Source organism: Brevundimonas sp. TWP2-3-4b1 (assembly GCF_049897665.1).
GTDB classification, from domain to species: Bacteria; Pseudomonadota; Alphaproteobacteria; order Caulobacterales; family Caulobacteraceae; genus Brevundimonas; species Brevundimonas subvibrioides_B.
The window spans coordinates 108,552-164,026 of the sequence record NZ_JAFCWQ010000001.1 but is presented as its reverse complement, the minus strand read 5'-3'; the positions used below and the strand labels follow the sequence as shown (position 1 = coordinate 164,026).

Annotated in this window: 54 protein-coding genes and 1 riboswitch (2 of these 55 cut by a window edge); of the genes, 27 read left to right on the top strand and 27 right to left on the bottom strand. The window is 67.8% G+C overall.

Annotated features, from left to right (window positions below):
- Both ACP7A5_RS00860 and ACP7A5_RS00855 read right to left on the bottom strand, forming a co-directional pair.
- Positions 1-368 carry the 5' portion of an FKBP-type peptidyl-prolyl cis-trans isomerase gene (locus ACP7A5_RS00860; protein ID WP_426040145.1) on the bottom strand. 157 nt of this gene lie to the left of the window's left edge, so only the first 368 of its 525 coding nucleotides appear in the window; the start codon lies at positions 366-368; its stop codon lies off the left edge, out of view.
- Entirely contained in the window at positions 349-1,551 is a 1,203-nt protein-coding gene (locus ACP7A5_RS00855; protein ID WP_426040144.1) for a threonine ammonia-lyase, read from the bottom strand. Before ACP7A5_RS00855 ends, ACP7A5_RS00860 begins: the two co-directional genes overlap by 20 nt.
- A gap of 171 nt (positions 1,552-1,722) precedes the next feature.
- Here ACP7A5_RS00855 and ACP7A5_RS00850 point away from each other — a divergent pair, with 171 nt between their 5' ends.
- The 3 genes from ACP7A5_RS00850 to ACP7A5_RS00840 all read left to right on the top strand — a co-directional run bounded on the left by ACP7A5_RS00850 (position 1,723) and on the right by ACP7A5_RS00840 (position 3,133).
- Entirely contained in the window at positions 1,723-2,238 is a 516-nt protein-coding gene (locus ACP7A5_RS00850) for a hypothetical protein (RefSeq protein WP_426040143.1), read from the top strand.
- Between the two features lie 57 nt (positions 2,239-2,295).
- Complete coding sequence (locus ACP7A5_RS00845) at positions 2,296-2,817, top strand: BA14K family protein (protein WP_426040142.1); 522 nt, start codon at positions 2,296-2,298, stop codon at positions 2,815-2,817.
- Positions 2,818-2,938: 121 nt separating this feature from the next.
- The gene (locus ACP7A5_RS00840; RefSeq protein ID WP_426040141.1) at positions 2,939-3,133 is read left to right on the top strand and encodes a hypothetical protein; all 195 of its coding nucleotides are present in this window, start codon (positions 2,939-2,941) and stop codon (positions 3,131-3,133) included.
- 190 nt (positions 3,134-3,323) lie between these two features.
- Here the strand turns inward: ACP7A5_RS00840 and ACP7A5_RS00835 are convergent, their stop codons facing one another.
- The 3 genes from ACP7A5_RS00835 to rplU all read right to left on the bottom strand — a co-directional run bounded on the left by ACP7A5_RS00835 (position 3,324) and on the right by rplU (position 4,923).
- Positions 3,324-3,857, bottom strand: coding sequence for a GNAT family N-acetyltransferase (locus tag ACP7A5_RS00835; protein ID WP_425988514.1), 534 nt, complete (start codon positions 3,855-3,857; stop codon positions 3,324-3,326).
- A 164-nt stretch (positions 3,858-4,021) separates the two neighbouring features.
- The gene (gene rpmA / locus ACP7A5_RS00830; protein WP_426040140.1) at positions 4,022-4,309 is read right to left on the bottom strand and encodes a 50S ribosomal protein L27; all 288 of its coding nucleotides are present in this window, start codon (positions 4,307-4,309) and stop codon (positions 4,022-4,024) included.
- 56 nt (positions 4,310-4,365) lie between these two features.
- Positions 4,366-4,923 (bottom strand): 50S ribosomal protein L21, encoded by a 558-nt coding sequence (gene rplU, locus ACP7A5_RS00825; RefSeq protein WP_303694070.1) that lies wholly within the window; start codon positions 4,921-4,923, stop codon positions 4,366-4,368.
- A gap of 303 nt (positions 4,924-5,226) precedes the next feature.
- On the opposite strand from rplU, the gene ACP7A5_RS00820 reads away from it, so the two are divergent.
- From ACP7A5_RS00820 to ACP7A5_RS00780, 9 genes are all read left to right on the top strand, one after another.
- A complete protein-coding gene (locus tag ACP7A5_RS00820) occupies positions 5,227-6,549 on the top strand; it encodes a class I SAM-dependent methyltransferase (protein ID WP_426040139.1) in 1,323 nt (440 codons plus the stop codon).
- Between the two features lie 79 nt (positions 6,550-6,628).
- Complete coding sequence (locus tag ACP7A5_RS00815; RefSeq protein ID WP_426040138.1) at positions 6,629-7,288, top strand: hypothetical protein; 660 nt, start codon at positions 6,629-6,631, stop codon at positions 7,286-7,288.
- Positions 7,289-7,297: 9 nt separating this feature from the next.
- A complete protein-coding gene (locus ACP7A5_RS00810; protein WP_426040137.1) occupies positions 7,298-8,263 on the top strand; it encodes a cation diffusion facilitator family transporter in 966 nt (321 codons plus the stop codon).
- A 63-nt stretch (positions 8,264-8,326) separates the two neighbouring features.
- A complete protein-coding gene (locus ACP7A5_RS00805; protein WP_426040136.1) occupies positions 8,327-9,418 on the top strand; it encodes a CobW family GTP-binding protein in 1,092 nt (363 codons plus the stop codon).
- Between the two features lie 170 nt (positions 9,419-9,588).
- Positions 9,589-10,554 (top strand): WD40 repeat domain-containing protein, encoded by a 966-nt coding sequence (locus ACP7A5_RS00800; protein ID WP_426040135.1) that lies wholly within the window; start codon positions 9,589-9,591, stop codon positions 10,552-10,554.
- 54 nt (positions 10,555-10,608) lie between these two features.
- Positions 10,609-10,734, top strand: coding sequence for a hypothetical protein (locus tag ACP7A5_RS00795; protein WP_426040134.1), 126 nt, complete (start codon positions 10,609-10,611; stop codon positions 10,732-10,734).
- A gap of 54 nt (positions 10,735-10,788) precedes the next feature.
- Positions 10,789-11,484 (top strand): monofunctional biosynthetic peptidoglycan transglycosylase, encoded by a 696-nt coding sequence (gene mtgA, locus ACP7A5_RS00790; protein WP_426040133.1) that lies wholly within the window; start codon positions 10,789-10,791, stop codon positions 11,482-11,484.
- Between the two features lie 209 nt (positions 11,485-11,693).
- Positions 11,694-13,373 carry a pilus assembly protein TadG-related protein gene (locus tag ACP7A5_RS00785; protein ID WP_426040132.1) on the top strand — a complete coding sequence of 560 codons (1,680 nt, stop codon included), beginning with the start codon at positions 11,694-11,696 and terminating at the stop codon, positions 13,371-13,373.
- Positions 13,370-13,579 carry a flagellar hook protein FlgE gene (locus tag ACP7A5_RS00780; RefSeq protein ID WP_426040131.1) on the top strand — a complete coding sequence of 70 codons (210 nt, stop codon included), beginning with the start codon at positions 13,370-13,372 and terminating at the stop codon, positions 13,577-13,579. Before ACP7A5_RS00785 ends, ACP7A5_RS00780 begins: the two co-directional genes overlap by 4 nt.
- 82 nt (positions 13,580-13,661) lie before the next feature.
- Here the strand turns inward: ACP7A5_RS00780 and ACP7A5_RS00775 are convergent, their stop codons facing one another.
- A complete protein-coding gene (locus ACP7A5_RS00775; protein WP_426040130.1) occupies positions 13,662-14,084 on the bottom strand; it encodes a hypothetical protein in 423 nt (140 codons plus the stop codon).
- 59 nt (positions 14,085-14,143) lie between these two features.
- Here ACP7A5_RS00775 and uvrC point away from each other — a divergent pair, with 59 nt between their 5' ends.
- The 4 genes from uvrC to pgsA are packed head-to-tail and all read left to right on the top strand — an operon-like array spanning position 14,144 to position 17,776.
- Complete coding sequence (gene uvrC / locus ACP7A5_RS00770; protein WP_426040129.1) at positions 14,144-16,048, top strand: excinuclease ABC subunit UvrC; 1,905 nt, start codon at positions 14,144-14,146, stop codon at positions 16,046-16,048.
- Positions 16,049-16,087: 39 nt separating this feature from the next.
- Positions 16,088-16,399, top strand: a complete 312-nt coding sequence (locus ACP7A5_RS00765; protein ID WP_426040128.1) for a YdeI/OmpD-associated family protein — start codon at positions 16,088-16,090, stop codon at positions 16,397-16,399.
- Between the two features lie 52 nt (positions 16,400-16,451).
- Positions 16,452-17,075 carry a carbonic anhydrase gene (locus tag ACP7A5_RS00760; RefSeq protein ID WP_426040127.1) on the top strand — a complete coding sequence of 208 codons (624 nt, stop codon included), beginning with the start codon at positions 16,452-16,454 and terminating at the stop codon, positions 17,073-17,075.
- A gap of 59 nt (positions 17,076-17,134) precedes the next feature.
- Positions 17,135-17,776 (top strand): CDP-diacylglycerol--glycerol-3-phosphate 3-phosphatidyltransferase, encoded by a 642-nt coding sequence (gene pgsA, locus ACP7A5_RS00755; RefSeq protein ID WP_426037345.1) that lies wholly within the window; start codon positions 17,135-17,137, stop codon positions 17,774-17,776.
- Between the two features lie 16 nt (positions 17,777-17,792).
- On the opposite strand, the gene ACP7A5_RS00750 is transcribed toward pgsA, so the two are convergent.
- On the bottom strand, positions 17,793-19,919 hold the full coding sequence (locus ACP7A5_RS00750) for a S46 family peptidase (RefSeq protein WP_426040126.1): 2,127 nt from the start codon (positions 19,917-19,919) through the stop codon (positions 17,793-17,795).
- Between the two features lie 178 nt (positions 19,920-20,097).
- Between ACP7A5_RS00750 and ACP7A5_RS00745 the strand changes: the two genes are divergently transcribed.
- Genes ACP7A5_RS00745 through ACP7A5_RS00735 form a run of 3 tightly spaced genes read left to right on the top strand, consistent with a single transcriptional unit; the run spans position 20,098 to position 23,081 of the window.
- Positions 20,098-21,270 carry an ABC transporter permease gene (locus ACP7A5_RS00745; RefSeq protein WP_426040125.1) on the top strand — a complete coding sequence of 391 codons (1,173 nt, stop codon included), beginning with the start codon at positions 20,098-20,100 and terminating at the stop codon, positions 21,268-21,270.
- Entirely contained in the window at positions 21,267-22,034 is a 768-nt protein-coding gene (locus ACP7A5_RS00740) for an ABC transporter ATP-binding protein (protein WP_426040124.1), read from the top strand. Before ACP7A5_RS00745 ends, ACP7A5_RS00740 begins: the two co-directional genes overlap by 4 nt.
- A gap of 24 nt (positions 22,035-22,058) precedes the next feature.
- Positions 22,059-23,081: an HlyD family secretion protein gene (locus tag ACP7A5_RS00735; RefSeq protein ID WP_426040123.1), complete on the top strand. Its 1,023-nt coding sequence runs from the start codon at positions 22,059-22,061 to the stop codon at positions 23,079-23,081.
- Between the two features lie 197 nt (positions 23,082-23,278).
- On the opposite strand, the gene ACP7A5_RS00730 is transcribed toward ACP7A5_RS00735, so the two are convergent.
- Positions 23,279-23,431, bottom strand: a complete 153-nt coding sequence (locus tag ACP7A5_RS00730) for a hypothetical protein (RefSeq protein ID WP_426040122.1) — start codon at positions 23,429-23,431, stop codon at positions 23,279-23,281.
- A gap of 151 nt (positions 23,432-23,582) precedes the next feature.
- On the opposite strand from ACP7A5_RS00730, the gene ACP7A5_RS00725 reads away from it, so the two are divergent.
- Both ACP7A5_RS00725 and ACP7A5_RS00720 read left to right on the top strand, forming a co-directional pair.
- Positions 23,583-23,798, top strand: a complete 216-nt coding sequence (locus tag ACP7A5_RS00725) for a DUF1289 domain-containing protein (protein WP_426040121.1) — start codon at positions 23,583-23,585, stop codon at positions 23,796-23,798.
- Between the two features lie 132 nt (positions 23,799-23,930).
- Positions 23,931-24,425 carry a TIGR02281 family clan AA aspartic protease gene (locus tag ACP7A5_RS00720; protein WP_426040120.1) on the top strand — a complete coding sequence of 165 codons (495 nt, stop codon included), beginning with the start codon at positions 23,931-23,933 and terminating at the stop codon, positions 24,423-24,425.
- A 321-nt stretch (positions 24,426-24,746) separates the two neighbouring features.
- Here ACP7A5_RS00720 and ACP7A5_RS00715 read toward each other — a convergent pair whose 3' ends face one another.
- From ACP7A5_RS00715 to ACP7A5_RS00680, 8 genes are all read right to left on the bottom strand, one after another.
- Positions 24,747-25,307: a sulfite exporter TauE/SafE family protein gene (locus tag ACP7A5_RS00715; protein ID WP_426040119.1), complete on the bottom strand. Its 561-nt coding sequence runs from the start codon at positions 25,305-25,307 to the stop codon at positions 24,747-24,749.
- 299 nt (positions 25,308-25,606) lie between these two features.
- A complete protein-coding gene (locus ACP7A5_RS00710; RefSeq protein ID WP_426040118.1) occupies positions 25,607-26,284 on the bottom strand; it encodes a hypothetical protein in 678 nt (225 codons plus the stop codon).
- A gap of 45 nt (positions 26,285-26,329) precedes the next feature.
- A complete protein-coding gene (gene dusA, locus ACP7A5_RS00705) occupies positions 26,330-27,352 on the bottom strand; it encodes a tRNA dihydrouridine(20/20a) synthase DusA (protein WP_426040117.1) in 1,023 nt (340 codons plus the stop codon).
- Between the two features lie 35 nt (positions 27,353-27,387).
- Positions 27,388-29,208 (bottom strand): sulfate adenylyltransferase subunit CysN, encoded by a 1,821-nt coding sequence (cysN, locus tag ACP7A5_RS00700; RefSeq protein WP_426040116.1) that lies wholly within the window; start codon positions 29,206-29,208, stop codon positions 27,388-27,390.
- Complete coding sequence (gene cysD / locus ACP7A5_RS00695) at positions 29,208-30,131, bottom strand: sulfate adenylyltransferase subunit CysD (RefSeq protein ID WP_426040115.1); 924 nt, start codon at positions 30,129-30,131, stop codon at positions 29,208-29,210. The genes cysN and cysD overlap by 1 nt, the downstream gene beginning before the upstream one ends.
- 51 nt (positions 30,132-30,182) lie before the next feature.
- On the bottom strand, positions 30,183-31,586 hold the full coding sequence (gene thrC, locus ACP7A5_RS00690; protein WP_426040114.1) for a threonine synthase: 1,404 nt from the start codon (positions 31,584-31,586) through the stop codon (positions 30,183-30,185).
- Between the two features lie 68 nt (positions 31,587-31,654).
- Positions 31,655-32,593 (bottom strand): homoserine kinase, encoded by a 939-nt coding sequence (gene thrB, locus ACP7A5_RS00685; RefSeq protein ID WP_426040113.1) that lies wholly within the window; start codon positions 32,591-32,593, stop codon positions 31,655-31,657.
- Positions 32,594-32,596: 3 nt separating this feature from the next.
- The gene (locus tag ACP7A5_RS00680; protein WP_426040112.1) at positions 32,597-34,336 is read right to left on the bottom strand and encodes a homoserine dehydrogenase; all 1,740 of its coding nucleotides are present in this window, start codon (positions 34,334-34,336) and stop codon (positions 32,597-32,599) included.
- 428 nt (positions 34,337-34,764) lie between these two features.
- Positions 34,765-34,882, top strand: a riboswitch (SAM riboswitch).
- A 78-nt stretch (positions 34,883-34,960) separates the two neighbouring features.
- On the opposite strand from ACP7A5_RS00680, the gene metX reads away from it, so the two are divergent.
- Both metX and metB read left to right on the top strand, forming a co-directional pair.
- A complete protein-coding gene (gene metX, locus ACP7A5_RS00675) occupies positions 34,961-36,007 on the top strand; it encodes a homoserine O-succinyltransferase MetX (protein WP_426040111.1) in 1,047 nt (348 codons plus the stop codon).
- Positions 36,004-37,197, top strand: coding sequence for a cystathionine gamma-synthase (gene metB / locus ACP7A5_RS00670; protein ID WP_426040110.1), 1,194 nt, complete (start codon positions 36,004-36,006; stop codon positions 37,195-37,197). Before metX ends, metB begins: the two co-directional genes overlap by 4 nt.
- A 432-nt stretch (positions 37,198-37,629) precedes the next feature.
- Here metB and ACP7A5_RS00665 read toward each other — a convergent pair whose 3' ends face one another.
- From ACP7A5_RS00665 to ACP7A5_RS00640, 6 genes are all read right to left on the bottom strand, one after another.
- A complete protein-coding gene (locus tag ACP7A5_RS00665) occupies positions 37,630-38,091 on the bottom strand; it encodes a hypothetical protein (protein ID WP_426040109.1) in 462 nt (153 codons plus the stop codon).
- A 54-nt stretch (positions 38,092-38,145) separates the two neighbouring features.
- Positions 38,146-38,364 (bottom strand): DUF5961 family protein, encoded by a 219-nt coding sequence (locus ACP7A5_RS00660; protein ID WP_426040108.1) that lies wholly within the window; start codon positions 38,362-38,364, stop codon positions 38,146-38,148.
- 202 nt (positions 38,365-38,566) lie between these two features.
- Positions 38,567-39,568 carry a protein-L-isoaspartate O-methyltransferase family protein gene (locus ACP7A5_RS00655; protein ID WP_426040107.1) on the bottom strand — a complete coding sequence of 334 codons (1,002 nt, stop codon included), beginning with the start codon at positions 39,566-39,568 and terminating at the stop codon, positions 38,567-38,569.
- A complete protein-coding gene (locus tag ACP7A5_RS00650; RefSeq protein ID WP_426040106.1) occupies positions 39,565-42,156 on the bottom strand; it encodes a hypothetical protein in 2,592 nt (863 codons plus the stop codon). The genes ACP7A5_RS00655 and ACP7A5_RS00650 overlap by 4 nt, the downstream gene beginning before the upstream one ends.
- Complete coding sequence (locus tag ACP7A5_RS00645; RefSeq protein ID WP_426040105.1) at positions 42,153-43,088, bottom strand: alpha/beta fold hydrolase; 936 nt, start codon at positions 43,086-43,088, stop codon at positions 42,153-42,155. Before ACP7A5_RS00645 ends, ACP7A5_RS00650 begins: the two co-directional genes overlap by 4 nt.
- Positions 43,089-43,327: 239 nt before the next feature.
- Positions 43,328-44,146: an LD-carboxypeptidase gene (locus tag ACP7A5_RS00640; protein ID WP_426040104.1), complete on the bottom strand. Its 819-nt coding sequence runs from the start codon at positions 44,144-44,146 to the stop codon at positions 43,328-43,330.
- A gap of 43 nt (positions 44,147-44,189) precedes the next feature.
- On the opposite strand from ACP7A5_RS00640, the gene ACP7A5_RS00635 reads away from it, so the two are divergent.
- The gene (locus ACP7A5_RS00635) at positions 44,190-45,599 is read left to right on the top strand and encodes a UDP-N-acetylmuramate--L-alanine ligase (protein ID WP_426040103.1); all 1,410 of its coding nucleotides are present in this window, start codon (positions 44,190-44,192) and stop codon (positions 45,597-45,599) included.
- 177 nt (positions 45,600-45,776) lie between these two features.
- The gene (locus ACP7A5_RS00630) at positions 45,777-47,801 is read left to right on the top strand and encodes a TonB-dependent receptor (RefSeq protein ID WP_426040102.1); all 2,025 of its coding nucleotides are present in this window, start codon (positions 45,777-45,779) and stop codon (positions 47,799-47,801) included.
- A gap of 45 nt (positions 47,802-47,846) precedes the next feature.
- Here the strand turns inward: ACP7A5_RS00630 and ACP7A5_RS00625 are convergent, their stop codons facing one another.
- From ACP7A5_RS00625 to ACP7A5_RS00605, 5 genes are all read right to left on the bottom strand, one after another.
- The gene (locus ACP7A5_RS00625) at positions 47,847-49,934 is read right to left on the bottom strand and encodes a TonB-dependent receptor (RefSeq protein WP_426040101.1); all 2,088 of its coding nucleotides are present in this window, start codon (positions 49,932-49,934) and stop codon (positions 47,847-47,849) included.
- Between the two features lie 137 nt (positions 49,935-50,071).
- Positions 50,072-50,848, bottom strand: a complete 777-nt coding sequence (locus tag ACP7A5_RS00620; RefSeq protein ID WP_426040100.1) for a peptidase — start codon at positions 50,846-50,848, stop codon at positions 50,072-50,074.
- 94 nt (positions 50,849-50,942) lie between these two features.
- Complete coding sequence (locus tag ACP7A5_RS00615; RefSeq protein WP_426037289.1) at positions 50,943-51,779, bottom strand: transglutaminase family protein; 837 nt, start codon at positions 51,777-51,779, stop codon at positions 50,943-50,945.
- A gap of 118 nt (positions 51,780-51,897) precedes the next feature.
- Positions 51,898-52,836: an alpha-E domain-containing protein gene (locus ACP7A5_RS00610; RefSeq protein WP_426040099.1), complete on the bottom strand. Its 939-nt coding sequence runs from the start codon at positions 52,834-52,836 to the stop codon at positions 51,898-51,900.
- Positions 52,837-53,030: 194 nt separating this feature from the next.
- Positions 53,031-54,437 carry a circularly permuted type 2 ATP-grasp protein gene (locus ACP7A5_RS00605; protein WP_426040098.1) on the bottom strand — a complete coding sequence of 469 codons (1,407 nt, stop codon included), beginning with the start codon at positions 54,435-54,437 and terminating at the stop codon, positions 53,031-53,033.
- Between the two features lie 396 nt (positions 54,438-54,833).
- Here ACP7A5_RS00605 and ACP7A5_RS00600 point away from each other — a divergent pair, with 396 nt between their 5' ends.
- The gene (locus tag ACP7A5_RS00600; protein ID WP_426040097.1) at positions 54,834-55,154 is read left to right on the top strand and encodes a YerC/YecD family TrpR-related protein; all 321 of its coding nucleotides are present in this window, start codon (positions 54,834-54,836) and stop codon (positions 55,152-55,154) included.
- Positions 55,155-55,161: 7 nt separating this feature from the next.
- A protein-coding gene (hisG, locus tag ACP7A5_RS00595; protein ID WP_426040096.1) for an ATP phosphoribosyltransferase crosses the window boundary here: on the top strand, positions 55,162-55,475 show its start. It continues 568 nt past the right edge of the window; the window shows 314 of its 882 coding nt (coding positions 1-314); it begins with the start codon at positions 55,162-55,164; its stop codon lies beyond the right edge, outside the window.

The following is a 55,475-nucleotide window of genomic DNA, read 5'->3' as shown; positions in this document are numbered from 1 at the left end:
TCGCCGACCTTCATCCGCTGCAGGGCCTCTGTCCAGCCGGGCACGACCTGCTCCGCCGTCGTCACATAGGGCTGGCCGCGCGAGAAGGAGCTGTCGAACACTGACCCGTCGGTCAGAGCGCCCTCGTAGTCCACCCGCACGAGGTCGTTGCGGTCCGGCGTCGCGGCGCCCGAAGGCCCCGACTGAACCACCTTGTACTGCAAGCCGCTCGGCAGGGTTTCGATCCCGTCCGCCTTGGCGTTGGTCTCCATGAAGAAGGCCGCCGCCCGGGCATTGGCTTCCAGATCAGCGCCGCCCGCTGCATCTCGGTTGCAGCCCGCCAGGGCGAGACTGCCGATGACGGCGATGCTAACCCATCCGAAGCGCATATCCCTGGTCCTTCAAAGCCTGTCCGATCGCGTCGGAATGGGCGCTATCGCGCGTTTCGACCATGATGTCGAACTCCGCCCCCTTGGCCGGGACGTCCAGCGCCAGCCGGTTGTGGACGACGTCGATGATGTTGCCGCCGAGGCCCCCGATCACCGCCGCCATGGCCGACAGCATGCCGGGCCGGTCGTCGCCGAGGATCCGGTAAACGATAAGCCTCCGTTCACGGACCATCTCGCGGTTCAGCACCACGGCCAACATCCGCGGGTCGATATTGCCGCCGCACAGGACCAGCCCGACCTTCATTCCTTTGAACTTTTCCGGATACCGCAACAGGGCCGCCAGACCGCCGGCGCCGGCGCCCTCGGCCACCGTCTTTTCAAGGGTCGCGAACAGGGCCACCGCCTTTTCGAAATCCTCCTCGTCGACGACCAGCACGTCCTCGACCAGCGGATCGGCGAGCGCGAACGGAATGTCGCCGACGGCCTTGATCGCGATGCCCTCGGCGATCGTCGCCCCGCCGCATTTCGGCGTCTCGCCCTTCCTCCGTGCGTTGAACGAGGGATACATGGCCGCCTCGACGCCGAAGATGCGGATGTCCGGCTTCATGTCCCTGGCCGCGATCGAACAGCCGGCGATCAGCCCGCCGCCGCCGATGGGAATGATCAGGGCGTCGAGGTCCGGCGCGTCCTCGAGAAACTCGATGGCGCAGACCCCCTGCCCCGCGACGATGCCCTCGTCGTCGAAGGCGGAGATGAAGACGAACCCTTCCTCGTCCCTCAGACGATGCGCCTCCTCGGTCGAGCCGGTGAAGTCCGCGCCCTTGATGACCACGGTCGCCCCGTGACTGCGCGTGCCGTCGATCTTGGTGAAGGGCGTGCCCTCCGGCATGACGATGGTCACCGGCACGCCCAGCCGTCCGCCATGATAGGCCAGGGCCTGGGCATGGTTTCCGGCCGACGCCGCCACCACGCCCCGCTTCATCTCGTCCGGCGTCAGCGACAGCAGCCGGTTCAGCGCCCCGCGCTCCTTGAAGCTGCCGGTGAAGTGGAGGTTGTCGTATTTCACCCAGACCTCGGCTCCGGTCAGTTGCGACAGCCGCCGCGAATGCCTCACCGGTGTCCGATCGACCTGGCCCTTGATACGCGCCTGAGCTGCCTGGATGTCTGCAAATACGACTGTCATGGGGTCCCTGTAGACCAGCTTGGCGGCGAGGTCCGAACCGGCCGGCCGCTCTGTTATCCCGGACTTGTGGCGCCCGGCGTCAGGTCCCGCAACCTTGACCTTACGCCTGCGTTAGGCGTCATGTGGCTTCGCCCGTCAGGCGATTCCGCATGCCTGACAGAGAGAGTTCCGATGTCCATGCGCCTCTTTTCCATCCTCGCCGCCACCGCTGCGTTCGCCTCGACCCTGGCCGCCTGTGCGCCGGTCCCCGGCCCCGGCGGCTATGGCCCCTCGCCGTCCGCCGCCTTCAACGCCACGGAATTCGGCTGGTCGGTCCGCACCGGCACGGCTGGCATCGACGGCCGCGTCGCCTACGGTCGCGATGGCCAGAACTTCGCCTGCACCGGCTCGGTCGCCCTGACGCCCGACACCCCCTATACTCGCGCCCGGTTCCAGACCCTGTACGGCTCGACCGATCAGGCGGCTGTCCCGGAGGCCGTGATCCGCGCCCGTACCGTGCCGGACCCCAACGCCGACTACCGCTCCTACGTACGCTCGACCACCTGCGAGAACGGCCGCTTCCGCTTCGACGGCCTGCCCCACGGCGGCTGGTTCCTGATCACCCCGGTCAGCGCCGGCGGCGACCGCATCGTCCTGATGCGCCACGTCGTCACCCGCGCCGGCGCGACTGCAAACGTCACCCTGTAAAAGGCCTACCCCCCGATCCACCGGCGGACCGATCCCGCACCAGCCGAGGCGTTGACCATGAAAGCCGCAGCTCTAGCCGCCGCCCTCCTGACCGCCTCGGTCGCTCTTCCGGCTGCGGCCCAGAGCTGGGGTTATCCGGACCAGGCCCGGACGTATTCCAGCTACGGCCGCTACGGAAACGACTACAACGGCCAGCAGGATCGGCCGGGCGACTATCGCTGCGACGCCTATTGGGACCGGGCTCGCGACGACTGTGACGCCCGCTGGCGCGACCAGCGGCCTTACAGGTCCTACAGCTCGAACCCTCGCTACAGCCGCTATGGCCGCGAGCACGACGGCGGGGGCTACGTCTACCAGCCCTACAATCAGGGAACCCAATACTACGGCGCCTATGGTCGCCCGGATCAGGTCTATCCCGGCTCGGGCTACGGCGGTCAGGTGCAGAACTATTACGGCGCCGGATATTCGAACGGTCGCGATTCGGGGCGGTCGGTCTACTGCGCCTCGCGCTATCGCTCCTACGACCCGGTCAGCGGCTACTACCGCGCCTGGTCGGGTCGACTGGTCTTCTGCGGATAACCACGGTCATTCGATCACAGGTTCGCGCCTGAACGCCGTTCGCCATCTTTCAGACGCACCGGCCCCGCCTTCGTCGATCCCGGTCCGCCACGGACCGGTCTTCAGTTCGGGGAGCGTCTCCATGTCCCAGCATAATATCATCGGCTCGGAAGCCTTCGACCGGTCGCCGTTCGTCATCATCCGCAGCGTCCGCACCGGCGGCATGCGCCGCCGCCAGATCCGCACGGCCTTCGCCTTCGTGGCCGGCGCCTGTGCGGCCGTGATCGGCGGCGTCGTCGCGGCCGTAGTGGCGTTCGGTCCGAGCCTGGCGGGGTAAAGGCCCTCTCCCCTTGCGGGAGAGGGAGATCGCGCACGGCGGCGAAGCCGTCGTTCTTGCGCGGTCGGGTGAGGGTCACGCTGACATTCGAAGTCAGCCTTGCCGCCCCAAACCTGGCCGTCGGCATGACCCCTCATCCGTCAGCCTTCGGCTGCCACCTTCTCCCGCAAGGGGAGAAGGAAACAACAGGCTAGGCCAGCCACACCATCATGCGTGTGTCGATGTCCGCCTTGCGCGCGCGACTGAACGCCCGCCGCGTCTCGCCGGTGTAGAGGAAGCCCGCCTTCTCCAGCACGCGACCGGACGCCGGGTTGTCCGCGAAATGCCCGGCCACCAGCGCCCGGCGCTTCCAGCGCTTCGAGGCCCAGACCAGGGCGCCTTCCAGCGCCTCGGTCGCCAGGCCGCGGCCCCAGAACTCCCGCCCGATCCAGTAGCCGGTCTCCGGCACCCGATCCTCGTCTTCGAACAGGCCGATGACGCCGACGGGACCATGGTCCTCATGTTCGATCAGGAAGGTCATGGCCCTGGCCGGGTTCTGGGCCGCGACAGCGATGACGAAGTCCTGCGCATCACCCTGTCCGAAGGGGTGCGGCATCCGCTTGGTCATGCGGGCGATGTCATGGTCGTTGGCCAGGCGGGCGATCGCGGGGACGTCTTGGGGCGCGGGCGCGCGCAGCACCAGACGCCGGGTCTCAACGACCGGAGAGGTTTCGATGACGCACATGTTTCCAGCCTCGGTATGCGGTCCGCCTCCTTGGAGGGCTTGGGCGGACTTCAAGGCGGGGAACGCAAACGGGGAGCCTGTGATCCAGACTCCCCGCGGAAAAATTCCCTGGCCCGGATCGGCTGCTTTTTAAGGAGCAACGCGATCCGAAATCCGGTTCTGCGTTACTCGGCGGCGAGCGCCAGTTGGGCGTCGTCGTTCGCCGGAATGATCGACACGTAACAACGGCCGTTCGCTTTTTTGGTGAACTTCACCGCACCATGTTCCGTGGCAAACAGGGTGTGGTCGCGGCCGAGGCCGACGTTGTCACCCGGGTGGAAGGTGGTGCCGCGTTGGCGCACGAGGATGTTGCCGGCCAGAACGCGCTCGCCGCCGAACTTCTTCACGCCGAGGCGCTTTGATTGGGAGTCGCGACCGTTACGCGACGAACCACCGGATTTTTTGTGAGCCATTTGAACTCTCTTTTCGTTGCGCTAACGGCCGTTGGGCCTGCTGGCGCGCGTCTTGTTTAGGCTTCGTCGGTCGAAGCGGCGGTTTCGGTCTTGGCGGCGGCCTTCTTGGCCGGAGCCTTCTTGGCGGGAGCCGAGCTCTCGACCACGGCGGCCTGCACTTCGCCACCCTTGGACGAGGTCACAACCGTCTCGATCGAACCCAGGTCCGACGTCGCTTCGCGCTTGGCCAGGCCACGGGCGCGCAGGTTGATCTCGGCCTTGGTCATCAGGTCGATCTTGCCGTCCCACTTGGAGACTTCGCCGGCGCCGTCGATGCCGGTGATACGCAGGACCGTTTCCATCTGGCGGTGGCCGTTGGTGCGGCGATAGCCCTGACGACGGGTCTTCTTGAAGATCTTGACCTTCTCACCCTTGCGGGTCTCGATCAGGGTCGCGCCGACGAAGGCGCCGTCGATCAGCGGCGCGCCCAGGGTCACGCCCTTGTCGCCGCCCAGCATCAGGACGCTGTCGAATTTCAGTTCCTGGCCAGCATCGCCATCGAGCTTCTCGACGACGATCGTGTCGCCCGGTTGAACCCGGTACTGCTTGCCGCCGGTCTTGATCACCGCGTACATGTTGGAGCCTCAGCGTAACGCAAAAAAGGATGCGCCCGCCGGGTAGACCCCGCGGGCGAAGAGCGGCGACATATACGGACCGGCCCCTCGGAGTCAACGTGAAAGGCGCTGTTCAGCCTCTTAATCGGCGTCCGCGCTGGGCTTGACCCTTATTCTTCTACCGTGCACCCCGGCGAAGGCCGGGGTCCAGATCACACGCGGGATGCCGGGACGAAAGCCCTCTGTGATCTCCAGCCGTCGGTGTCCGCCAACTGGACCCCGGCCTTCGCCGGGGTGCACGGATATAGAGACGGGACCCTTGCCATGACCCAGACCATCGACCGCCGGGTCACCGCCGCCCGCCGCATCGCCTCGCATATCGCAGAGCAGTTGCAGGCCGACCTGTCGCTCCAGCTCTGGACCGGCGAGGTCATCCCCCTGGGTCCGAACGCCCGCGACGACATCCGCATCGTCCTGGCCGACCCGTCCGCCGTGCGTCGTCTGGTTCTGAAGCCCGGCCTCATGACCCTGTTCGAGCTCTACGCCACCGGCGATATCCGCATCGAGGGCGGCTCGCCGCTGGAGGCCGCCGACCGTTGGGACCACGGCCGCGCCGTCCACCTGCCGCGCCGGGTCAACAAGGGCCTGATCGCGCGCGAATTGATTCCCTTCCTGCTGGCGGGCTCGACCCGCAGCGTCGGCGACGCCGCCTACGACCCGACCGGCGAAGCCGGTCAGCGCCAGGACAAGTCGGCGCGCAGGGACAAGGACTTCATCTCCTTCCATTACGATGTCGGCAACGACTTCTACGGTCTCTTCCTGGACCCGGAGATGGTCTATTCCAGCGCCTGTTATGCCGACGCGGACCAGTCGCTGGAGGAGGCCCAGACCCGCAAGCTGGACCTCATCTGCCGCAAGCTCCGCCTCAAGCCGGGCCAGAAGCTGCTCGACGTCGGCTGCGGCTGGGGCGGCCTGTCGTGCTGGGCGGCCCGGCACTATGGCGTCACCGTCCACGGCGTGACCCTGTCGGAAGAACAGCTCGCCTTCGCCAACGCCAAGATCGCCCGCCTCGGCCTGCAGGACAGAATCACGCTCGAACTCAAGGACTACCGCGACCTGGAGATGACCGAACAGTTCGACGCCGTCTCCCAGGTCGAGATGTTCGAACACGTCGGCTTCGCCAACCACGACCGCCACTTCCTGGAGATGCGCCGCCTGCTGAAGCCCGGCGGCCTCTATTTCCACCAGGCCTCCGTGCGTCGCGGGGGCCGCAACGTGGGCGACATCACGCCCCAGACCAATGCGACCCGCACCATCGGCCGCTTCATCTTCCCGGGCGGAGAGCTGGACACCATCGGCATGACCGTCACCAACCTCGGCCGTCTGGGCTTCGAGGTTCTGGACGTCGAGGACCTGCGCGAACATTTCCAGGCCACCACCGCCGAATGGTCCCGCCGCCTGATGGCCCGCCGCGACGAGGCCGCCGCCATGGTCGGCGAGGAACGCACTCGCCTGTGGCTCATCTTCTTCGCCATGTGCGCCAAGGGCTTCGAGCGCGGCTCGATCCTCGTCTACCAGACGGTCGCCCAGCGCCGCCGCGCCGGACCGAGCGGCATTCCGATGGATCGGGGCAGTCTCTATCGTTGATTGGGGCCCCTCTCCCGGTGGGAGAGGGACGCGGAAAAACCTCTCGACCGTTATAAAGTAACACGCTATATCGGGGTCAATGTCGCCCCCCGCCTTTGAACAGCCGGTCCTCTTTTCCCTCGTCGCCGGCGGGTTCGCCGCGGCCTTCCTGCACGCGGCCCTGCCCACCCACTGGCTGCCGTTCGTGCTCGTCGGCCGCGCGCAGCGCTGGAGCCTGACGAAGAACCTGCTGGCCGTCAGCGCGGCCGGCCTGGCCCACATCGCCAGCACCGCAGTCGTCGGCAGCCTGATCGTCGCCGCCGGCCTTGCGCTGGACGGACTGGTGGCGGGATTTCTGCCCCATCTGTCGGCGGTCCTGCTGTTCGCCTTCGGCGGCTTTTATCTGATCAAGTCGGCGATCCGGCGGCCGGTGATGGCCGGCGGCCCCGCCCTCGACCTCGCCGAGCCCACGGTCGGTCACGCCACCGCCTTCTGGGGACTGGTCGCCGTCATGGCGCTTTCGCCGGGCGAGGTTCTGCTGCCCATCTATATGTCGTCGGCCCAGGAGGGGGTCGGCGCCCTGGCCCTGCTGACCCTCGCCTTCGCCGTCGGCACCATCCTCGGCATGGCCACCTTCACCACCCTGGCCCGCGCCGGCGCCTCGGTGCTCAGGCTCGAGCGCTGGGCCCGCTATGAGGGCGCCATCCTGGGGATCGCCCTGATCGCGATCGGGTTGGTCATCGTGACACACCAGCACTAGGCTGGAGCCATGACCGCACACGATCACGCCCACGACGATCATGACCATGCCGGTCATGACCACGGCCACGGTCATTCGCATGGCGCAGGCGGCCACGCGGGCCACGCCCACGGCCCGGTCGACACCGGCGACTGGCGCTACCTCGTCGGCCTGCTCGTCAACCTCGCCTTCGTCGCCTGCGAGTTCGGGGCCGGCATCTATTCGGGCTCGACCGCCCTGCTCGCCGACGCGGGTCACAACCTGTCCGACGTCCTTGGCCTCGCCATGGCCGGGGGCGCCGCCGTCCTCGCCCGTCGCGCGGCCGGATCGCAGCTGACCTACGGCTTCGGCAAGGCGACCATCCTCGCCGCTCTCGCCAACGCCCTGCTGCTGATCTTCGCCTGCGGAGCCATCGCCTTCGAGGCGGTCCAGCGCCTGGCCGACCCGGCCCCGGTCCAGTCCGCCGTCATCATGATCGTCGCCGGCATCGGCTTCGTCATCAACCTGGGCACCGCGCTGATGTTCATGCGCGACCAGCACAGCGACCTGAACGCGCGCGGCGCCTATCTCCACATGATGGCCGACGCCGGGGTTTCCATCGGCGTCGTCATCTCCGGCGCGATCATCATGTTCAGCGGTTGGTGGCTCCTCGACCCGCTGGTCTCGATCGCCATCGTCGCCGTGATCCTGTGGGGCACCTGGGGCCTGCTGAAGGACTCCGTCGGTCTCGCCATGGACGCCGCGCCCGGGTCGGTCGATGTCGCCGCCGTGCGAGAGGCCCTCGTCGCCCTGCCCGGGGTCTCGGCCGTCCACGACCTGCACGTCTGGAACATGTCGACGACCTCCACGGCCCTGACCGCACACCTCGTCCACGACCGCGGCGACCCCCGCGCCCTGCTGATGGAGGCCCAGGCCCTGGCGAAGACGAAGTTCGCCATCGGCCACACGACGCTCCAGCTCGAAACCGACGTCATGCCCGACTGTCCGGACTGCTGAACCCTTCCCTCTCCCGGTGGGAGAGGGTTTCAATCCGCCGACCCAGAGACCATCTAGCTCCCCATGACCGATCCAACCCCCAGCGCCGCCCCGACCAAGATCCCCGTCACCGTCCTCACCGGCTATCTCGGCGCGGGCAAGACCACCCTGCTCAACCGCATCCTGACCGAGGATCACGGCAAGCGTTACGCCGTCATCGTCAACGAGTTCGGCGAGATCGGCATCGACAACGACCTGGTCGTCGGCGCCGACGAGGATGTGTTCGAGATGAACAACGGCTGCGTCTGCTGCACGGTGCGCGGCGACCTGATCCGCGTCGTCGCCGGCCTGATGAAGCGCCAGAAGCCGGGCGCCCCCGCCTTCGACGCCATCATCGTCGAGACCACGGGCCTGGCCGACCCCGGCCCGGTGGCCCAGACCTTCTTCGTCGACGAGGACGTCAAGGCCAAGACCACGCTCGACAGCGTCACCGCCCTGGTCGACGCCAAACATGTCATGGTCCGGCTGGACGACTCGAAGGAGGCCCGCGAACAGGTCGCCTTCGCTGACCGCATCATCCTCAACAAGACCGACCTGGCGACCGAGGCCGAACTGGTCGCCGTCGAACAGCGGCTGCGCAAGCTGAACCCGCTGGCGCCCATCATCCGCGCCGAACGCGCTGACGTGCCGCTCGATCAGGTCCTGGGCCTGCACGGCTTCGACCTTGAGCGCATCCTCGACATCAATCCCGAGTTCGCCAACTCAGTTTCCGGCCCGGCCCACGGCGAGGCCGGCCACGTCCACGATGAACACTGCGGCCACGATCATCATGACCACGGGCATGACCACGACCACGGCCCGCGCGGTCACGACCACGGCGACGACATCAAGGGAATCTCCCTCAGCCTCGACCGACCCATGAACGGCGTCCGCTTTACCGCCTGGCTGGACAAGCTGCTCGGCGAAAAAGGCCAGGACATCCTGCGCGCCAAGGGCATCATCAATGTCGAGGGCGAGGACAAACGTCTGGTCTTCCAGGCCGTGCACATGATCCTTGAGGGCGACCTCCAGCGCGAATGGAAGCCCACCGAACGCCGCTGGTCTCGCGCCGTCTTCATCGGCCGCGACCTCGACGAAGCCGCCATCAGGGCAGGGTTTGAGAGTTGCGCCGCCTAACCCAAACTCCGCTCATCCCCGCGACCCGAAGGGCGGCGCGTAGCAGCCAATGCGGGGACCCAGTGCTTTTATGAAGCGCGGGGGGCGGGATCGATTTCAATGCAGACCTGGTGATACCGGTCGCCAACAGAACTGGGTCCCCGCTTTCGCGGGGATGAGCGGATAATTTAATGACCACCTTCACCTTCGACGCCCAGGTCACTTCGGCCCATTTCGACTCCTCCGGCGCGGTCTTCGCCCTCGGCGACGGCTCCGTGCGGTTCGAGGACCGGTCCTTCGACGCGGTCCATGACGGCGCCATCCTGTGCGCCGTGGTCCATCCGTCCGGCGACGGCCTGGTGACCGGCGGCGACGACGGCCGGGTGATCTGGAGCCGCAAGGGCGAGGCGGGCGTGCTCGCCACCGCCAAGGGCCAGTGGATCGACTCCATCGACGCCTCGGCGGAAACCAGGCTGATCGCCTTCTCGGCCGGCAAGACCCTGTCCGTCATCGACGCGACCGACGCCGGCTTCCGCCGCGACTTCCAGCATGAGCGAACCGTCTCCGGCGTCGCCTTCGATCCCAAGGGCCGGCGGATCGCTGCGTCCACCTACGGCGGCGCCTGGCTGTGGTACGCCCGGATCGCCGAACAGAAGCCGACCAAGCTGGCCTGGGCCGGGTCGCACACTGGCGTGGCCTTCTCACCCGACGGCGCCTTCGTCGTCACCACCATGCAGGATGCCCAGTTGCACGGCTGGCGACTGAAGGATGCGAAGAACATGCGGATGGGCGGCTATCCGTCCAAGATCCGCTCCGTCGCCTTCATGGCGAAAGGCCGCCTGCTGGCGACCTCGGGCGCGCAGGGCGCGGTGCTCTGGCCCTTCGACAGTTCCAACGGCCCCATGGGTCGCGAGGCGTCCGAGATCGGCTTCGACGACACCACCCTGGTCAACCTCGTCGCGTCGGCCAACCCGCACAGCCGCCTCGCCGCAGGCCTGGCCGACGGCCGCGTCTGGGTCGCCGATCCGGCGGGCCAGGGCCTCAACTTCATCAAGGCCGAGAAGGGCGCGCCCATCATCGCCCTGGCCATGAGCCCCGACGCGACCCGCGTCGCCTGGGCCGACGAGGAGGGTCAGGCCGGCGTCGCCGATCTCTGAGCCTCGACACCCTGCGCCGACGCACCCTATCGTCCGCGCGAACGGGGGTTCCTGATGAACGGTCGACCGGGAGGCGAGACGCCGCGAATGGCCTTCGGCTGCATGGCCGTCGGCATTCTGGTCCTTGTCGTCATCGGCGCCTTCGCCGTGATCTTCCTGTGGGACGTGAACGCGAAATAGCCTCGCCCTTGCATGGCCACGCTTCCCGGCCAAAACTCCGCCCCGGGAGGGATCATGACTGACGAACAGCCGCGGCGCCGCAAGCGCCGTCCGATCCTGACCGTCCTGCTGGTCCTGGCCGCCCTGCCGATCGGCGGGGTGTTGATCCACACCGTAGCGCCCCCGCCCCTGACCCTTCTGATGGCGCGCGAGTTCGTCGCCGGTCACGGGCTCGACTATCGCTGGCGTTCGCTGAACCAGATCTCGCCCAACCTCGTCGCCTCGGCCATCGCCGCGGAGGATGCCCGGTTCTGCAGCCACGGCGGCTTCGATATGCAAGCTATCGAAAGAGCGCTGAAGAACAACGAGAACGGCCGCAAGGTCCGCGGCGGCTCCACCATCTCGCAGCAGACCGCCAAGAACGTCTTCCTCTGGCCCGGGCGCGACTGGGTCCGCAAAGGTCTTGAGGCCGGCTACACCCTGATGATCGAGACCGTCTGGTCCAAGCGCCGCATCATGGAAGTCTATCTGAACGTCGCCGAGATGGGACCCGGCGTCTATGGCGCGGAGGCCGCCGCCCGGCACTGGTTCGGCAAGTCCGCCGCCGACCTGACCCCGCGCGAGGCCGCCCGGATCGCCGCCATCCTGCCCAGTCCGCGCCGTTACAGCGCGGGTTCGCCCGGCCCCTATGTCCGCCGCCGCGCCTCCAGCGTCCAGGCCAACGCCCGCGTCGTTCGCAACGAGGGGCTGGCGTCTTGCGTGCTCGGTTAGGGGGAAACGAGGTTCAGTCGTAGCCCTCCCTCCGTGCACCCCTGCGAAGGCCGGGGTGCACGGTGAGACCTGCAAGGCATCACTGCCGAACGTCGGCGGGTTCCAGGCCCGCCGTTAACCGTCCGCCTTGGCCGAAACCTTAACCGTCGCGCGCTAGACGAGGTCGATTGCGGTCCTCCGTCCGGGGCCGCCGCGCACACGGGTAGGCCATGACGATCGAGAACCGGGGGAGCCGTCGACTGCGGGATGTCGCGCGCCGCTTCGCGTCCGACACGCGCGGCAATATCGCCATGATCTCGGCCTTCGTGATCCCGGTGCTACTGCTGATCACCTTCGGCGGCATCGACATCCACCGCGCCTCGACGGTGAAGGCCAATCTGCAGGACGCCCTGGACGCCGCCACCCTGGCCGCCGCCCGGTCCCAGTACACGGCCGACACCGACATCACCCGCGTCGGCCTGGCCTCGCTCCAGGCCAACCTGGCACCCTACAACGACATCACCCTGCTGACCGCCCAGACGACCTTCACGCTGGACAACACCGGCGCCGTCGTCGGTGACGCCAGGGTCAATGTCGCGGCCCTCGTCGCCAACATCATCCTGCCCATGGTGGGCCGGGGCACGGGCGACCAGATCCCGGTCGGCGCCCATTCCGAGGTTCTGCGTTCGAACAACCGCGTCGAGGTCGCCCTCGTCCTCGACAACACCGGATCCATGTCCGGCGCCAAGCTCACCAACACCAAGGCTGCGGCCATCGACCTGATCAACCGGCTGGAAGCGGCCGACAGCCGGTCCATCGAGCCGGACGCCATCAAGATCTCGCTGGTACCCTTCTCCCAGACGGTGCGCATCTCGCAGGGCGGCTCGAACACTGTGCCCAGCTATATGTCGGACGCCACCACCCACACGGGCGGCGGCGCCTGGAACGCCTCGTCCAACCCGACCAGCCTGTTCAGCGTGGCTCGGGGGCGTTTCACCCTGTTCGGCGACATCGGCACGACCTGGGGCGGCTGTGTCGAGGCCCGCCTGGCCCCTTATGACATCCGCGACACTGCGCCCCTGTCCAGCACCCAGGGCCGGATGTTCGTACCCTATTTCGCTCCGGACCAGCCAGACAGCAACGACTATCCGAACGACTCGACCTGGTGGAACTATGCCGACGAGGGCAACGATTATCTCGATGACGCCCGCAAAGGAAACAATAAGACCTTTACGGACACCGCGGCGCGCGAGACCGAGTGGGGTCTGCGCCTGCGGGACCGCACCAAATACGCGAACACCTACAAGCGCTCGGGTTCGTACAATACCTCGTGGGGTCCGAACCGCGGCTGCGATCTTCAGCCCCTGATCCGGCTGACCGACAACTATAATGCGTTGCGCACTGCGGTCGACAACATGATCGCCAGCGGCAACACCAACGTCCCGCTCGGCACGATGTGGGGCTGGCACACCCTGTCCCCCAAAGCCCCGTTCGGCGACGGCCGGGCCTATGGCACGGAGCGGCTGACCAAGATCATCATCATCATGACTGACGGCGAGAACGTCATGAGCGACTCCGGCAACCCCAACCGGGGCACCTACAGCGGCCTCGGCTATATCTATCAGAACCGCCTCGGCATCACCTCCGGCAGCGACTCCCAGCGCCGCACCGCCATGGACAACCGCTTCGACGATCCGACGGCAGGGGTCGAGGACATGTGCGGCAATATGAAGGACCAGGACATCGAGGTGTACACCGTCGCCGTCCAGGTCGACGGCTCGGCCCAGACCCTGCTGCGCCGCTGCGCCACCGACGCCGACCACTATTTCCCGGTCGACAGCGCGGCCGGCATCGGCGCCGCCTTCGACCGCATCGCCGGGGCCATCGAGAACCTCAGGATCTCGCGATGAACGCCGCCTCGATCGCCGTCGGAGGCCTCGCCTCGGCCATGGCCCGGTTCGAGCAGAGCGCCGTGCGAACCGCCCGGGCCCCGCTCGACAACCTCGAGGCCGAGATGGTCGAACGGATCGAGGCCAAGGCCTCCGTTTCGGCCAATATCGCCGTGCTCAGGACCGCCGACGACATGGCCGGCGCGCTTCTGGATATGTTCGCCTAGGGCATGATCGTTTCTAGTGGACCCGCCACACGGGTCCGACATGAAGCGTGACTCAGGCTCTCGCGAGGATCTGGAGCCTGAGTCACATCTGGTCAGGCCGGGAAGGGGTTTCGGGCGCCTTGACGACGTCGGGAGCCGCCGTCGTCTCATTGGCCCGCCGCGTCGCAGATGTCGCATCGTCGGCGGCCGGTTCGGGCAACGGGGGCGCAGTCGGGGCCGGTGCGGCCTCAGCTGCCTTATCCCCGGCCGGTCCACGGTCCTCCTCGGGCTCTCCCTTCTTCGCGGCGGGCCGGGGTTGAGCCACAGGCGCGACCTCATCCTCCACGATCGGCACGGCCTCGATGAAGTCGAGTTCGGCGACCGGGGCTCCGGCCTCACCGGCAGCGGGCGACTGTTGTCCGCACGCAGCCACAACGGCTGAAAGGACGACCGCGATGGCGATTCGTTGCATGATGAAGCCCCCGAAACCGGAGACATGCCGCCGGCCGCCGGAATGCTCGACCATTCTCGGAAGCCGATCAAGCCGCTCTGACAGATCGCTGCGCGACGCCTATATTCGCCTGGATGCCCGCCGACACCCCGCCCATTGATTCGACCGTCCCACTCGTCGCCGCCGATCTGATCCGCGACGAGGCCCGGCGCGCGCCCGACAAGCCGGGCGTCTACCGCATGTACGGCGAGGACGGGACCTGCCTCTATGTCGGCAAGGCGCGCTCGATCAAGAAGCGCATCCTCCAGTATGCCCAGGGCCGGTTCCATACCCAGCGCATCGGCCTGATGGTGTCCCTGACCCGCTCGATGGAGCTGGTGGTCACGGCCTCCGAGACAGAGGCGCTGCTGCTCGAATCCAACTTCATCAAGAAGCTGAAGCCCCGCTTCAACGTCGTCCTGCGCGACGACAAGTCCTTCGCCGAACTGATGATCCGCAAGGACCACCGCGCGCCCCAGGTCCGCAAGCATCGCGGCTCCCACACCACCGACGGCGAATATTTCGGCCCCTTCGCCTCGACCTGGGCAGTGAACCGGACCCTGAACACCCTGCAGAAGGCCTTCCTGCTGCGATCCTGTTCGGACAGCGTCTACGAGACCCGCACCCGCCCCTGCATGCTGCACCAGATCAAGCGCTGCTCGGCCCCCTGCACCGGCCTGATCTCGCTCGAGGACTACGGCGACCTCGTCGAGGAAGCATCGCTGTTTCTGCGCGGCAAGTCGCGCGCCGTGATCGGCCGCCTGTCGCAGGAGATGACCACGGCCGCCGAGGCCATGGATTTCGAACAGGCCGCCCGCGTCCGCGACCGCATCCGCGCCCTGTCGGCGATCACGATGGAGAACTCGGTCAGCGCCGACAGCGTGGCCGAGGCCGATGTCTTCGCCCTGTTCTCGGAGGGCGGTCAGGCCTGCGTCCAGGTCTTCTTCTACCGCGGCGGCCAGAACTGGGGCGGCCGCGCCTACTTCCCACGCGTGGACAAGTCCGACACCGACCCTGAAATCCTCTCCGCCTTCCTCGGCCAGTTCTACGAGGACAAGCCCGTCGCCCGCCTGATCCTGTCCAACGTCGTGCCGTTCGAGAAGGAACTGCTGGAAGAGGCCTTCTCCATGAAGGCCAAGGAGGCGGACGGCCGCCGCGTCGTCTCGATCGAACGACCGATGCGCGGCGACAAGAAGTCTCTCGTCGATCACGCCCACACCAATGCCCGCGAGGCGCTGGGCCGCAAGATGGCCGAGGGCTCGGCCCAAGGCAAAATCCTGACCGAGGTCTGCGAAGCCTTCGGGCTGGACGGCACGCCCGAGAGGATCGAGGTCTACGACAACGCCCACATCCAGGGGACCAATGCGGTGGGCGGCATGATCGTCGCCGGCCCCGAGGGCTTCCAGAAGTCGCAGTATCGCAAGTTCAACATTCGCGGCGTCGATCTGACCCCCGGGGACGACTACGGCATGATGCGCGAAGTCATGCGCCGCCGCTTCAGCCGCCTGGTCAAGGACGAGGAAGACGGCGCCGAGGAGGTGGTCCGTCCCGACCTCCTGCTGATCGACGGCGGGGCCGGTCAGCTGGCCGAGGTCCAGGCGGTGTTGGCGGATCTGGGTCTGGACGACATCCTCGCTGTCGGCGTCGCCAAGGGGCCGGACCGCGACGCGGGGATGGAGCGGTTCTTCGTACCGGGCAAGCCGCCCTTCATGCTGCCGCTGAAGTCACCGGCCCTCTACTACATCCAGCGGCTGCGCGACGAGGCCCACCGGTTCGCCAACGGCGCCCACCGCACCCGCCGTTCGATGGACATCAAGAAGAACCCGCTCGACGAGATCGAGGGCGTCGGACCCGGCCGCAAGAAGGCCCTGCTGCACGCCTTCGGTTCGGCCAAGGGCGTCGGCCGCGCCGCCGTCGTCGATCTGGTCAAGGTCGAGGGCATCAACCAGCCGCTGGCCGAACGTATTCACGGCTTCTTCCATCCCGAGACGCAGCGCTAACGTGATGCCCTCCAAACGACCATCGACAGGAGATGTCAGGTGAGCGACTTCCCCCAGGGCGTCGTCCACAATGCCGGACCCGACCTCAAATCCGCCGTTCGATCCGCGCCGGAGGTCTTCGCCCTGTGGCAAAAGCTGACGCCGCTGGGACGCAATGAGTTCATCTGCTGGGTGGACGACGCGAAACAGCCCAGGACCCGCGAACGTCGCATCCAGAGAACCGGCGAAGAATTGCTGGAAGGCAAGACCCGGCCCTGCTGCTGGGTCGGCTGCATCCACCGGACCGACAAGGCCCCGAGCCGCTGGCAACAGGCGGTTCTGATCGATGGCAAGCGATCCCCCGGGCGCTAGCAGGCTTTCCGGGGCCCTCCCCTCGGCATCGGGGATTGCCTATACCGTCGCCATGTCAGACGATTCTTCCGATCCCCTTATCTCCGGCTACCACCGCTTTCGCGCCAACCACTGGCCAGCGGCGCGTGCGGAGTACGAGGCCCTGGCCGCCGGCCAGACACCACACACCCTGATCGTCGCCTGTTCCGACAGCCGCGCCGACCCCGCCCTGATCTTCGACGCCGCGCCCGGCCAACTGTTCGTCGTCCGCAACGTCGCCAACCTCGTCCCGCCCTATGAGCCGGACGGCCAGTTGCACGGCGTCTCCGCCGCGCTGGAGTTCGGGGTGAAGGTTCTGAACGTCCGCCGCATCGTCGTCATGGGCCACGCCCACTGCGGCGGCGTCGCCGCCATGCGATACGGCGCACCCGACACCGTCCGGGACTTCGTGGCCCCCTGGATCGCCCAGGGCACGCCCGTCGTCCGCCGGATCGCCGAGATGTGCGAGCCGGAATCCTGTGAACAGGCGACCGAGGAGGCTGTCGTGCGCCTGTCGCTCGACAATCTGCGCACCTTTCCCTGGATCGCCGGGCGCGAGTCGGACGGGCGGCTCGAATTGACCGGTCTGCATTTCGGCATCGCTGAGGGCATTCTGCGCAAGCTGACTTCGGCTCCCCGGTTTGAACCGCTAAGCTAGGCGCGCGTTCGCTGAAGACCGCCTATCCTGTCCCGGCCAGCCCTCCCCACGGAATCGTCATGTCCCCCACCCACCACGTCAATCCAATCCCCAACATCCTGACCGGCCTGCGCCTGGTCGCCGGCGTGGTGATGTTCCTGATCCTGGCGGGCGCGACCGGCGGGGTGCCTATCCTGTCGTCCTATCTGAGCCCGGAGGACCAGTTCGGCCTCTATCGCGCGGCCTTCTACATCTTCGTGGTCGCCGCCTCGACCGACTGGGTCGACGGCTATCTGGCCAGGCGCTGGCATGCCGAGACGCGCTGGGGCGCCATCCTGGATCCCATCGCCGACAAGGTGCTGGTCACCGGCGCCATCCTCGGCGTCCTGACCTCGGGCTCGGTGCCCCAGATCGCCATCCCCTGCGGCCTGATCCTGTTCCGGGAGTTCGCCGTTTCGGCCCTGCGCGAAACCATCGCCGGCCGCGTCACCCTGGAAGTCACCCTGCTGGCCAAGTGGAAGACCACCGTCCAGCTGGTCGCCCTCGGCTGCCAGCTGTTCGCCCGCAATTGGGACGGCTTCGGCCTCGACTTCGAATACCTGCCGTACTTCCAGCTGTTCGCCGACAGCCTGATCTGGTTCGCCGCCATCGCCACGGTCTGGACCGGCTGGCAGTATTTTGACACGGCGAGACGGTCCCTTGCCGATCCGGACGCCAGATAGGCCAGGGCGGCGGGGGTCAGTCGACCCCCAGCTCCTCCACCAGCCGGCCCATGTCGTAGACATCGCGCAGGGCCACGGTCACCGCCCCCGTGGTCACGATCACGCTGCGGTTGACGTTGCGGTCGTAGCCATAGGCGTTGCGCTGGGTCAGGACGGTGGAGTCGAAATTCGCCCCCAGCATCTCACCCGCCGCATTGACCACCGGCGAGCCTGACGAGCCGCCGATGGTGTCGGACGACAGCGTCATGTTCAGCACCGTGTCCGGGTCGATCTCGTCACGCGCGGCCAGCAGCTTGGGCGCAACGTCGAACGGCGCCGAGCCCGTCGCCCGGTCCCACAGGCCGGCGAAGGTCGTGAAGGGCCCCCAGCGCTGGCCCGGCACGTCGGATCCCTCGATCTTGCCGTAGGTCAGCCGCAGGGTGCCGGTCGCATCGGGATAGACGGTGTCGCCATAGGCCGCGAAGCGCGCGGCGGCGAGACGTTCCGCTGCCTGATCGGTCGGAGCCTGAACCCGGGTTTCCCAGTCCGAACGCACGGCGCGGGTCTCGTCCTGGATCGACAGCAGGAACTTGATCATCGGATCGTCGGAGGCCTCGACCGCAGCCAGTCCGCCTTCCCAAAGGGCGCGCCGCACGGTCGGATCGGCCAGGGTCGTACCCTCGATCAGGCGCGCCGAAAGCGCTTCCGGAGACTCGCGGCCCAGCAGGCTACGGACCGCCGGGTTGTCGACGGTCAGCCACTCACGGGTCTTGGACAGCCACCACTCCATCCGCACCTGCTCGAGCGCGGGATAGGCGGGCCGCTCGGCGAACAGGCTCGACTGCACGGCCGACAGGCGCGCGTCGCCGAACTCCGGCAGACGCTCGGCCGACGGTTTGGCCCGCTCCTGGGCGCCGCGCACCAGGGTCCGCGCCCACAGGAACAGCTGGGATCCGCCGGCCACCAGCGTCGTGCCGATGCCCGTGCCCACCGGCGTCGGGCCGATGCCTGTCCCGCCTTCGAGCAGGGCGTAGGCCGGATAGAGCTCGCGCGCGATCGGCTGGACGGTCGAAAGCGCTCCCCACGGATCAGCGGCCCGGTCGGCCAAGGCGGCGTCGGCGGCGACCCGGCGACGGAAGTCAGCCTCGCCCTCGGCGCGCGTCGCCATGAAGCCCGGATCGGTCAGTGCTCGCATACGGCCGAGCCCGCGTTTGTAGGTGTTTTCCAGGCCGACGATCGGATCCATGGCGATGAAGGCGTTTTCCTCGGACTCCTCCGAGAACCGGATCAACCGACCGCGCAGTTCAGAGGCGATCAGCTGGTCCAGCGGCAGCACAACGTCACGCACGGTGAACAGCTGGCCCTGGGTCAGCAGACGCTGGGTCGCGCCGGGGCTGCCGGTCACGAACACCGGCGTCCCCTCCACCGGCTTGTCGGCGTTCCAGACGAAATGGGTCGCCGTCACCGCCGGGGCGTCGTTCTCGTACAGCCGGATGAAGGCCGCATCGATGGCGAAGCGCGGGAAGGAGAAGTTGTCCAGGTCGCCGCCGAAGGTCGCCGCCCGGTCCTCCGGCGCGAAGGCCAGACGGACGTCGGTGTATTTCTTGTAGGTGTAGAGCTTGAACTGTCCGCCCCGGTACAGGGTCACGACCTGGCAGCGCTTGTCGGTTGCGTCACCACAGGCCTCGGTCTCGATCCGCCCGATCTCGGCGTCGCGCGCCCGGTTGAAGGCCTGTCCGGTCAGACCCGCGCCCGCCGCCCGCACCCGCTCGGTGACGTCGGAGATGTCCGTCAGGACCTCGGCCGTGCCGCCCGGGCATTTCACCTCGTCCTCGCGATTGCGCGGCGTGAAACCGGTCTCGGCGTAGTTCACCGCTTGGGTCGACAGGTTGGCCACGCAGGTCGCGACGCAGTGGTTGTTGGTCATGACCAAGCCTTCGCCTGACACGATCCCGGCCGAACACCCGCCGAACTTCACCGAGCTCAACCGCACCCGATCAAGCCACGCCTGGTCGATCGAGGTCCCCAGCGTCGTGTTGGCCCGCGCGATCGGGAAGTTGTCGAACGTCCACATCCCCTCCTCGGCACGGGCCGGGGCAGCGGGAATGGCGGCGCAGACGAGGGCCGCCATCGAAACGGCGGCGGCGAGCGAACGAGAGTGCATCTGGTTTCTTCCCGGTGCGCCGGCGACCCGGCGATCTTATGTGGCGATAGCTAGTCCCGCAGCCGAGGGCGCGGCAAGCGTGGCCATGGCACGCCCTTTTTCCCTTACCCCGATTTAACTTGGAGGGAACCCGACAGCAGGTCAGATAACACTGCAAGTCAGGGATGTTTCAAAGACTATGTCGCTCGCGCTTTCCACGCTGCTCTTCGAGTGGCGCCGCTACATGGCCGCCGTCATGGCACTGGCCCTGTCCGGTCTGCTCGTTCTCGCCATGACGGGTGTCTTCATCGGCATCGGCAAGGGCTTCACCGCGACCATCGAGCGCTCCAGCGCCGACATCATTGTCATGCAGCCGGGCGCCAAATCACTTATCGGCGGGCCTTCGGGCGTGCCGCGTCGCTTCATTCCCCTCGTCTACAACAACCCGCAAGTGGTCGAGGTCCAGCCGCTGGACGGCGCCGGCGGCAGCTTCCAGTCGGTCAAGGACATCGATCCCACGATGTCACAGGCCGAACGGGCCAAGATGGGCGCGCCGCGCCAACAGTTCGTCCAGGCCTCCATCATCGACACCACGCCGGGCTCGGTGACCATCCCGACCGACTACTCCCGGGAACTGGTCGACGCCCTGCGCCAGCCCTACACAGTCGCCATCGACGAGACGGCCATCAGCAAGCTGGGCGTAAAACTGGGCGACCGCGCCCTCTACAACGGCCAGACGGTTACCGTGGTCGGTGTCACCCGCGGCTATCCCAACATGATGCAGGCCACTGTGATTATGTCGCGCGATACCCTGCGCATGGTGGGCCAGGCCGACACGGGGCCCAGAGTCGGGCCGCTGATGGTCAAGCTCAAGGACCCGACCCAGGCGATCCGCGTCGCCGCCGAGCTCAACGCCTCGGGCAACGGCCAGTGGAAGGCCTGGACGCGTCAGGAACTGGCCGACGCCAACGCCGGCGCCATGTTCGAGGAAGGCATCCTCGTCATCATCATCGGCGGCTGCGTGGTGCTGGGCACCATCATCGGCGTGGCCATCACCTGGCAGACCCTGCGCGGCGCCATCATGGCCAACATCAAGGAGTTCGCCTCGCTGCGGGCGCTTGGCGTCGGCATGGGCTCGCTCAACCGGATCGTCATGGAGCTCAGCTTCTGGGTCGGTTGCGTTGGCGTCATCGCAGCCATCCTGCTGACCCTCGGCATCCAGGCCCTGGCTCTCGCCGGGGCGGTCATCATCGCTTTGCCGCCGATGCTGCTGGTCGTCGTCGGCGGCGGCCTGATCGTCATCGCCATGCTGTCGGGCCTGCTGTCCCTCGGCATCCTCAAGAACAGCCAGCCTGCGGACCTGCTGCGATGACCGACTTCGTCCAGCACACCAAGGTTCACGGCAAGCATGGCGATTTCGCCATCGAGGCCAAGGGACTGGTCAAGCGCTTCAAGTCCGGCAAGGCCTTTGTCGAGGTCCTCAAGAATGTCGATTTCGACGCCCGTCACGGCGACCTGACCATGGTCATGGGCCCGTCCGGCTCCGGCAAATCGACCCTGATCGCCGCCCTGTCTGGCCTGCTGCGGCCCGAGGAAGGCCGTGTGGACGCCCTCGACGTCGATGATCTGTGGAAGCTGTCGCTCGGCAAGATCGACAAGTTCCGTCTAGATCACTGCGGCTTCATCTTCCAGGGCTTCAACCTGTTCCCGGCCCTGACCGCATTGCAGCAGGTCGAGGTGGTGCTGAAGTTCCAGGGCCTGACGCCTGGCCAGGCGAAGAAGCGCGCCACCCAGGCTCTGGAGGAGGTAGGCCTGGGCCCGCGCCTGCATCAGCGTCCTTCGGCCCTGTCCGGAGGTGAGAAGCAGCGCGTCGCCATCGCCCGCGCCCTCGCCAAGGACCCCAAGATCCTGTTCGCCGACGAACCGACCTCGGCGCTGGACGGCGAGAACGGCCAGATCGTCATCCGTCTGCTGCGTCGCGCGGCGGATGAATACGGCGCGGCCGTCATCTGCGTCACCCACGACCCCCGGCTCGAGGAATGGGCCGACCGGGTCATCAAGATCGAGGACGGCGTCATCATCTCCGACGAACGCCGCACGCCCAATCCGAACGCCACCCTGGCGTCCCACCACTAAGACCGCCCGAGGATTCAAACCGTCATGCCCGCCTTCCTGAAGAACAAATGGCTCTGGATCGGCATCGTGCTGATCATCGTGCTCGTGGCCGGATTCTCGTTCATGCGCAGCCAGGGCGAGGCCAAGAAGGCTGAAGCCGAGAAGGCCGAGGCCGAGAAGGTCGAGAGCCCCTACGCGGCCATCGCCAACGGCAAGGTCGATATCGAGGGCGGCATCATCCAGATCGCGGCCCGTCGCGGCGGCATCGTGCGCGAAGTCCTGGTCCAGGAAGGCGACACCGTCGTCGCCGGCCAGATCCTGGCCCGTCAGGAAGATGACGAGGCCCGTCTGGCGCTTCAGACCTCGAACGCCGACCTGGCCTCGGCCCAGAGCCAGCTCAACCTGATCCAGGTCGATATCCGCACCGCCCAGCGCGAGTACGACCGGCTGGAACGGCTCGTCGCCACCAACTTCGTCGCCGCCCAGCGTCTCGACCAGGCCCGCGACGGCATCGCCCAGGCCCAGGCCCGCCTCGGCTCGCAACAGGCGGCGGTCCAGACCGCCCGCGCCCGACGCGACCAGGCCGCCTACAATGTCGAACTGACGGTGATCCGCTCGCCGGCCAACGGCCGCATCGTGCGCCGCTACGCCAACCCGGGCGCCGGCGCCTCGACCCTGAACGTGTCCAACATGTTCGATCTGGAGCCGAACGCGCCCCGCATCGCCCGCGCCGAGATCGTGGAGTCGGATATCCCCAACGTCACGACCGGCCAGGCCGTCGAGATCACCCCCGAGGGCGATCCGTCCAAGGTCTATATCGGCACGGTCCTGCGTCGCGCCGCCGTCTTCGGCGCTCGCAAACTGGCCTCGGACGACCCCTCGCAGCGGTCCGATGAACGCGTGGTGGAAGTGGTCGTCACCGCCGGCGACGCACCCCTGTTGATCGGTCAGCGCGTGCTGGTGAAGTTCATGAAGCCCGGCCAGGCCGCCGGCGCCGCGCGCACCCCGACCGTCGGCGTCCCCGCCACCCGCTCGATGCAGACGCCCGAAGCGCGGGCGGCGAGCTGACAACAAACGACCCTCTCCCCTTGCGGGAGAGGGCTTGAGGCTCGCAGAGCGTAGCGATGCGGTTTAGCCGAAAGGGTGAGGGGTCCTGGCCGCCTCACCGGTGAGCGTCTGTGTGACCCCTCACCCGACCGCGCCAGAACGACAGCTCCGCCGCCGTGCGCGATCTCCCTCTCCCGCAAGGGGAGAGGGCATTGATCTCAGTCTTTCTTCCCGTGCCGGAAGGGCACGAAGTTGGACGGGTGGCTGACCAACCGCTCGCTTTGGCGAGACGGTCGATTGCCCACCAGCATCCCGCCCCAAAGGGCAAAGGACATCATGGCGTGCTGGAGGTTTCTCTCCTTGTCGTTCATCCTGGCGTCTCCTTTCGCTGAACGATGAAAAGAGGCGCGTCGTGCTCGCAGGGATTTTCACCCTCTCAGTCGTTTCGCGTCGATAACACCCTCGCACATTTCCGCAGATTTGCAAGTTTTTTAGTCCGGCTTCGGATCAGTTTTCGCAATCATGTCTTCCAATGCAGCCCCACAGCCACACTCCATCGCCACCCCGTGCGTGCAGGTCTGCATCGTCGATGGGCCTACGGGACTGTGCCTGGGGTGTTACCGGACCTTGGCGGAGATCGGCGGCTGGAGCCAGCTGACCGACGATCAACGCACTGAAATCATGTCTGAACTTTCGACGCGGGAGGCTCGCATAGACCCCGCTAAGCTGGGCCGTTGAACCGTTAACCCCTCGTCAGCCACGTCGCTTCACCGCATCCCAACCCGGCGCAGGCACTGTGCGGCCATCCGCAGAAGCGGTCCGTCACGAAGGTGTGCCGCGTTGCGTCTAGATATCCAGTCAGCGATCGTCATGGGCATCGCAACCGTCTCCTCGTTGAGCGTCGCCTGGTGGCTGACCCACCAGGAACCCCGCACGGCAGAGGCCGCCGTGATGATCGCCCCTGCCGAAGCGCGCGCCCTGCCCCGCGCCGCGCCCGGCCAACCCGCCCAGATCGCCCGCGCCGCTGACGGCCATTACTGGGCAGAGGCCGACATCGACGGTCGGGCCATCCGCGTCCTGGTCGATACCGGAGCCTCGGTCGTCGCCCTGACCCGCCAGGACGCCCTGCGTCTCGGCCTGCGCCTGACCCCCGCCGATTTCACCCAGACGATCGAGACCGCGTCGGGCCCCGTCAAGGCCGCCCCCATCGATCTGGATCACGTCGCCGTCGCCGGCGCCCGGGTGAACAAGGTCCGCGCTCTCGTCGTCGAGGAAGGCCTAGCCCACTCCCTTCTGGGCATGAGCTACCTCGGCCGCCTCTCCGCCTTCGAGGCGCGTCCGACCGGTCTGACGCTGCGGCCCTGAGCCACACCAACCGTGCATCCCCGCGAAGGCGGGGACCCAGCGCTTTGGGCGAAAGGCGTTACCGAGTCTGGACCGCCATAGATCCAGCGCGCCATGCCGGGGCTTAAACCTGAGTCCCCGCCGTCGCGGGGATGCACGGATGAGAAAGCGGGCCTACCGCCCTATCGCATCGTTTTGCCCATCTGCGGACTCAGCAGCGTTGTGCAGTTTTCTGCAGAAATTGCCGTAGCATCCCTCACCGAAATCGTCGGATTTTGCAGTGTCTCACTAGCCGAAATCGCCGCAAACTCACCGGCGGGCGCCAGGACTGCAATTCGATCCTTAGAGCGCCTTCACCACCACCGAGACTGCGGTCAGCAAAAGATAGATCGCGAACGCCTTCCTCAGCACCTTCCGGTTCAAGCGGTGCGCCAGCCGCGCGCCATACGGTGCCACCAGCGTCGTCAGCACGCCCATCGCCATGGCGGCCGGCACATTGACGTAGCCGAGGCTCAAAGGCGGCCTGCCATCTGCGCCAAATCCGAACACGACGAAGCCTACCGTCGCCGCGGCCCCGATGGCGATGCCGAAGCCTGAGGCCGTCGCCACCGCCTGATGGATCGGCCGTCCGCACAGGGTCATGAGCATGCCGCCGAAACTGCCGCCCCCGACCCCCATCATCGCGGACAGCAGGCCGATCAGCCCGCCGATCCCGCGCCGCCACCAGCCCGTCGGCAGGTCCTCCCGGACGTGCACCGTCTCCGGTAACAGCCCCATCTGCGCCGCGACCACAGCGAGACAGACGCCATAGACGATCGCCAGCCCCTCCATCGAGGTCAGGCCCGCGATCGCGGCGCCGACCAGCGCGCCCGCCCCGACCCAGGGGGTCCAGGTCTTCAGCACCTGTTCGTCCACCGCCCCGTGCGCCCGGCGCCCCCAGCGACCGCCAGGACGTCGCCACGATGGTCAGCAGGGAGGTGCCGATGGCGACATGCAGATTGCTCTCCCCGCCCAGGCCCAGCACCGAGAAGGCATAGAACAGCGCCGGCACCAGCACCGTCCCGCCGCCGACCCCGAACAGGCCGGCGATCAGTCCGCCCGCCAGCCCCGCCGCGAGCACCGCAGCGGCAAGCAGGGCCAGTTCGTTCAATGGGAGCGAGGTCACCGGGGCGGTCTAGCGCGCGCCGCCCCGCTTGTCCGCCTCAGAACCGCGCCGTCACGCCCAGCTGCACGACAGGGAAGAAGGCCTTGTCCTCGGCGTCCTGCTGGATGTCGCGCGCCTCCTGCTCCAGACGCGCGCGGAAGATCGGATCGTCCGACAACGTCCCGCCGCTCGACGACAGCCCCACCTCCGGCTCCTGGCCCCAGGCCACCCCGACGATGCCCCGGAAGCCCCAGCGCCCCTCGCGAATGAAGCTGTCGTCATAGCCGACGCCCACGAACGGCGCCGTGTCCGACAGCTTGATCCGCCCGCTCAGCGTCCCGACCTGCGCCGGCGTAAACGTCGCCCCGCCGATCTCCACCGGCGCCGTCGGCTGCCCATCGAGGTTGATGGTCCGGTCTCCCACATAGACCCCGCCGGAGATGAGAAATCCATTCAGGAACGGATGCAGATCGACGAATCCCGACACCGTGTCGAAGTCGAACCGCCCCGAATAGTCGACGTCGCTGTAACTCTCGTCGAAGTCGTAGCCGAGGGTGTCAATCCCGCCCCGCACCACGAACACCGGCCCGAGCGACAGCTGCACCTCGGCCCCCACGCCGGTGGTCCCGGCGTTCAGGGCGGCTGTGATCGGCGAGCGCGGATGACGGCTCTGCGCCTCCGCCATACCGGCCGAGCCTGTCAAAAGAGTGAGAGCGATCAGCGCTATGCGGGTCATGGCCGCAGCCTTGTCCCGGTTACGCTTAACGGACCGTTGACCCTGTCATGCGGCCTCTTCGACCCGGTCGCGCCGCGCCTCGGCCTCGCGCACCGCCTCGGCCGCGCGATCGACGACGTCCAGACCCGCGCCCGGCCTGATCGCCTCGACCGTCAGGACGCGCCGGAAGGTCCGCGCGCCTGGCCGCCCATGCATTACGCCCAGCATATGCCGCGTCATGGCATGCAGGCCCCAGCCCTCCTCCAGCCGCGCGGCCAGATAGGGCTTGTACCGCTCGACCGCCTCGAACGGATCGACATCGGCGCCCGCCGCGCCGAACACCCGACGGTCCACCTGCCCCAGCAAGGCCGGCTCGTGATAGGCGGCCCGACCCAGCATGACCCCGTCCAGCTGCACCCCGTCGCTCGCGTCCAGATGCGCCTCGGCCGCGTCCAGCGATCCGATGCCGCCATTGACGCAGACGGTCAGATGGGGCCGCTCCCGCTTCAACCGGCGCACCAGCGCATAGTCCAGCGGCGGCACGTCGCGGTTCTCCTTGGGCGACAGGCCGCTCAGCCAGGCCTTGCGCGCATGGACGATGAAGGTCGTCACACCGACCGCCGCCGAGGCGTCCACCGTCGCGAACAGGCTGACCGCCGGGTCCTGATCGTCCACCCCGATGCGACACTTCACCGTCGCCGGCACATCCACCGCCTCGCGGATGGCCGCCATACAGTCGGCGACCAGTTCAGGCTCCCGCATCAGACAGGCCCCGAACCGCCCCGACTGCACCCGATCCGACGGGCAGCCGACATTCAGATTGATCTCGTCGTATCCCATGGCCGCGCCGATCTTCGCCGCCTCGGCCAGCTGCGCCGGATCGGATCCGCCGAGTTGCAGCGCCACCGGATGTTCGACGGCGTCGAAGCCCAGCAGCCGTTCCCGATCACCATGGATCACCGCCGGCGCCGTAACCATCTCCGTATAGAGCAGCGCCCGGCTCGACAGGGCGCGGTGGAACGCCCGGCAATGCCGGTCGGTCCAGTCCATCATCGGCGCGACGGACAGTCTGTGGGCGGGATAGGTCATCGTCGGCGACCCCATACGCGCAAGACGCCCGAAAGTCAGCCCAACCCCAGCCGCACGACGATCGTCTCCGCAGCCTGCACCGCGCTCAGGGCCGTGGTGTCGATTACGATCTCCGCCGCCTCGGGCGCCTCGTACGGACTATCGATGCCGGTGAAGTTCTTCAGGTCGCCCGCCCGCGCCTTGGCGTACAGCCCCTTGACGTCGCGCTCCTCAGCGACCGCAAGGGGCGCATCGACGAACACCTCCAGGAACTCGCCCTCGGTCATCATCTCGCGCGCCATCCGCCGCTCGGCCCGGAAGGGCGAGATGAAGGCGGTGATGACGATAAGGCCCGCATCCGCCATCAGTTTCGCCACCTCGGCCACCCGGCGGATGTTCTCCACCCGGTCCTCCTCGGTGAAGCCCAAGTCGCGGTTCAGCCCGTGACGGACATTGTCGCCGTCAAGCAGATAGGTATGCCGCCCCAGAGCATGCAGCCGCCTGTCGACCAGATTGGCGATGGTCGATTTTCCGGCTCCGGACAGTCCGGTCAGCCAGACGACCGCGCCCTTCTGGCCCTTCATCGCCGCCCGGGCGTCGCGGTCCACGTCGATGGCCTGCCAGTGGATGTTGTCGGCCCGGCGCAGTGCATAGCGGACCATCCCCGCCCCGACCGTCCGGTTGGTCATCCGGTCGATCAGGATGAAGCCGCCCAGGTCCCGGTTCCTCTCATAGGGCTCGAAGGCGATGGGCCGATCCAGCGAGATGTTGCAGACGGCGATATCGTTCAGCTCCAGCCGCTTGGCCGCCAGCTTCTCCAGGGTGTTGACGTTGACCCGGTGTTTGATCGCCGTGATCTGGGCCGTCGCCGCGCGGGCGCCGATCTTGAGCAGATAGGACCGGCCGGGCGACAAGGTCTCCTCGTCCATCCAGACGACGGTCGCCTCGAACTGGTCCGCGACCTCGGGCGGGGCCTCGGCCGCCGCGATCACGTCGCCGCGCGAGACGTCGATCTCGTCCTCGAGCGTCAGGGTCACCGACTGCCCGGCCGCCGCGTCGGCGAGGTCGCCCGGCATGGCCACGATCCGCGCGATACGGCTCTCGCGCCCGGCCGGCAGCACCCTTACCCGGTCGCCCGGCAGCACGGTTCCGGCCGCGATCAGACCCGCATAGCCGCGAAACTCAGGGTTCGGACGATTGACCCACTGAACGGGCATCCGGAACGGCTGCGCCGCCGCATCGTCGCCGACCTCGACGCCTTCCAGCCACTCCAGCAAGGTCAGCTGATCGAAGCCCGGCGCCCGCGCTACGACCCCCTCCCCCGTCAGGCCCGACAGGGCGATCGGCGTCACATCGTTCAGACCGATGCTGTCGGCGAAATCACTATAGTCGGCGACGATTCCGGCAAACACGGCGGGATCCCAGCCCACGAGATCCATCTTGTTGACCGCCAGCACCACCTTGCGGATGCCCAGTAAGGCGCACAGGTACGAGTGCCGTCGTGTCTGGACCAGCACGCCCTTGCGCGCGTCGATCAGGATCACGGCCACATCGGCCGTGGAGGCGCCGGTGACCATGTTGCGCGTGTACTGCTCATGGCCCGGTGTATCGGCGACGATGAATTTCCGCCCCTCGGTGGCGAAGAAGCGATAGGCCACGTCGATGGTGATGCCCTGCTCGCGCTCGGCCGCCAGACCGTCGACCAGCAGGGCGAAGTCGATGTTCGCCCCTTGCGTCCCCACCCGTTTCGAGTCGGCTTCCAGCGCCGACATCTGGTCGTCGAGGATCGTCTTGGTGTCGTAGAGCAACCGCCCGATCAGGGTCGACTTGCCGTCGTCCACCGAGCCGCAGGTGATGAAGCGCAGCAGGGACTTCATCAGAAATAGCCCTCCGCCTTCTTCCTCTCCATCGAGGCGGCCTGGTCATGGTCGATGACCCGCCCCTGCCGCTCCGAGGTGGTAGAGGCCTTCATCTCGGCGATGATATCGGCGACGCTGGTCGCCTCGCTCTCGACCGCGCCGGTCAGAGGATAGCAGCCCAGGGTCCGGAACCGCACCGACCTTACCGAAGGCGTCTCGCCGGGCAGCAACCGCATCCGTTGGTCATCGACCATGATCAGCGCCCCATCGCGCTCGACCACGGGCCTCGGTCGAGCGAAATACAGAGGCACGATCGGGATCACCTCCTGCCCGATGTATTGCCACACATCCAGTTCGGTCCAGTTCGAGATCGGGAAGACGCGGATGCTCTCCCCCGCCCCGATCCGGGTGTTATACAGCCGCCAGAGCTCCGGCCTCTGGTTCTTGGGGTCCCAGCGATGTCCGGTCGAGCGGAAGGAGAAGACCCGCTCCTTGGCCCGAGACTTCTCCTCGTCGCGCCGGGCCCCGCCGAACGCCGCCTGGAAGCCGTGGTGATCCAGCGCCTGTTTGAGCCCCTCGGTCTTCCACAGGTCGGTATGCATGGAGCCGTGATCGAACGGATTGATCCCGCGCGACCGCGCATCCTCGTTGACCCAGATCTTAAGATCGACGTCGCCCGCCGACGCGACCTGGTCGCGCAGGGCATACATGTCCCGGAACTTCCACGTCGTATCGATGTGCATCAGCGGGAACGGAATCGGCCCCGGGAAGAAGGCCTTCCGCGCCAGATGCAGCATCACGGCGGAATCCTTGCCGATCGAATACAGCATCACCGGCCGCTCGATCTCGGCGGCCACCTCGCGCAAAATATGGATCGCCTCGGCCTCCAGTGACTGGAGGTGGGTCAGGCGGGCGGAGGGCGTCGGATCGGTCACACCCATCGATAGCAACAACCGTGACGGTGCGCACCCCGTGCGATCGAGACCTTCGGCCTAGCCAGAGAAAGCACGCACAGCTGCCCTCGCCGCTGCGGCATCGGCGTCGATGATCTCGAACCGCTCGGCCCGGTCACCCAGTTCGCGAATCACACGGGGCGGGGTGGGATTGAAGCCGAGCACCGGCGCGACGTCCTTGCCGAACTTGGCGGGATGGGCGGTCGACAGCGCCACCACCGGACCCCGGCTTCTGTTCACTCCCCGCGCAGCCGAAAGGGCGACAGCGGTGTGCGGGCAGACGACCTGACCCCAGGTCGCGTAGGCATGGGCGATCTGTTCACGCGTCGCGTCCTCGCTGACTGACACGGCCGAGACCTCGGCGCAGATCGCGTCGAGCAGCGCCGGCGGGAGGGTGACCGAGCCCTCGCGCGCGAAGGTTTCGAACAGGGCGCGGGTCAGGTCGGCATCGCGACCCGAAGCCTCGAACACGAGACGCTCGAAGTTCGACGGGGCCTGCACATCCATGCTGACCGAGGCGGTCTCGACGGCGGCCTTCCTGGAATAGACGCCGTCGTTGATGGCGCGCGCCAGGGCGTCGTTGCGGTTCACGGCGGCGACGAACCCGGCGACCGGCAACCCCATCCGTGACGCCGCGATCCCGGCAAAAGCGTCGCCGAAATTGCCCGTCGGGACGACGAAGACCGGCGCTCGCGTCTCGCCCAGCGCGGCCAGTTGTGAAACCGCTGAGAGAAAGTAGGGAATCTGCCCCGCCAGCCGGGCCCAATTGATCGAGTTCACGCTGGAGAACCGGCCCCCGTCGCGCAGGCTCTCGTCGGCCAGCAACCCCTTAACCAGCCGCTGACAGTCGTCAAAGTCCCCGCGAACGGCCAGGTTCAGCACGTTCGGGGCCTCGATCGTGGTCATCTGGCGGCGCTGGACGGCCGAGACCCGCTCATGCGGATGGAGCACGATCAGCCGGACCCGATCGGCATTGGCGAACGCGGCCACGGCGGCCGCGCCGGTGTCTCCACTGGTCGCCGTAACCAGGGTCAGTCGCTCGCCCGACGCCGCCAGCGCCTCGGACGAAAGCGCAGCCGCGAGCTGCATCGCCAGGTCCTTGAAGGCGGCGGTCGGACCATGGAACAGCTCCAGCATATAGAGGCCGTCCTCAAGGCAACGCAGCGGCGTCACCTCGGCCGGCTCGAAGCCCGCCGCCAGTCGAGCCAGGCCCCGGTCCAACGCTCCAGCCGGCAGGGCGTCGCCGATGAAGGGCGCCATGGCTCGTGTCGCGATCGAGACATAGCCGAGGCCGGCCGCCCAGCTCTCGGGTAAGAGGCTGGGCCAGGCTCCCGGCAGGTAGAGGCCACCGTCGGGAGCCATGCCGCGCAGCAAGACGTCGGCGAAGTCGCTGCCGGAGGCCTCGCCTCGGGTCGAAACATAGCGTTCGGAAGTCTGGGCCATCGTCATTCTGGTTCGGTTCGGCGAAGCGGGTTCGCCAAATGGTGTGAGTCGGGTTGGTGCCGAAACGATCAGGCCGCCTCGCGCCACCACGCCGCCCGCCGGAAGAAGGCGGCCGGATCCTTTGGTGTCACCAGCTTGGTCGGATCGTGGAAGATGCGGTCGTGAAGCCGGGTCAGGGTGAAGCGGATCGCGGCGGCCTCGCCGAGCGTCGGAAGCGCGTCGGCCTCGGCCCGGGTCAGGGGGCGCACAGCCGCGTATCCGCCCCGGAAGGCGTCGACCGCACCGGAGATGGCAACGCCTGAGCCATCGAATCCCCAGGCGCTCAGGGCAATAGCGAGGTCGTAGGCCAACAGGTCCGTGCAGCCAAAATAGAAGTCGATCACGCCGGATACCTGACCTCCTTCAAACAGGACATTGTCGGGGAAATAGTCGGCATGGATCGGTCCGCGGGGCAAATCCTCCGCCCACGGGTTACCAAGCCGCGCCAGGGCCGCTTCAACGCCGTCCAGGCTCTCGCGGTCCTCCCCTCTGGCCACCGTCGCAGACCGATCCGCCAGCGCCCGCCAGACTACGGGCCCGACAGGGTTGGCCCTCTGGATCGGGAAGCCGCCGGCCTCCAGATGCAGTCGCGCCAGCATCGCCCCCGCCGCCTCGACCTCGGCCGAAGACGGGTCCCGCAGCCAGGCGCCCGGAAGCCATTCGATCACCGCCGCCGGCCGGCCGTTCAGCGTCCCCACCCAGGCGCCATCCTTGCTCCGGACCGGCCTCGGCGCCGGAAGTCCTCGGCCCGCCAGATGGTCGGTCAGGCCCAGACAGAATGGCAGAGATGCTGCGTCGGTGCGTGCCTCAAACAGCGTCAGGACATGGCGGGCGCCGCTAGTCTCCAGCCGATAGTTCGTGTTCTCCACCCCCTCGGCGATGGGATGCAGGGACGCGAATGCGCCCAGCGGATAGTCCGCCAGGAACACGCGCGCGTCATCGTCGGTGACCGGAGTGAAAACGGCCACGCGCTAGTGGTGACCCAGCGACGCATGGCGCGCGCGAACGATGTCGGCGAGGTCCGCCAGCACGCTCTCGGTTGTCGGCCAGCGGCCCGCGCCGCGGCCCTTGCACGACCAAACCCGACCGTCCTCGCCATAGACCTTCAAGGCGTTGCGCTCCCCGTCCAGGCTCTGGAAGAGCGGATCGTCGAGGCCCACGTCAAGCGAAACCGACGCCTTCAGCCCCTCCCCGTCCCGAACACAGGCGCCGATCTGGCGGACCGGCCCGGCCGGCTTGAACGCCTCCGACAGGACGGCGCAGGGCACGTCGGCTTCGGCCGGCGTCCGCCCGAAGGCCTCGAAAGCCAGTAGACGGACCTTGGCGGCCGAATCGCGGCCCTCAAGATCCGACGACGGATCTTCCTCGGCGAAGCCTGCGACGCGAGCATCGGCCAGGGCGTCGGCGAAATCGGCGCCGGCCTGAAGCCGCGTCAGCATGAAGTTGACCGTACCGTTCAGCACCGCCTCGAAACCCTTCACCGGCCCGGCCGCCCTGGCCACGCGCAGGATCTCGATCATCGGCGCCCCGCCCCCGACCGCCGCCGAATAGGCGAGGTGCGAGCCGTGAGCACGGGCGGCGTCGGCGAGACCGGCCGGGTCCCGGCTGATCGCCTGTTTGTTGGCGCTGGCGACATCGATGCCGCGTTCCAGGGCCGCGCGGATCAGATCGTGACCGGCGGCGCCCTCCGACAGGGCCTCCAGCAGGATGTCGGGCCGAAGCGCCAGCAGCACCTCACGGTCTGACGTGAACAGTTCGGCGGGCGCCTCCACATCCCGGGGCTTGGATGGATCGCGCACGAGCACTCCGACCACCTGGAACCGGTTGTCCTTGAGCAGCCGCTGCAGCAGGCCGCCGCCGACGACGCCGCAGCCTGCGATGGCCACCTTCAGAGGCGCATCAGGGATCGACGGCCCGGGAGGCGCGGAATGGTCTCCGACCACCGTGCAGTCGGCGCGACCGAGCGCGGCCACCTCGATCTCCACCGACCGCTGCTGGCCCATGTCGATCGCGTCGTGCTGGACCAGGGCGCCGCCGTGGCGACGGGCGTCGTCCCAGCTGGCCCGGCGATAGCGCAGCGGCTTGCCCGACGCCGAGGCGGGATCGCGGTCGTAGAGGCCGTCGACATCCTTCACCAGGCGCACGCGGCTGAGGCCCAGTTCGGCCGCGAGGAAGACCGCCGTCAGGTCCGAACCGCCGCGCCCCAGCAGCACCACCTTCCCTTTCTCACCCACGGCGCCGAAGCCCGGAACCACGACGACTTGATGGTCCGCCAGCGCCTTCCACAGGGCGTCGCTGCGCAGCGAGACAGGATGCGCATGCTCTGCCGGGCCGTCCGCCACAATGCCCAGTTCGCGCACGGACAATGCCGCCGCATCCAGGCCGATCCGGTCGCAGGCGATGGCCACGAGCGCCGCCGCCTTCTCCTCACCCAGCGCCACATAGCCGGGAAGGAGGTCGTTCTCGTGGTCGAGGCCGAGCGCGCGCGCGTCGGCAAATAGCCGGTCGGTGTGGCCGCCCAGCGCCGAGACCACGGCGATCACCTTCCGGCCCGCGCGGACGTGGCCATAGATCTCGGAGGCGACAGCGGGGGCGCAGGACTGGTCCTGCAGGATCGAGGAGCCGAACTTCAGCACCACCACTTCGGCGGTGGGCGAAGGCTCAGCGATCGGTTTCTCGACGACGGCGAGGCGGGCGCTGGAGTGGGGCATCTGGATAGTCCGTTCGGGGAGGAGTTGGGATCAGGGCAATAGAAAACCCGCCTGGCCGGGGCCGGGCGGGTCTGGGTTGGCTGAGGTGTTTTCGACCTGCGCGCTAACCTGTTCCCGCCCGCGAGGGGCCGGTGATGGTCATACCGGTCGTGGTCGAAATGAGAGTCGCAAGCGTCATCGAGTGCACCGCGAGGGCGGTGGTCGAGGTCGGAACGGCGATGCTGCCGGGACGGGACACGGGCGAGTTCCTGTAAAAATCGTTGGTCTGAAAGTGTCGGGTGAAACGACCGGCGTCAACCCGGTTCGGGCATCTTTTTTGCGCCTGCCGTCTCTTTAGCGACCTTTCAGTCACAGCCTATCCGTCAGGCCGGATCAATGGGGTAGATTTTTTCTCTTGACCGGCGGTCTTCGCACCCGCAACGTAAAACCACTCATCAAGACCGACCGAGGGATAGGCCCTTTGACGTCGGGGCAACCATCGGTTTCCAGCCGAACGGTGCCAACTCCTGCGAGGATCCTTTTCGAAGGGTCCGCGAGAGATGAGTGGAGCGTCGACGAGGCGACGTCTCCACGATCTGTCATCGCATGCGGAGCCTTGCTGGGCGGGACGATGCAGACGACGCCATGGCTTTCGACACTCAACAGATTTCCGCAGAACCGCTCTGTCGTCCGGCAGCGCGCTCGACTGCGATCCTTGCCCGCAAGGGCGGCGGCGCGGTCGATATCGCCGTCGACATCCCTGCAGACTTTCGTCTGACCTCCGGCGAGCGATTGGGCCAGCGCCAGATCGTCGGGCGGCTGCACGGCCGGGCCGGGGCGCCGCTGGTGGTTGTGGCCGGCGGCATCTCGGCCGGGCGGTTCGTGCACCGGACCGAGACCAACGGCCTGGGCTGGTGGTCGGGCGCGGTCTCGATCCGCGGGCCGATCGACCTGAGCCGCTTCCAGGTCCTGGCCTTCGACTATGCGCCGGAGGCCGCCGACGGTTCGAAGCCGGTCACCATCAACACCCATGACCAGGCCCGGCTCCTGCGGCTGATCCTCGACGAGATCGGCAATCCCGTCGTCTCGGCCTTCGTCGGCTGCTCCTATGGCGGCATGATCGCCCTGGCCTTCGGCGAGCTGTTCCCGGACCGGGTCAAGCAGCTGGTTGTCGTCTCCGCCGCCCACCGGGCCCATCCGCAGGCGACCGCGTGGCGCGGCATCCAGCGGCGCATCCTGCAACTGGCCGAGGCCGCCGGTCGTCCCGAGGACGGGGTCGCCCTGGCCCGCGAACTGGCCATGACCACCTATCGCACCGCCGAGGAGTTCGGCGAGCGGTTCGAGACCGAGGCCCCGACCTCGGCAGGCCAGGCCTATCCCGTGTGCGACTACCTGACCGCACGGGGCAAGGCCTACCGGACCCACACAACGCCGGCCCGTTGGCTCTCGCTGTCGGACTCGATCGACCGCCACAGCGTGACGCCCGAGGCGATCCGGACCCCGGTGACCCTGGTCGGCTTCACCTCGGACCGGCTGGTGCCGATCGATGACATCCGCGAGCTCGGCGCTCGGCTGCCCGCCCTGTGGCGTCTGGTCGAGGCTCCGTCCCTGTACGGCCACGACGCCTTTCTGAAGGAGGACGAGGCGGTCGCCGCCATCCTCCGTTCCGCGCTCAAGGAGATCGACCAATGACCCGTCCCACCGGCAAGCGCCCCCACGACGTCCGCACCACCTGCGCCCGCTCCGGCGTCGATACCGACACGGCCCACGGTTCGGTCATGCCGCCGCTCTATCTGTCCTCGAACTATTCGTTCGCGGGCTTCGAGCAGAAGCGGAAATACGACTACAGCCGCTCCGGCAATCCGACGCGTGACGTCCTGGCCGAGACCCTGGCCGAGCTGGAGGGCGGCGCCGGCTGCGTGGTCACGGCGACCGGGATGGCGGCGGTGGATCTGCCGCTGAGCCTGCTGGAGCCCGGCGACCTGCTGATCGCGCCGCACGACTGCTACGGCGGCACCCACCGCCTGTTGTGCGCCCGGGCGAAGAAGGGGCATTTCGAGGTGCTGTGGGTCGATCAGGGCAACACCGTCGCGCTGGATGCGGCGCTGGCCCTGAACCCCAGGCTGGTCCTGATCGAGACGCCGTCTAACCCCCTGCTGCGCGTGGTCGACATCGCCGACATCTGCACCCGCGCCCACCGGGTCGGGGCCAAGGTGGTGGTCGACAACACCTTCCTGTCGCCGGCGCTGCAGCGGCCGATCGAACTGGGCGCCGACATCGTGGTCCACTCGACGACCAAATACATCAACGGCCATTCCGACGTGGTCGGCGGGGCGGTGATCGCGGCCGATCCGGCGGATCATGCGGAGCTGGCCTGGTGGGCCAACTGCCTGGGCGTGACCGGCTCGCCATTCGACGCCTATCTGACGCTGCGCGGCGTGCGGACCCTCTTTGCACGGATCGAAAGGCAGCAGACAACGGCGGGCAAGGTCGCCGACCTGCTGGAGGCCCACCCGGCGGTGTCGGTCGTCCACTATCCGGGCCTGACGTCGCACCCCGGCTATGCGCTGGCCGCACGCCAGCAGCAGGGACCGGGCGCCATGCTCAGTTTCGAACTGGCCGGCGGGGTCGAGGCGGTGCGCCAGCTGGTGGAGACGCTGGAGACCTTCACCCTGGCCGAGTCGCTGGGCGGGATCGAAAGCCTGATCGCCCACCCGGCGACCATGACCCACGCCGCCATGACGCCCGAAGCGCGCGTCGTCGCCGGGATCACCGACGGCCTGCTGCGGCTGTCGGTCGGTCTGGAGCACGAGGACGATCTGATCGCGGACCTGGTGCAGGCGCTGGATGCCCTGGCGACGGTGCGGGCCGAGGCGGCCTGATCGTTCGGAACGAGACTCCAAAAATGGAGTCGACAGAGTCTACTGAGTCGCGGCCGATCTGAATAAAATCAGCGGGTTGGCGTTTTGATACGTGCGGCTCTGCAGACAGCGAAATGCAGCATGCCGAGGCATGACCTGACGGTTTCAAAGACCCGGTCGAGACGTGGTCGTCGCACGCGGCCAGCGCAAGCCCGGATGGAGAATAAATTCTCCTTCACGGGGGCGAGTGTATCCGTCATCCGCTCATCCCCGCGAAGACGGGGACCCAGATCTTTGGACGATGACTCTCGCCGGCACGCCGTGAGGCGAGCCCAGACGCCGAGCCTCACTCAAGCACTGGGTCCCCGCCTTCGCGGGGATGAGCGGCGTTCGGGGATCAGGCGCAGGCCTCGACCGCCACGGTCTCGAGATGACAAGTCCTTGGCAGGCCTCCTAGGGGATCAGCAGGATCGCGACCGGGATGACCGTCCCGGCGAGCAGCGCCCAGCGCGCGACGATCTTCAGCCGGCCCATCGTCACGCCCATCCAGACGCCCAGCAGGGTCGACAGGAACAGGCCGACGGCGACCACGACGAAGAACCACTGGAGCAGGCTCTTCGAGAGCGGGGTCGCGGGCTTCCCGGCCTCCTGCGGCGCCGCGGCTCCGGCCGGACGGGCCGTCTCGGGCCGGGGCGGGCGCGGCGGACGCATGGCGAAGACCTGGTCCTGGTGCACCCGACCCAGCTTCTCGATCAGCGGTGCGGGCGTATAGCCGGGATGGCTTTCCTGCAGGCGGAAGATCTGCAGCCCGCCGGTCACCGCGAACATCAGGATCGAGGGCGCGATGACCATGCCCACCACGGTGTGGGTCTGGCGCAGGATCATCGACCATGGGATCGGGCGGGCATTGGGCATGGCTTTTTCCGGTTTGACCCGGAGCGTTAGCCTTGAACCGTGACGCTTGCCAGCCTAGGCGCAGGCCTCGACCGCCTCGGTTTCGAGATGGATGACGAAACAATGCGCGGGCCCGCCGTCCTCGGCCTGGACGATGACCCGCAGGGCGTCGTCTTCAGCCCAGGGGGCGTGAGCCTCCGCGAAATGCAGGGCCGCGTCCTCGAAGCTTCGGGCTTCGAGGATGTGGCAGTGACCGGACTCGGTGTGGGCGACGTAACGGGCGGCCTGGGGCATGGGTTGGCTCCTCCCCCGCCGGAGTGAACGCGCGACAAACGAAATGGATTCATCGACCGCCACACATCCCCCGTGCACCCCGGCGAAGGCCGGGGTCCAGAAAGCGAACGCGGTGGTTGACCAGAAGACGCGGTGCGAAACTCCGGCCGCTTGAGTCTGTGATCTGGACCCCGGCCTTCGCCGGGGTGCACGGAAGAGAGAGTTATGCGGGCTGCGGACGGTTCTGCATCGCGCCGGTCATGGGGATGAAGAAGACCCCGACGTCGCGGCGTGAACGGACCCGGCCGTCGGCGTCCTTGGTGTAGACATAGAGGACCTGTCCGCGACGGAAGGGCTGGCCGATCGGGATGATCAGCTTGCCGCCCGGCTTGAGCTGGCGGAACAGTTCGGGCGGGGCGTACTGGGCGACGCAGGTCAGCATGATGGTGTCGAAACCCTCGGTCACCTCGGGCCAGCCGAAATAGCCGTCGCCGACCTTGCCGTGGACATTGTCGTAGCCGAGCGGGGCCCAGATCTTGCCGACCGCCTCGCCGATCGGCTGGATGATTTCGATGGTGTAGCTGTCGCGGACGATGCGGCTGAGCAGGGACGACTGGAAGCCCGAGCCGGTGCCGATCTCCAGCGTCACATCGGTCGGCTTGGGGGCCGCCAGCTGGGTCATATAGGCCTGACCCAGATAGTCCGAGAGCACGCTGCCGTGGCCGATGGCCCAGGGCTTGGGATTGGCCTCCCAAGCCTGATACGCGGTCGAGGCGTCCGAGGCATAGGCGTAGTGGAAATACTCGCGCGGCAGGCTTTCAAAGGCCTGGATCACGTTCGGATCGTGGGCGCCGAAACGACCGTCCAGATAGGTCTTGATGCGTTCGATGGCGGCCGGCTTGCGGGCCTGGATCTCTATGAACTGGGCCTCGGTGATGGCGTGGGGGCGGCCGGACGCCGACATGGCGGCGTTGAAGCGGGCGAAGGTCCAGGGCTCCGTCGGCATACGGACGGTCGGGGAGACGGCCGAGGCTGCCCCGGCGGCGGCCGTGGTCGGGGAGGCGGGCGCGGCGGCCCCTGCCCCGCCCGCGGCCTGCGTCGGGTTGAGGCGGGCCTGAACGGACTTCATCGTGTTCTCGTCGCAGGCGGCCAGCCCGGTCAGGGTCGCGGCGCCGGCGGCGCTCAGCAGGGTGCGGCGGTGCATCATCGTGCGGTCAGGGGTCATGCGGGGCTCGTCTGGCTCTGGACAGACTGGCTCGGGCCAGTCTGCGCCGGGAAGGGGTCAAGGCGGGCGGGCTCGGGGTCCGGCAGGTCGGCAAAGGGATTGGTAGGAACGGCAGGCTCGAACACCGGGATGGTCTTTCGGACAGCGGCGGCGACCGGCAGGACGAGGAAGGCTAGGGCATAGAGGCCGGCCGCCACGATCAGCAGGGACGAGAAGCCGACGTCGCGGCTCATAAGATTGGCGAGCGGCGTGGCGACGACAGAGAAGGCGCCGTTCAGTCCCCAGGCCCAGGGCAGGGCGCGGCCGTCTCCGACCTGGATCAGGCCGAGCGGGAAGGGCAGGCCCAGCGCCAGCGACACGGGCGCGGCGGCGAGAACGACGAGGCCCGCCTTCATCGCCCACGACTGGTCGAGGGTGCGCATCATGAAGTCCTCGGCCCCGACCAGCATGGCGCCGATCCAGCCGAGGACGACGATCAGGCCGATCAAGGAGGCGGCCTTGGGCATGCGCGCGCACTGGCCGGCGATCATGCTGCCGAGACCCGAAAAGATCAGCATGGCCGTCAGGACCAGGGCGAAGGCCGACGAATAGTCATTGAGATAGAAGGCCGCCTTGTCGATCAGGAAGATCTCGACCAGCAGGAAGCCGAGGCCCAGCGCCGGGAAATACAGGGCGGGCCAAACCTTCGACTTCTCGTTCACCCCTCCCGCGCGACGACGGAACAGGGCGGGCGCCGCCAGGACCAGAAGGGCGATGACGATGGCCTGACCGAGGACGGCGATGTTCACCAGTGCGCCGATCTCCGCCTGGGGCAGGACCTCCAGCCGCTTGATCAAGGTGTCGAGGCGTTCGAGGCGCAGGGACGAATAGAAGGCCGGGCGGTCCAGAGTCGCGGGGCGGACGTGGAAGGCCTCGGACGACGGCGACGGGCGACCGCCGAGAACGGCGGCGACCTCGTTGGCGATGGCGTCGTCGGGACCGTCGGAGGTCATCTGGCCGGTCTCGAACGAGACGCTCGGCAGGTCGTTGAACAGGGCCGCACGGGCCGCGACGACATCCATGCCGGGACGCCAGGAGACGTCGAACGACCGTTCGGCGCACCAGGCCTGAAGCACGGCCACGTCTTCGGGCGACCAGGCGGTGGGGCTGATCAGGATGCGGGCGTTCCAGGCGGAACGGTAGATCAGGACGTGGGCGGACGGATCGGCGATGCCCTTGGCCAGCAGCGCCTGGCGGGCGGTCGAAAGGACCCTCAGGGCATAGACGGGGAAGTCGCGAATGGAGACGGAGATCGATACGGCGCCGCCGGGTTTCAGCGCGGCCAGATAGGCGGCGAGCGCCTCCTCCGTGACGCCCGTGACATTGGCGGGGGCGGCATCCACGAAGTCGGCGGAGACGTCGATGATGTCGTAGGAATTCGGCCCCGCGCGCCAGGCGGCGGCGATGGGGCCTCCGTCCAGCAGGGTCACTCTGGCATCGACAGCGAGCGCGGGCGACGGGCCGAGGCCGGCGGTCAGGGCGTGGCGCAGGACGGGCTCGCCCTCGACCCCGTCGATGCTGGAGGCTCCGAGCGTCAGGGCCTCCGCGACGCGGAAGCCGCCGGACAGGCCGACGAGCAGGACGGTGGGAGACTGGCGCAGGGCGTAGGGGGCGGCGCTGAGGGCGCTGGGGGCATAGGCCGCGTCCAGCGGGCCGGCCCTGGGCAGGGAGGCGATGCGGTTGCCGTCGCGGTAGAGGCCGTAGGTCGAGGGCGGCCCCGCGATGCCCATCAGGCCGGCGTTGTTGGAGACGTCGGCGTCGACCCGCTCGGTGAAGTTCTCGAGCAGCAGATAGTGGCCGCGCGGCTGGCGGATCTCGGCCACGACGGCGGCGCCCGGCGTATTGAGCGGGGCGTAAATGGCCTTGAACTCGGAGAAGGCCGGGGGCGCGCCAAGGAAGAGGATGGCCTCACCGGCGACGAGGGCCGCACCCGCCAGACCCGCGCCGAGCCAGTTCAGACGGCCGGGCTGGAACAGGGTGGAAAGGGCGAGAGGGACCAGCAGGACCGGGGCCAGCAGGAAGGGATGGACGACGAACATCAGGCCCAGCGCCAGAGCCGCGCCCAGGCCTGCGCCAATCAGGTCGTAGCCATAGACCCGGCCGATCTCGCGGTGATTCAGGACGAAGATGAGGCTGATATAGAGGCCGGCGAGGAAGAAGAAGGGCAGCAGGGCCGCGTAGTAGAGGCCGATGTTCTTCACCTGATCGGGCCAGGTGGTGGGGTTCTGAAGCTGCAGCGGATTGAACGGATTGGCCGTGACCAGCTGGTATCCGACCGCCGCCGCGATCACCATCGCCGCCGGAAGAATGGTCCTCAGGATCACGCCGTGCCGGGCGACGCTGTCGCGGAACAGGGCCGTGACGACGCCCGAGAGCGCGAACCCGGCCATGACGATGGAGATGATCCAGTAGCCGTACTCCGACCATTTCGCGACGGCGAAATAGCGGGTCAGGGCGTTCTCGATCCCGACCACCCCCATGGCGATCAGGAACAGCGGGATCAGGGCCGCGCGGGTCTTGCCGGTCAGGTCGGGGGCGGCGGCGGTCAATGGACCGTCCAGGTGACGCGATGGTCGAGGAAGTCGAGCAGCAGGGCATTGAACCGCTCCGGCTCGTCGACGAACAGGGCGTGGCCGGCGCCCTCGAAGATCGTCATCGAGGCGTCCGGATGGGTGCGGACAAGGGTTTCGCCCTGTTCTCGCCAGCGCGGCCGGACGACATAGAGAACGGGGCGGTCGGTGGAATGGACGGCGGCGCGCCAGTACTCGCGGGGGACGTCGTAGGCGAGCAGCCGACGCTCGTCCTCGACGGTCATGCGCAGGGCCTGATCGGTCAGGCGGGCGCGATAGTCCGTCCCCGGATCATGGGCGAAGATGGAGGCGACGAAGGCGGCGCGGCGGGCGCGGCGTTCCTGTCGCGTCGGCTCGGGCGGCGGGGTGGCGGAACGGGGCGGAGCCGGGGCGGCGCGCGGCGCCGGCTCCTCACCGATGGAGTTGTCGATCAGGACGAGGCCGGCGATCCGGTCGGCCCCGCCGTCGGCGACCCAGGCCAGGCTGTCGAGCACGCCCAGCGACCAGCCGACGAGTACGACCGGGCCTTCGGCGGCATGGTCGATCAGCTCGCCGATATCCCGGCCGCGGCGCTCATGGGTGTAGCCGAAGCGGGTCACCTCGCTCTCGCCCTGGCCGCGCGGGTCCAGGGCGAGGACATGGTAGCGGTCGGACAGGGCCTCGATCTGGGTCTCGAAGATCCAGGCGGGCATGGTCCAGCCGGGCACGAAGACCACGGTCCGGGCTCCGCTAGGACCCGCCTCCAGATAGTGGAGGCGGGCCCCGTCGGAAGTGATGAAGCTGCGGCTCTCAGCCGCCGCGACCGCATCCCCCGATACGGCCGTCGCACTCGCGAGAACGGCTCCGCCCAGCACGCCGACCATGGCCGCCCGTGTCCATGCCGGCAGGGTCAGGTATCCGTTACGCCCCATCGGGCGGCATGTGACTCACACCCGCGTTCGATGTCGATAGGGTTCCCCGGAGGCGGGAGCGATAGGGTTAAGGCCGTGGCCCGAACGGCACGACCCGTTCCTCCCCCATCGGGGGAGGGGGACCGCAGCGCGCTTGCGCTGTGGTGGAGGGGGCCCGACCCCAAACTCCGTGGTCGTGGTGAGCCCCCTCCGTCACGGCGCTGAAGAAGCGCCGCGCCACCTCCCCCATCGGGGGAGGATCAGCGGGGCCCGAACGGCACGACCTTGTTTTCGCGATCGTGGGCGATGTCGGCGAGGCCGAGGTAAGGGATGCCCGAGCGCTCGCACCAGAACTGGACGATCTGTTCGCCGGTCAGGCCGAAGTCGGGCTCATTGACCGTGACGTCGGTGAAGCGGCCGGCGCGAATGCCGGCGACGCGGCGGATAGACGGCTGGCTGGTCAGGTGGAACATCATCCGGTCGATGCGATAGGCGGCCTCGGAGACGTCCTCCAGCATCAGGATATGACCGGTCAGGTCGGGCTCCAGCGGGGTGCCCAGCAGTTGGTCGAGGACCGTCAGGTTGAAGGCGACGGCCGGGCGGGGATCGCTGAGCAACGACGGCTCCAGCCCCTCGGTCTCGCCCTTGCGGAGCCAGTTCAGGGAGCGGAAGCCGGTCGGATCGTTGCGCACGCCGTCGGAGGCCATCGGGCCGTGGGCGACGTCGAAGCCGTTCCTGTAGAGGATGGCCAGCATCGAGCCGACGTCGGAATAGCCGAGATACCGTTTCCGCCTCGCCACATCGGTCAGGCGCGGCATGACCGCCTCGGCGATGCGGCAGGAGCCGTAGCCGCCGCGCGCGAACCAGATGTGATCCAGACGCGGGTCGTTGGCGAACTCGACGAAGGCATCGGCGCGGGCCGCGTCATCGCCGGCGAAATGGCCGGACTTGTCGAAACTGTTGGGGTGGAAGGCGACGGTCACCTCGCCCGTCGGGAACTTCAGGTCGAACCAGGACTGGATGGCCTCGGCGCGCTCCTTCGCGAAGCGGGACGAGACGGCGACGACCCCGATCTTCATTCTTGTGTTCCCTCCCCGGCTTCTCCTCTTTAGTCACCGGACCATGAGCGAACCATCCTATTTCTTCTGCGGCGTCGGCGGGTCGGGCATGCTGCCCCTAGCCATGATCGTCCAGGCGCGGGGCGCGGCGATCGAGGGATCGGACCGGGCGCTGGACCAGGGGCGGACGCCGGAGAAGTTCGACTGGCTGAGGGCGCATGGCGTGGTTCTGCATCCCCAGGACGGGTCCGGCGTGCGCGGCGACCATGTCGTGGTGGCGACCGGCGCGGTCGAAGACACGGTGCCCGACATCGGGGCGGCCAAGCGGGTGGGCGCGGAGATCGTTACCCGGCCGCAACTGCTGAGCCAGATCTTCAACGCGGCCCCAACCTCGGTGGGGGTGGCCGGGACCAGCGGCAAGTCGACGATCACCGGCATGATCGCCTGGATTCTGAGCCAGGCGGGGCGCGAGCCGACCGTCATGAACGGGGCGGTGATGCGGAATTTCGCCGACGCCGACCATCCGTTCGCCAGCGCCCTGGTGGGCGGCGCGGAACTGTTCGTGGCCGAGGTGGACGAGAGCGACGGCTCGATCGCGCGTTACGATCCGACGGTGGCGGTGGTGTCGAACATCTCGCTGGACCACAAGTCGATGGAGGAGCTGCGCGACCTGTTCGGCGGCTTCACCGGCCGGGCGCGGACGGCGGTGCTGAACCTCGACAACGTCGAGACGGCGGCCCTGGCCCAGACCATGGTCGACGACGGCAGGGCGGAGACGGTGCTGACCTTCGCCCTGGGCAATGAGGCGGCGGACCTGTCGGCGCACGATCTGAAGCCCCTGCCCGCCGGCATGACCTTCGACCTGACGGAGCGGTCGAGCGGGGCGCGGATCGCGGCGACGCTGAACGTGCCCGGCGCGCACAATGTCGCCAATGCGCTGGCGGCGCTGGGCGCGGTGCGGGCGCTGGGCGTGCCGCTGGAGGCGGCGGTGACATCGCTGGAGACCTTCGCCGGGATCAGGCGGCGGATGGAGGTCGTGGGCGTCGCGAACGGGATCACCGTGCTGGACGACTTCGCTCACAACCCGGACAAGATCGCCGCGACGGTGAAGACGCTGCACGCCTTCGACGGGCGGTTGCTGATCCTGTTCCAGCCGCACGGCTTCGGGCCGCTGAAGCTGATGAAGAGGGAGTTCATCGAGACCTTCGCCGGCCTGCTGAAGCCCGACGACCTGCTGTTGATGCCGGAGCCGGTCTATTACGGCGGCACCACGGATCGCAGCGTGGGGTCGGAGGACATCGCCTCGGGTGTCCGCGCCGAGGGTCGCAACGCCGAGGCCCTGCACGACCGCGCGGCCTGCGGCGACCGGATCGTGGAGTTGGCGAAGCCCGGCGACCGGATCATCGTCATGGGAGCGCGGGACGACACGCTTTCGACTTTCGCGGCGGAGCTGCTGGAACGGTTGCGCGTCTAATCCTCCCCCATCGGGGGAGGGGGACCGCGTCTTCGCGGTGGAGGGGGGCGGCTCCAGACACCGCGTTCGCCGCCAGCCCCCTCCGTCACGTCGCGAAGCCGCGCCGCGCCACCTCCCCCGACGGGGGAGGATTGGACGCAGATGAACCTTGCGCGAAGTGGAGTATTGGAGCGCTCGATGATCCAGCTCCCGCCCCAAACCGACCTTCCCGACATCGTCGTCACCGCCGCGCGTCTGCCGCCCGCCGCGGGAGACGCGGCCTTCTCCGTGATCCGGCTGGACGCGGGGGTGCTGGGCCGGGCGAGGCGGATCGATGAGGCGCTGCAGATCGTGCCCGCGATCAGCCTGTTCCGGCGGACCTCGAGCCTGGCGGCCAATCCGACGACCCAGGGGATATCGCTTCGGGCCATCGCGCCGTCGGGCGCTGGACGGACACTGGTGACGCTGGACGGCGTGCCGCTGAACGATCCGTTCGGCGGCTGGGTGCTGTGGTCGCAGGTGGCGCCGGAAAGTCTGTCGGGCCTGGACATCGTGCGCGGTGCGGGAGCCGGACCCTATGGGGCAGGCGCCCTGACCGGGGTGATCCAGCTGCGTGAACGCGACGGCGACGGCGGAGCGCTGGACCTGTCCGGCGCAGAGTATGGCGGGCGGAGGCTGGCGGCCGCGACGACGCTGAGCGCGGGGCGGTTCGCCTTGACCGGGGCGGTGCAGCGGGAGCTGAGCGACGGCTATGTCCCCGTCCGCGGCGCGGCGGCCGGCGCGGTCGACAGGCCGCTGGATCTGGCGACGCTGAGCGGATCTCTGCGGGCAGACGTGGCGATCGATCCGGCGACGGCGCTGTCGCTGCGGGCCGCCGCCTATGAGGAGAATCGCGGGTCCGGTCTGGCGGGCGCCCGGTCGTCGGCGACGGGGCAGAGCTGGTCGGCGACTGTTTCGAGGACGCCTTCGGCCGATCGGCCGGGCTGGCGGGCTCAGCTGTGGCGCCGCGAGAGCGACTTCGCCAACACCTCGGTCGCAGTGGCGGCCGGGCGGGGATCGACCACGCCGGCCAACGACCAGTTCGCGACCCCGGCCGAGGGCTGGGGCGCCAATGTCGCCCTGCGCCGAGTGGCCGTCGCTCTGGGCAATGGCTTGCTGGAGTGGGAGCTGGGCGCCGACGCCCGGTTCAACGAGGGCGAGACGCGGGAGCTGTTCCGCTTCATGGCCGGGAGCTTCACGCGGGATCGGGTCGCGGGCGGGGAGGCCTCGGTGATCGGCGGCTATGGCGAGGCGTCGTGGACGGCGGGCCCGTGGCTGGTGGCCGGCGGATTGCGGGTCGACGGGTGGGCGAATTCCAACGGCCGACGGGTCGAGCGCGACCTGACGACCGGTCAGCCGACGCTGGACGAGGGTTCGCCGGATCGATCTGGCGAGGTGGTCTCGGCGCGGCTGGCGGCGCGGCGTGATCTGGGGGGCGGGCTGGCAGCGCGGGCGGCCGCCTATTCCGGGTTCCGGCCGGCGACGCTGAACGAACTGCACCGGCCGTTCCGGGTCGGCAACGACCTGACCGAGGCCAACGCGGCCCTGGTTCCGGAAGAGCTCCAGGGCGTCGAGGCCGGGCTGGCCTGGGAGGATGAGACGACATCACTCGGGGCGACAGTGTTCTGGAACCGGATCGAGGACGCTATCATCAACGTGACCATCGGCGTCGGGCCGGGCGCCTTCCCGAGGGCGGGCTTCGTGCCGGCGGGCGGGGTGCTGAGGCAGAGGCAGAACGCGGGGACGATCGAGGCGACCGGCGTCGAGCTGACGGCCAGGCATCGGGTCGGCGAGCGGCTGTCCGTCGATGGGGCTCTGTCGTGGACGGATGCGGAGGTCGATGGCGGCACGTCGGCGGCGCAGCTGACGGGACTGCGCCCGGCGCAGGCGCCGGAGTGGAGCGTCTCGGCGGGCGCGGACTGGCGCGTGGTCGATCGGCTGACGTTGGTCGGGCGGGTGCGGTACGAGAGCGCGCGGTTCGAGGACGATCTGAACAGCCGGGTGCTGGACGCGGCGACGACGCTGGAGGCGCGGGCCGAGTTCGAGGTGCGGACGAGGGTGGTCGCCTGGGTGGCTGCGGACAATCTGTTCGACGCCGAGGTCGAGGTGTCGGAGACGGGCGACGGGGTGGCGGGGTATGGACCGCCGAGGACCGTCCGCGCGGGTCTGATGCTGAGCTGGTGACGCCCCCGCCTGAGCGGGGCCGCGTCGCCCTGCTGGGAACCGACCCTAGAAGCGCGTCCTCACAGTCAGTCTCGCGTTCAGCGGGGCGCCCGGCGAGATGTTGAAGTTGTTGTGGGCGTCGGAAAAATATGTCGTGTCGAACAGGTTCTCGACGTTCAGCTGGACCTGAACGGTGTCACTGACCGCATAGAAGGCCGCGAGGTCGACGCGGGTGAAGGCGGGCAGCCGGGTGGTCGCCGCGCTTGTGCGGATGGCGGCGAACTGATCGGACTGGTGGATGACGCCGAGGCCGAGGCCCAGCCGGTCGGTGACATCATACCGGTTCCAGAGGCTGAACTGATGCTCGGGGACCTGGGCCAGCCGGACTGCGTCGTTGCCCTGCAGCACGGCCTCCTGCCAAGCATAGCCGCCGCTGATCTGCCAGGCCGGTGAAATCCGGCCGGTGATGCCGAGCTCGACCCCGCGGGTACGGGTCTCGCCGACATTGATGGTCACCAGCGGATTGACGGGATCCGGCGTGGTCGCGTTCGTGCGGTCCAGCTGGAACACAGCCGCGGTGACGTTCAGATTGGGTCGGACGTCCCATTTCAGACCCAGCTCGTGGTTGACGAACTCTTCGGGTTCAAGGTTCGCCTGGGTCGTCGACAGGGTCAGGAACTGGTCGCCCGAGCGTGGCAGAAAGGACTGGCTGTAGCTGGCGAACAGGGAGACCTCGGGCCGGGGCTTGAAGATCAGGCCGAGGCGCGGCGAGACCTTGTCGTCGGTCCGGGCGAACGGCCGGTCCGGATTGGGCTGGAGGTCGATCCCATCGATGTCGAAACGGTCATACCGCAGGCCGACGACGGCCTCGAACCGCTCACCGAAGCTGATCTGGTCCTGGACGTAGGCCGAGACCGACTCCACATTGGAGACCGTGTTCCGGGCCGGGGCGGAAAAGACCACCGTCGGGAACACTGGATTAGCCAGATTGAACGTCCTGCTGGACAGGACACCGTTGGTCCGCTGGTTGGTGGAGTCCTGATCGCCGTATTCCAGACCGAACAGGACGGTGTGGCCCACGCCGCCGGTCGCCGCGTTCCAGACGAGGTTGCTCTGGATCAGCAGATTCTGGCGGGTGGTCGGATCCGAATAGGCATCCAGCGCGACCGTGCCGTTCCGGGCTGTGGCCGCTCCGCTCGGGAAGACATTGGTATAGACCTTGTCGTAGTCGCCATAGAGGGCCGTGGTCGAGAACGACAGGTCGGGCGTAACGGCGCCGTCAATCCGCAGTTTGACGATGTCGGCCTCCAGCGTCGTGCGGTTGACGCCGGGAACGCCGAAGAACTGGTCGCGATAGCCTTGGATCGGCTCACCGTTAAGAGAGGGCACGCCGCGGTCGGTGACCCGGTCGTCGTCGATATGTTCGTAGGAGAGACCGGCCTTCCAGCCGTTGCCGAGGTCGACCGCGACATGCGGGTTCACCGCAAATCGCTCCCCCTCATAGTAATCGCGGTGATTGTCGAGTTGCTCGTAGACGGCGTTGATCCGGAACGCGGCCATGGCGCCGATCGGCGCATTCAGGTCCGCGGACAGGTCGTAGGCGCCGAAGCTGTTCGCGCTGGCCCGGACGTTCAGAAACTGTCCGGCCGCGCTGGGCGCCTTCTGGACGCGGTTGATGATCCCGCCGCCACCATTACGGCCGAAGATCAAGGCATAGGGCCCCTTCAGGATCTCCACACGCTCCAGATTGTACAGGCCGCGATAGTATTGGGTGTCGTCGCGCACGCCGTCGATGAAGAAGTCGGCCGTGGTGTTCTGGCCGCGCAGGGTAATCTGGTCGCGATTGCCTTCACCCTGCCCCACGGTGACGCCGGGAACGTAGCGCAGGACGTCGCCGAGGCTGTACAGCGCCTGGTCGTCCAGTTGCGCGCGGGTCACGACCGTCACGCTTTGCGGCACGTCGATCAGGGCGGTGTCGGTCTTGGTCGCGGTGACCGAGTTGAGCGCGATATAGCCCCGTGCCGCCCCCGTGACGATGATCGGCTCAAGGTCGGTCGGCCCAGACTGCGCCAGGGCCGTCGCGGGAAGCCCTGTCAGGAGGGCTGCAGAGGCTGAAACAACTATGCGAAGAGTGACGACGTTGGGGAGGGACAAGGCGACAATCCGGTGTTGAAACTGCGATGCGGTCGCAATAGCAGCTCGGCCGGAGCGAGCAAGCCAATTTGCGAGTTAGTCGCAGTTTCATTCTCAGAACGCCGGATGGCCCTCCTCTCCCGAGGAAGGGGGAAAGCTTATCCCACCACCGAAATGTTGGGTCGCGCGGCGAGGGTCGGTTCCATCCACGGCGGGGCAGGCATGGTCCGATGCGCCTCGGCCAGGGCTTCGGACCAGCGGCGGCCGAGGTCCTTGAAATAGGGATCGTCGGCCTCGATGCGGCGCTGGTCGCCGTGCAGGGCGTCGCGCGGGATCACGATCATGTCGAAGGGCGGTCCGACGGCGATGTTCGAGCGGATAGTCGAATCGAAGCTGATCAGCCCCAGTTTGACCGCCTCGGACATCGGAGTGTCAGGGTGCAGGGCCCGGTCCAGGATGGGTTTGCCGTACTTCAGCTCGCCGATCTGGAGGTAGGGGGTATCGGTCCCGCACTCGATGAAATTGCCCTGGGCGTAGATCAGGTAGAGCCCCAACTTGCCGCCCTTGATCTGGCCGCCGAGCAGCATGGAGGCCGTGACCTTCAGCGCGTCGGCCGCGACTGTCGGCTGAAGGTCCTGGCGCACCTGGTTGAGGCAGTAGCCGACCAGCTGGGCCGCGCGGAACAGGGTCGGGCAGGTCTCGAGCGTTTCCGGCACATCGTGACCGGGCATGCGCACGCCCTCGGCCAGCATGGCCAGGGCCGTCTGGGTCACCGACAGGTTGCCGGCGGTGGCGATGGAGATGACGCGGTCGCCGGTGATCTCGGTGACGTGCAGCTTCTTGTAGGAGGAGATGTTGTCCACACCGGCGTTCGTTCGGGTGTCGGCAATCATCGCCAGACCCTCCTCCACCATCATGCCGACGCAGTAAGTCATAGAGAAAGACCGGCCCCGAACCGGGGCCTCCATCCGAATGGAACAGTCACGTTAACAGATTCGGGATTCAACACGAGGTTAACGGCGTTCATGATCAGGCCTGCGACTGCTGTTGCTGCTGGGTCTGTTGCATCTCGCGCACACGCAGCGCCACGGTCATGGTCTCGCGCCCCCCGCCGTAGCTGATGCCGCGAATTGGCGAGGCGCCGAGCGCGTCGAGACCGCAGGCGACGCGGACATAGTGTTCGGTCGGGCTGATGCCGTTGGCGGCGTCGAAGCCGACCCAGCCCAGATCCTCGACCCAGGCCTCGGCCCAGGCGTGGGCGGCCTCCTGGTTCTCTATCCCGTCGGTGCGGTGCAGGTGGCCGGAGATGTAGCGGGCCGGGATGCCCATGCGGCGGGCGGCCGAGATGAAGATCTGGGCGTGGTCCTGGCAGACGCCCTGACGCTGGGCCCAGGCGTCGGCGGCGGTATGGTCGGCGGTGGTCGAGCCGACCATGAAGGCGACCGTGCTGTTGATGGCCTGCATCAGACGGTGCAGTCGGGCGAGCGTATCACCCTGCTCCCCGACCTCGGCGGCGAGTTGGCGCAACGGTCCGTCGGCGTGGGTCAGGGGAGTGTCGCGCAGGAAGACGAGAGGCGAGAGCCGCTCGGGGCTTCCGCGCAGGACGCCGCCGGTGTCCACGGTCGCGATCTCACCGGTCACCCGCACCATCAGGGCGTTGGTGGGCCGCTCGGTATAGAGGGTGTGGACGATGTTGCCGAAGGCGTCTTCGGAGCGACGCAGGTGGGCGTCGACGTCGGTCTCGATGCGCCAGTCGCGGACCTGCTGGCCCTCGGTCGAGCGCGGCGTCAGGCGCAGCACCTGGACGATGAACCGGGCGGCGCGGTCGTACGCATAGCGGGTTTCGTGGTCGATCCGGATGCGCATCAGGGCCTGATCGGTTGATGAGGGATCGCTACGCGATCCGACAGATGCCGTGAATCAGGCCCTTGCCCAGTGGAGCATGGGCTCGTCTGAAAACCGCGGACACTTTTCGGGGCCATGCTCATACCAGGTACTGATCGTGGACGGCCGCAGCCAGGGCGTTGTTCTCGCTGAGGAAGGCCAGGATGTATTCGTGCAGGCCGGACTGGAATATCTCTTCGATATTGGTCTCGTTGAACCGCGTCAGCCGCGCCGAGGCGATGCGCTGGGCGGGTCCGCGGCGCCCGTAGTCGGTGGCCAGCCGGTCCAGATAGCTGACGATCATCCCCTGACAGCTGGCCAGGGAGCGCGGCATCTGGCGGTTCAGCACCATCAGATCGGCGACCAGCCAGGGACGGACGCTCTCGCGATAGACCCAGCGGTAGGCGGTCAGGGCGGAGACCTCGCGAAGAAGCGTCGTCCACTGGAAATAGTCGAGCTGGCCGCCGACCCGCTCTCCGGCCGGGAGCAGCAGGTGGTATTTGACGTCCAGCAGGCGGGCCGTGTTGTCAGCCCGCTCTATCGCCATGCCCAGACGCAGGAACCAGTAGGCGTCGTTGCGCAACATGGTCCGCGACGAGGCGCCCTCGACCGCGAGGGAGACGTTTTTGACCCACTCCAGATAGCGGATGAAGTCGTCGCGCCTGGTCGGTTCGCCGAACTCGTTGAGCCCGTTCCAGGCGCCGTTGATGGCCTCCCACAGCTCGATGGTCAGGGCGGTGCGGACAGAACGGGCGTTGGTGCGGGCCGCAGTGATGCAGGCCCGGATCGAGGAGGGGTTGTCCGGCGCGAAGGCCAGATACTCGCGGACCGACTTCTCCGACGGGGTGCGGGCGCTGGCCGCGAACTGGCGCGAGACGCCGGCCGAGGCGATGGCCGAGGCCCAGGCCGTGGCGGCGGCGCCGTCGCGGGCCGGCAGGGCGGCCAGACGCACGGCCGCCTCCAGGATGCGCGCCAGGAAGTCGGCGCGTTCCATATAGCGGCCGGTCCAGTACAGGCTCTCTGCGGTGCGGCTCAGCATCTTATTCCTCCCCCATCGGGGGAGGGGGACCGCGGCGCGCTTGCGCCGTGGTGGAGGGGGCCAGCCGCGCAGGCGAGCGTCGAGCGCGCAACGTCGATCGTCGGCTCGGGGACCGGATCCAGACCGTGTCAGGGGTGAGCCCCCTCCACCGCTTCGCGGTCCCCCTCCCCCGATGGGGGAGGATTGTTGCGGCCTCAATCATCCAGCACCCAGGTGTCTTTCGTGCCGCCGCCCTGGCTGGAGTTGACCACCAGCGAGCCCTGTTTCAGCGCCACTCGCGTCAGGCCGCCCGGCGCGACGCGGATGCCGGCGGGGCTGGACAGGACGAACGGGCGCAGGTCGACGTGGCGGGGCGACAGGCCGCCGCTGCTGTCGAGCGTCGGGGCGGTCGACAGGGCCAGGGTCGGCTGAGCGATGAAGTCGTCGGGGTCGGCGATCAGCTTGGCCCGGAAGGCCTCAATCTCGGCCTTGGTCGAGGCCGGGCCGACCAGCATGCCGTAGCCGCCGGAGCCGCCGACCTCCTTGACGACCAGTTCGGGCAGCTTGTCGAGCACCTCCCTGAGCGCGTCCGGCTCGCGGCAGCGCCAGGTCGGGACATTGCCGAGGATCGGATCGCCGCCGGAGAAGAAGCGGATGATCTCGGGCATATAGGTGTAGACCGCCTTGTCGTCAGCGACGCCGGTGCCGACCGCATTCGACAGGGTGACGTTGCCGGCGGTGTAGGCCGCCATCAGCCCGGGCACGCCGACCGTGGAGTTCGGACGGAAGGTCAGGGGATCGATCCAGTCGTCGTCGACGCGGCGATAGATGACGTCGACCCGCTTTGGCCCCTCGGTCGTGCGCATGAAGACGATGTCGTCGTTGACGAACAGGTCCCCGCCCTCGACCAGTTCGACCCCCAGTTTGTCGGCCAGGAAGCTGTGTTCGTAGTAGGCTGAGTTGAAGGGGCCGGGCGTCAGGACGACGACGTTCGGATCGGCGCCGGCGTGGTCCGGGGCGCTGGCGCGGAGGCTGGCCAGCAGCATGTCGGTATAGGTCTCGACCGGGCGGATGCGGTGCTCGGCGAAGAGGTCGGGGAACAACCGCATCATCATCTCGCGGTTCTCCAGCATGTAGGAGACGCCCGACGGCGTGCGGCAATTGTCCTCCAGCACCACGAACCCGTCCTCGCCCGTGCGGACCAGGTCGACGCCGCAGATGTGGGTCCAGATGTCGCCCGGCGGACGCCGGCCCTGCATCTCCGGCCGATAGTGGGGGTTGGTGAAGATCAGTTCGGCCGGGACGATGCCGGCGCGGATGCACTCCTGCGGGCCGTAGATGTCTTTCAGGAAGGCGTTGATCGCGCTGACGCGCTGCTTCAGCCCCTTTTCCAGCTCATCCCATTCGGACTTGCCGATGATGCGCGGCACCACGTCGAAGGGGATGAGACGCTCGTTGGATTCAACGTCGCCATAGACCGCGAAGGTCACGCCCATGCGGCGGAAGAACAACTCCGCCTGACGCGACCGGGCCTGGAGCAGGTCCGGCGGCGCGGTTTCGAGCCACCGGGCGAGCGTCCGGTAGCTCTTTCGGACCTCCTGGGATCCGGCGTGGCCTGACATTTCGTCGAACGTGACGGTCGCTCCCGAACCTGGCGGCCACTTTGGTGAATGGGCAGCGTGGACCGGGCGACAACCGATACGCAACAGTTTTGTTGCGGTGCGGAATTATTCCTCCCCCGTCGAGGGAGGGGGACCGCAGCGCGCTTGCGCTGTGGTGGAGGAGACCGGCCCCGGACACCGAATCTGCGGCAGGCCCCTTCCGTCACGTCGCGAAGACGCGCCGCGCCACCCTCACCGACGGTGGGATTTCTGACGGGTCAAGACATCCCGGAACATCGCGGCAAGCTTTGCGAGGACGCGGTTCTGGAGCAGGACGGCGACGCCCTCATCCGCAAGAGGCAGGGTCGTGACTCAGCCCTTGACCGTTCCACTGTTACAGCATAGTGGAACGCGCAGATGTCCGATCCTATTTCCCGCAAGGCCGTGAACAAGGCCGCCGACGACCGGATGGCGCTGTACGACGCCCTCCTGTCGCTGAAGACGCCTGCCGAGCTGGACGCCTTCCTGTCCGACCTGTGCACCCCCGCCGAACTGCGCGCCTTCGCCGAGCGCTGGGCCGTGGCGAGACTGCTGGACGAGAAGTCCAGGACCTATCGCGAAATCGCCGTGGAAGCGGGCGCCAGCCCGACAACCGTCGTCCGCGTCGCGCGTTTCCTGCGCGAAATGAACCATCAGGGCTATCGCCTCGTCCTGGACCGAATGAACAAGAAAGCCTGACCTCCCCATGAGTACCGTACAGGGGCGACTTCGCATCGCCGTGCAGAAATCCGGCCGCCTGGCCGACCGCAGCCTCGACCTGGTGCGGGATGCCGGCCTTCGCGTCGTGAAGGGCGCCAACGACCTGCTCTACAAGGTCGAGAACTATCCGATCGACCTGCTGCGGGTGCGCGACGACGACATCCCGACCTTCGTGGCGGATGGGGTCTGCGACCTCGGCATCGTCGGCGAGAACGTGCTGGAGGAAGGCAAGAACGGTGGCGCGAACGCCTCGGTGATCATGCCGCTGGGTTTCGGCAAGTGCACGCTGAAGCTCGCCTG

Coding starts and splice junctions, on each gene's coding strand:
- ACP7A5_RS00855 (WP_426040144.1), bottom strand. CDS start 1,551: ATGACAGTCGTATTTGCAGACATCCAGGCAGCTCAGGCGCGTATCAAG.
- ACP7A5_RS00745 (WP_426040125.1), top strand. CDS start 20,098: ATGTCGCTCGCGCTTTCCACGCTGCTCTTCGAGTGGCGCCGCTACATG.
- ACP7A5_RS00615 (WP_426037289.1), bottom strand. CDS start 51,779: ATGCGCATCCGGATCGACCACGAAACCCGCTATGCGTACGACCGCGCC.
- ACP7A5_RS00725 (WP_426040121.1), top strand. CDS start 23,583: ATGTCTTCCAATGCAGCCCCACAGCCACACTCCATCGCCACCCCGTGC.
- mtgA (WP_426040133.1), top strand. CDS start 10,789: ATGACTGACGAACAGCCGCGGCGCCGCAAGCGCCGTCCGATCCTGACC.
- ACP7A5_RS00660 (WP_426040108.1), bottom strand. CDS start 38,364: ATGCCCCAGGCCGCCCGTTACGTCGCCCACACCGAGTCCGGTCACTGC.
- metX (WP_426040111.1), top strand. CDS start 34,961: ATGGCTTTCGACACTCAACAGATTTCCGCAGAACCGCTCTGTCGTCCG.
- uvrC (WP_426040129.1), top strand. CDS start 14,144: ATGCCCGCCGACACCCCGCCCATTGATTCGACCGTCCCACTCGTCGCC.
- ACP7A5_RS00750 (WP_426040126.1), bottom strand. CDS start 19,919: ATGCACTCTCGTTCGCTCGCCGCCGCCGTTTCGATGGCGGCCCTCGTC.
- ACP7A5_RS00720 (WP_426040120.1), top strand. CDS start 23,931: ATGGGCATCGCAACCGTCTCCTCGTTGAGCGTCGCCTGGTGGCTGACC.
- ACP7A5_RS00605 (WP_426040098.1), bottom strand. CDS start 54,437: ATGTCAGGCCACGCCGGATCCCAGGAGGTCCGAAAGAGCTACCGGACG.
- ACP7A5_RS00640 (WP_426040104.1), bottom strand. CDS start 44,146: ATGAAGATCGGGGTCGTCGCCGTCTCGTCCCGCTTCGCGAAGGAGCGC.
- ACP7A5_RS00845 (WP_426040142.1), top strand. CDS start 2,296: ATGAAAGCCGCAGCTCTAGCCGCCGCCCTCCTGACCGCCTCGGTCGCT.
- ACP7A5_RS00730 (WP_426040122.1), bottom strand. CDS start 23,431: ATGAACGACAAGGAGAGAAACCTCCAGCACGCCATGATGTCCTTTGCC.
- rplU (WP_303694070.1), bottom strand. CDS start 4,923: ATGTACGCGGTGATCAAGACCGGCGGCAAGCAGTACCGGGTTCAACCG.
- ACP7A5_RS00835 (WP_425988514.1), bottom strand. CDS start 3,857: ATGTGCGTCATCGAAACCTCTCCGGTCGTTGAGACCCGGCGTCTGGTG.
- ACP7A5_RS00820 (WP_426040139.1), top strand. CDS start 5,227: ATGACCCAGACCATCGACCGCCGGGTCACCGCCGCCCGCCGCATCGCC.
- cysD (WP_426040115.1), bottom strand. CDS start 30,131: ATGGGTGTGACCGATCCGACGCCCTCCGCCCGCCTGACCCACCTCCAG.
- ACP7A5_RS00795 (WP_426040134.1), top strand. CDS start 10,609: ATGAACGGTCGACCGGGAGGCGAGACGCCGCGAATGGCCTTCGGCTGC.
- pgsA (WP_426037345.1), top strand. CDS start 17,135: ATGTCCCCCACCCACCACGTCAATCCAATCCCCAACATCCTGACCGGC.
- ACP7A5_RS00655 (WP_426040107.1), bottom strand. CDS start 39,568: ATGACCCCTGACCGCACGATGATGCACCGCCGCACCCTGCTGAGCGCC.
- ACP7A5_RS00760 (WP_426040127.1), top strand. CDS start 16,452: ATGTCAGACGATTCTTCCGATCCCCTTATCTCCGGCTACCACCGCTTT.
- ACP7A5_RS00775 (WP_426040130.1), bottom strand. CDS start 14,084: ATGGTCGAGCATTCCGGCGGCCGGCGGCATGTCTCCGGTTTCGGGGGC.
- metB (WP_426040110.1), top strand. CDS start 36,004: ATGACCCGTCCCACCGGCAAGCGCCCCCACGACGTCCGCACCACCTGC.
- ACP7A5_RS00600 (WP_426040097.1), top strand. CDS start 54,834: ATGTCCGATCCTATTTCCCGCAAGGCCGTGAACAAGGCCGCCGACGAC.
- cysN (WP_426040116.1), bottom strand. CDS start 29,208: ATGAAGTCCCTGCTGCGCTTCATCACCTGCGGCTCGGTGGACGACGGC.
- ACP7A5_RS00850 (WP_426040143.1), top strand. CDS start 1,723: ATGTCCATGCGCCTCTTTTCCATCCTCGCCGCCACCGCTGCGTTCGCC.
- ACP7A5_RS00630 (WP_426040102.1), top strand. CDS start 45,777: ATGATCCAGCTCCCGCCCCAAACCGACCTTCCCGACATCGTCGTCACC.
- dusA (WP_426040117.1), bottom strand. CDS start 27,352: ATGACCTATCCCGCCCACAGACTGTCCGTCGCGCCGATGATGGACTGG.
- ACP7A5_RS00635 (WP_426040103.1), top strand. CDS start 44,190: ATGAGCGAACCATCCTATTTCTTCTGCGGCGTCGGCGGGTCGGGCATG.
- ACP7A5_RS00645 (WP_426040105.1), bottom strand. CDS start 43,088: ATGGGGCGTAACGGATACCTGACCCTGCCGGCATGGACACGGGCGGCC.
- thrC (WP_426040114.1), bottom strand. CDS start 31,586: ATGGCCCAGACTTCCGAACGCTATGTTTCGACCCGAGGCGAGGCCTCC.
- ACP7A5_RS00780 (WP_426040131.1), top strand. CDS start 13,370: ATGAACGCCGCCTCGATCGCCGTCGGAGGCCTCGCCTCGGCCATGGCC.
- ACP7A5_RS00815 (WP_426040138.1), top strand. CDS start 6,629: ATGTCGCCCCCCGCCTTTGAACAGCCGGTCCTCTTTTCCCTCGTCGCC.
- ACP7A5_RS00665 (WP_426040109.1), bottom strand. CDS start 38,091: ATGCCCAATGCCCGCCCGATCCCATGGTCGATGATCCTGCGCCAGACC.
- ACP7A5_RS00810 (WP_426040137.1), top strand. CDS start 7,298: ATGACCGCACACGATCACGCCCACGACGATCATGACCATGCCGGTCAT.
- ACP7A5_RS00805 (WP_426040136.1), top strand. CDS start 8,327: ATGACCGATCCAACCCCCAGCGCCGCCCCGACCAAGATCCCCGTCACC.
- ACP7A5_RS00840 (WP_426040141.1), top strand. CDS start 2,939: ATGTCCCAGCATAATATCATCGGCTCGGAAGCCTTCGACCGGTCGCCG.
- ACP7A5_RS00710 (WP_426040118.1), bottom strand. CDS start 26,284: ATGACCCGCATAGCGCTGATCGCTCTCACTCTTTTGACAGGCTCGGCC.
- ACP7A5_RS00610 (WP_426040099.1), bottom strand. CDS start 52,836: ATGCTGAGCCGCACCGCAGAGAGCCTGTACTGGACCGGCCGCTATATG.
- ACP7A5_RS00620 (WP_426040100.1), bottom strand. CDS start 50,848: ATGACTTACTGCGTCGGCATGATGGTGGAGGAGGGTCTGGCGATGATT.
- rpmA (WP_426040140.1), bottom strand. CDS start 4,309: ATGGCTCACAAAAAATCCGGTGGTTCGTCGCGTAACGGTCGCGACTCC.
- ACP7A5_RS00800 (WP_426040135.1), top strand. CDS start 9,589: ATGACCACCTTCACCTTCGACGCCCAGGTCACTTCGGCCCATTTCGAC.
- ACP7A5_RS00740 (WP_426040124.1), top strand. CDS start 21,267: ATGACCGACTTCGTCCAGCACACCAAGGTTCACGGCAAGCATGGCGAT.
- ACP7A5_RS00680 (WP_426040112.1), bottom strand. CDS start 34,336: ATGCCCCACTCCAGCGCCCGCCTCGCCGTCGTCGAGAAACCGATCGCT.
- ACP7A5_RS00785 (WP_426040132.1), top strand. CDS start 11,694: ATGACGATCGAGAACCGGGGGAGCCGTCGACTGCGGGATGTCGCGCGC.
- ACP7A5_RS00735 (WP_426040123.1), top strand. CDS start 22,059: ATGCCCGCCTTCCTGAAGAACAAATGGCTCTGGATCGGCATCGTGCTG.